The following is a 50,963-nucleotide window of genomic DNA, read 5'->3' as shown; positions in this document are numbered from 1 at the left end:
TGAAGAGGTCGCCGCCCGATACCATGCAAACCAAGGTATTGACCATGATGCACTTCGCAAAGAAAACCGTTTTAAAGCGCAATTCAATAACACGCATTTTGAGTACTGAGGCAAGCTTTTAGATTGACTTAAAGCAAGGTTTTTGTTATATTAACACTGTCACTTCTCTTAGTCAGACATTAGCAGTGACTTGGGGCGGCAAAGTTTTCCTCTCAGTTGACGAGCCGCCCCACCCCCTTCTTCTTTGCGCTATCTGTTCAAATTTTCGACCGATTATAGTCTTTAAAAAAATATGATATAATACGCCCGTTGGCTTTACGAGGTATCTATATCATGAGTAATTCAATCACCAAGCAAGTTCAGCGTTTTCGGCTTATCTGCCAATGTCTGGAAAAATCCCGAGACATCCCCAACGCACAGTATGCGGCCACCAGCGCACGCTTCACCCGCGACTCAAAAGAACAAACAGGCATGTTTCTGTTTTTAGCAAGAGACGGGCAGGTGGGCCTGTGCGCCTGCCTTCAGGAGGACTGGCCTAATAGCCGTGAAGCCGTGGAGTTTGCGGCTGAAAAACTGGATATACCAAACTCCCGCCTGTTCGCATACAGGTTGCACGGCCATGTCTGGGTCGAGGTTTTTATTAAGAAAGCCAATCAGCGAGGGCGGCGGCTGGCAAAAGGCATGGCAGAGCTGGCAGGCTTTTCCACCAACTGAATCTGTTCAGAATTCGGCTTCGCCAACCTCATCCTGAGGCTGCATGGCAGAGCCGATCCCACCCAGTACACAGCAAGTAATCATGCTTGCCACCAGCAGGATAATGCTTCCCGCAGTATCGCTATGACCACCATCGTACCTCTCCACCTGCTGTCACATTTTCATCCAGCCGCTTATCTGATCCCAGCCTCGCAGAAGGCATTAAGGTAATCCAAGTATTTATTAAAACCTTGACCGAGAGAGCCAAAACTACAAGCTAACCCCGTTGCAAAAGTTTATATTTCTCACAAAAACAGAAACGCGCATTATTATAAATATATAATAATAAACAAGTTTTTTCTGGAAACCTTAATTTTATTGTTGACATGAAAAATAAATGGTGCTATTATGTAAAAAGTACCGAAGAGTACGACTTCATATAATTAAAACAAGAGAGGTATAAAAACCATGAAGAAAACATTAATCACACTATCCACCCTTACCGCTTTGGCAGCAGCAGGCTTCGGCATTTACGCTAAGTATATCGACCCTGCGACCACTATCTGGTCTTCCGCTGAGCAACTGGCAACAGAATATGCGAAAGCAAACAAACGCGACGAAGGGTTTTTACTTGCACTCAATATGGCATCAGTTGAGCACGGCATCTCTGATTGCGAACAAGAGCACAAGCAGCACTACAACGCCGTCTATGAAGCCACGGAATCCGAAACACTCTATCCGCTATACAATTATCAGCAAATCAGCCGTATGACAGAAAAAACAGTCATGCATTGCGGTGTTGAGCATTATACGGTTCTGCCTGCTGAATCACTTAAAGTTGTGGCATACGGAGCCATATCATTCTACATGCCACCTGCTGCGGGCTTGCTGGTGGAGGGCGCTAAACGTATTCACGACATCCTGAGCGGGGGGGAAGATCTCACCCCGTGCGAAGTGACTGCCGCCACACTGGCCTCTATCTGCCCTATGACGTTTGCTCACGATCTTACTGAGCAGGTAAGCAGATTCACCAGTGACGAGTAACACCTTCAAGCTGGCTCATTGAGCCAGCTTTTTTCACTTTCATATTGACAATTGGTTTATCATGTGTTATTATACAATCACTGACTGAGAGGATATCGCACATGACACAACAAGACTTAAAACTCCCCATCGTATTTGATCGACTGTCACTGGACGACAACACCGTTAAGATCAGTAGCAGTGAATCCTGCACCTCGTTCTTCAATATCCACAGAGAACCGGTGATAACAGGCGAGGAACTGGAAGCCCTGTACAAAGAGGTCAAGACCACTGGCAAAAAGGCAGGTGTTGAGGTCAAGGTAACGCGAAGAAACGGCTCTACCATTTCACGCATACGCGCACTGAAAGACAAGCTGCCAAAAGCTTACTTTGCCTACAACACAGTGTTTGACAAGCTGGTAGAACAAGCAAAAGAAGTAGTGGAGCATGGCCTGTATTCAGCCTATCGGGACGATCCCCGTTATATCGCCGCCTGTGAGACATACAATCTCGCACTGACAGCAACCAACAGTCACCACCCCATCGGCATGGCGCTCAACATCAAGAGCAATCTTGAAGATACACTGCGCGACATCAACATGAGCATGAAATATCCTGACCGTGATAGCAGACTGATCTCTGTCACTGTCTGATATCAGTAAGGTCGGTAGCGATTAGCATACCGACCTCACCTGCCCCATTGATGCCATTGCCGCAGGACGCGTGACAAAAGCAGGCAAAGTACCTGTACGGGATTTAAAACAACTTACCAATCATCATCCTGTTCAGCCCCTTCAACAAAGGCTTTCAGGCTACTGTTCAATTGCTTGGCGGTACTGATCGCCTGCTCCGGATAATCATTTCCCATGCCTGTCGTTACCACTGACCATCCCTTATTATACTGACCAGAGAAAAAGATTTGGAAATTCGAATAGGTTGTTCTTGCTCTACCATCCTTTATGTCTATACGCATAGAGAACTTACCGGGCATCGGCGCTACCAGTGGGAACGTAAAGTTCATGCCGCCATTGCCTACCAGAACACCTGAGTCTTTATCTGCAAGCTCTATCACCTCTTTAGAATCGACAAATGTCTCGGCGAGCCACAGTCGCGTCTTAGTAAATAAAACATCTTTAGATGGCTCTCCGTCAAACTCAATGACTGACTGATATTGTACTGGGGGTGTGGGAGCGGTGGAAACGCAGCCCTGTAGCAGAGCCATAAAGGCAAACATCGTTATTAGCGAGATTGATTTTCTATTCATATTAACTACATCCTTTTTGTTGTGTTGTTGTATCGTCATCCTGCTTTGTAAATATATCATAAATTATTAAACCTGAAACTTAGATTGCGCTATTTGCTGACATTCACTCAATCTGACGCCATACACCTCAAGCGTCGACGCTGATTCTTGATGTATTATATTCTGATACCTGCTATTCTTTACGCCCTGCATACGTATTATGCAGACGTATTTAAGAGGTATTTATTTTATGATGCAAGAATCAATTTTCGGCGAATTTCAATATTTCATCAAACGCATTAATGCGTTTCGCAAGGGCGCGGCCTTGGCAGGCGGCGAAACGATTGAAGATTTGGAACAACGCTTCCGCGTTCAGGTAGAGAGAGGACTGGCGGTCAGCGAGCCTCACAGTCAGGAAGTTGTTATGGAAGTACTCTTATCCGATCTTCCAGAATCCAAAAAACGCGAGCATATTCTCGAAGTCAGACGCACCGGCAAAACAGATTTTGTTATCAAGAAAAAGCAACAAAATCTGATTACGAACAACGGCAATCTCACGACAGAACAGAAACAAGAGCGGGCACTCGATCTTATTATTGCCGCACTCGAAAAAGTTAACGTGAAGGCCCAGAAAAAGGCGCTGGCAGTAAAAATGTTCATGGCCGACTATGAACTACAGGGTGTGAATTACGACGATCCAAAAGATCTTAAACTACTTATGGTGACCACCCTGCGTATTTCAGGCCACGCTAAAAAAGCGAACCCTGAGTTGCTAGCCAAGGAGTTTAACGACCTGCTGGGAACACTATAAATACTAACAAATCAATCTCAAGTCACCCCTTAAGGTGCCTGTAAGTGTGTGTATGCTCATCAGTGCATCATGTATTCGGTTGAACTCAACGATGCACTTCAATAATATACACACTATTAATTTAAGAGACTTATATATGCGCTTTTTCAAGGTTTCCCATATGGCCGACTGGCCTTATTATGCCGGATTTGTTTTCTTGGCTGTATTAAGCTTTTCGCCATATCTGGCTTACAAAGGATTTGCAGAGGAAGACAACAAATCTCAACCTGTCACTAAATTCCACGATCAGCCGAAAAACCTTTCCGGTGATGATAAATTAGTTCGTCCTGCCGGTGCTTCTGATGCCAGTTAATATGCTTGGCCCTTTGTTTTTTATTTTGCGACCAAAGAGAACTTCTGCCAGCACGAAAAAAGCACTCGATACTTTCATATCACTCACCAAAAGCGCAGATAAGGCAGACTACAACGATCTTTTTCGCATGCTGTCAGGCTATCAGGATCTCCCCCTGAAAAAGCTTGCAAATCTCCGGCAGTGCCACAGCGAAATACTGCTTATCAGCCGTGCATGTCAGTGTGATTGCATGGAAGTGTTTCAGGCTCTTGCCAACAAAAGGCATCGCAAAGCGTTTATCCGGCACCACATCAGGTAGGTATTTACATATAAGTAACTTTGTGTTACTATATAGCTATTCTGACGACTGAGATGAGACCTGATGGAAAATAAACAAAACCTCCCCGCAAACGTACTAACTGACATCCGGAAAGGATTTCAGATCACCGATGAAGATGATGGATATCAGCGTTGCAAAGCGTTATCTGACAAGACCTTCACCTTCCGGACTGATGTGGATGGAGAGACTTTTGAGCAGACCATTGACGTGACCAAGATTGATGCCGAACAAGCCATCAGTGGTTATTATGACTCCATCCCTGCTATGATAGATGAGTTCGGTGAAACCAATACTAATCAGCTCATCGCTGAATGTGAGTTCGAAAACCGCTGTCCTTGTCGTAGCATATGACCAACCCCAATCCTGACTGCCTCGCGTGTGGCAGAAAAACCAACACCTTGTCACAGCATGAGATAAGTCCCTCCGGCTCTGTGATAGGCACCACCTACATAACTACATGCAGGCACACCTCTCCTTTTTGCAAAGAAGGCCAGAAGTTTCTCGGCAGAGGCAAAAGCATTACTGAGGCCAGAGCAGACTATGGCAGAAAATATGATGACGATTATAACGAAATTTTGCCTTAAATAACGCCTTCTGCCCTGCCTGATATTGACACTTGATATATTTTGTGTTATTATAGAATTATCAACTGAGAGGACAACACCATGGATTCAATCACCGCCTTCTGCAAGAAACAGCACGCTGCTGCAATCGCCCGTCAAGACTGGGCTGCTGCTCAGGACTATCAGGATATGGAAGCGTACTGGAAGCGTTTCTTCGCGCAACAGCAGCCTGCATCAGCAGCTTAAGGAGAGTCGTGTGAGTTCACTTATGCAACAAGGCGACATGGGCCTGACAGAAGATCTCTCCGGCATCATCGGACAGGACTTCACCAGTACGGCGGATCTGTCCGTCAGAGAACGTGAAGATAACATTCTGAGCATAAAAGAAACGGTCATTGCCAATCGTGAAAAGCGCAAAGCTGCCATCGACTTTGCCTGCTCCTTCCTAAAGGCTGAGCGAGCAGAAGCTATCCGCACTGTCGCCGAGCACGCTGAGACCGATGCTGTTATCTACCTGAATGACGAACCTCAGCCGCAGGTTGTCCTGCTTAATAACGCACTTGAAAATAGCATGATCGTGTTTGTAAAATCGGTTCTTCCTGAAAATGTTTACAAACAGCTGAAGGAATTTCATAACTACAGTATCGCACCATTTGCGATTTCAGATTAATAACGACGAGTAGGAGCTTCTATGGGGATCGGACTGTACGACAATGAGAAAGGCTGCTATGTTGATGTGCCTGAAATCAAAAGCGGGATCTGGCTGGTGGATAACAACACCGACCAACTCATGATTTTAGCCCGCGATGATGCGCCCACATTTGACACTTACGGCGGCGATGAAGATCGCATTGACGAGTTACACGCCACTATCCGTGAAAATGACCTGAGCGATGACGATCTGACCGACGAAACGTTTCTGGAAGAACAGGACTTGACCTACATCTGGGACAGGCAGCGCCGCTTTGACTCTGCCTCTGGCTACTACGTGGCATAATGCAACAGGCTGCTGATGCGGCCTTATCCTCTATGCAGTTAACGTTTCGCTTCACTGAAGCAGAATTTCTTAAGGCCTGCCTCCACCAGATAGCAACCCAGCGTGGCTCGCTGGTGGACAACATCCTGAGTGTACTGGAAGACTTTTTCGCCAAGCCAGAAGGCCTGACCCTTACGCAATTTGAACTTCGCCATCTCACGCCACACTGGGACACTAAGCAAAGCCTGAGCGAATACATTCACTTTCAAAAACTGACCATCGGCGATATCCGGCTCGACCTGCACAGTACGCCCGATACCGACTTAGCCGTCAGTCGCGTATTATTGCCAGACTTTCTGCACACCGACAATGATGAATATACGAATTTCCGTGTAAAGGAATTCGGACTCAAAACCAAGTCCCGCACGCAGGTTGAACTCTTCAGCCTTCATCTGACCAATGAATTACTCAGCAAAATCTTCTGGGCGCTTAAAGACACTGACATCGCTTTAGAGCCATCCAAACTTGGCACGTATGAATGGCGACAAACGTTCTATCACAAGATCACAGGCCAAAGTTACTTTTGCGAATGCTTCCGAGAGGCAATCACGAAAAAAGGTGACGAGAGGCTGCTTCGTGATTCACCACACCTGACACAAGCACTCGAAATGCAATGGTTTAAGCGCGATATTTGCCACCTATGCACGCACACGCCATCCGATCTCTTCTTTTGCTCGCCGATGTACGGCTCTGAATTTAAAGTCCGCTACGGGTCGTACATTCGCAAATTTGAAATCGAACAGGAATGCAGTGAAAGGGATGCAGAAAATCTGGCAAGAGAAGCAGCAGGGATCGCGAAAATTGGCGAGAAGTGGATTAACGAAACACTGCTTTTTAACTTTATCACTTTACTGTTTGCCGACTACCAAGTACTACGTGAAGCCTCACCACCTTGGCTTAACAAACAACGCTATGACATTTATGTTCCCGAACTCAAGCTGGCCGTGGAGTACCATGGCATCCAGCACTTCAAAGCCGTGCCATTGTTCGGGGGTGAGGAAGGCCTTAAAAAAACCCAAGCCCGCGATAAGGAAAAACTGGCAAAAAGCAAAGCCAATGGCATCACAGTAGTCGAATTTACCTGCGACGACAACCTCAGCGAGACGCTCATCAAAAAGCGACTGAAGCCATTTCTAAAACCTTAAAGCGTATAGCCACCACCCGCTGGCTTTGCACTCAGGTATTTTCTGTCGAACAGAAAAGACTGACTAACACGCTTAATATCAGTCTCTGACACACCACACTCTCTGTACAAATCACGCCAGTGCTTCACAACAGTTTGAAGCTGTCGTATCTCATCCTGAGCCTGCTCTTTGGTCAGGCCGTGGTATGGCGCAGCACTGACCAGATTATCCAGCGTACCCGCTCTGCCTGATTTACCAATAACCAGTGAGTGAATGCCGATATTCGTCAACTGAGGAACAATATCAAAAGCTGGCGATAACCGATAATATTGCGATTCCTCACACTTCATCAGTCCGTGATTTTTGGCATGATCGTCCGTATTGCCGACCAGCACATTATAGGCACAACGCCTGAACAGAGCCTTCCGGTCAACCTCAGGCTCTTTCGAAATAGACTGTATAAGCCCGCTCAGATGAGTATAACTATAAGGTGACGTGACACTATGATCATCAGGATTAACCTTCATCGGCAAGAGTGAGTTTACACTAAGGTAATGTCGGCAGTGCCCCTGTGCATTTCTGTCGAACCGCTTTACCATTATGACATTCTTGCCCTCGACGCTCAGCAACTTAGTTTCTGGCACCACAATACCAGCCTTTCTCGCCATTCGCATGGTAGCATGCTCAATAACTGCCTGATCTATCTCATCATCTGCGCGATTAAACTTTGCAAGATAAAGCTCTCCATCAATCACGATGGTTGCCTTGGGTCGCGCCCCGCCCAGAGAACTACCGTCCAACAACATCTCTCTGAATGCCTGCGGCAATTCTTCAGCCTCACCCAATACCGAATCCACCGCACTCAGCAGTCCCGACAAGTCAGACACCTGATTATGCGGCAACATCAAAGGTTTTGAATCTGGCTCGTGAGTAAAGCGAAGCGCACCCACACCACCACCGTTACCTGCCAACAGAAAGCCCAACGGCGTGGATGGCGAATCTTCATAATACGCCATTAATACCTTTCGCCCCCAGCTGTCAGGCCCAGCATCCAGAAATACGCCAAATACACCACCATTCAGCCTAGTCTTGGGACATTCAAAAATCTTTTCCTTAAGAGGTAAATTAATGGGATCGAGAGGAAATGCGTCTGGCCGCGATAAATAACTTTTACCATACACGAACGTACCTTTCTTCTCATGGATATCTATTCTTCCCGCCAGAACATATTCACCATTAAGCTGTACGTGAACATAAGCCTGATTTTCATTCTTAGAAGTCATTATCTATCACCTTTTTATTTCTGATCCGCTGAGGAAGATCAGCCTCCGCAATGGCGTTACCAAAAGCGTCCTTCTCAGGCGCAGCTAAATCACCCACGTCATTTAACATACCCAGCACTTTCAGTACCATAAGATAGGAACCGATAGACGGGGTGAGTGCCCCTTTCTCAATAGCAATCAATGTTGGCTTGCTGATATGACACCGCTTGGCAAAGTCGATCTGAGTTTCCTTTCTGCGCTTCCTCGCAATCCGAATATCACTGCCCAGCTTTTCCGCTACTGCCTGAATATCCATGCCAGCAAACTCTATTGATGCACTTTTCATATACGTACCTTCCTTATCCTGAATCAAGTATACCCCTTAAATAATATATTGTCAATCAAAGTCAAATGCATTTTACCTAAAGTGACATTTGGTGAGATGTATTTTACCTTTTACACCAAAATTCACATTGACTTATTATTTAATTGTGTTATTATATAGTCCTGACTAAGAGAGGTATCCTCTGTGATAAACAACCCCCTTGCACGACACGCTGAAAAACTGGCTGAAATCAGACGAATGATTGCGTATATTCAGCAGGAACTCCTTCCTCGTGAGAGCGACGAAGTTAAGCAGATTGAGTACAAGAAAGTTCTGACAAAGTATCATCAGGAAGCCTATGAGATTGAGCAGATGCTCTCTCATCACAGTGACAAGCGCGAAGTTGCTTAAGGAGCAAACCATGAACATTACCGATTCTTACGTTGAACGCCGCACCGCACAACTTGCCAAGCGCATTGCTGATGCCTACGCCACGCTGGGGCGGAAGGATGGTGAGCAAACCGCTACCTTGTTTACCCAACGCATAAAAGAAAAGGACTACAAGTCCTACGGCGATACCGCCCTGCACGCACTTCATGCCGCCAAACGACTGGCAGCGTACTACATCAGGCATGCCATTCAGTTCAATCCTGCCCGTCAGGCGCGGATAGAAGAAGTGCGTAAGCAGTATGCTGAAAAATGCAAAGCTGAACTTGAAAAAGCGCCGTGGCTAAGTTTCTTCAGCTTTGAAGCTGCCCACGCCAAGCAACTTCGAATCAACTTTAGCTCTCCGCGCAACGCCGCACTATTGAGACTGACACCTACCAGCGATGTGCATGAGGCTGCATGTCTCGCTTAAGATTCTGGCAGGGTGAAAAAATCACCCAGATGACAGGCAACAATATATTTGTTTACGGTGCCAACCCCGAGTTCCGAAATGGCAGGGGCGCGGCACTGGATGCCAGAAAGTTTGGCGCAAAACCTTTCGGTGGCGGGCGCGGCATCGTGGGCAACACCTATGGCCTTGTCACCAAAAACCTCAGGCGCAATTACACTGAACAAGCTACAGGCATTCACTATACCAAGACAGGCAATCGCAGCCTGTCCAAAGCGCAGATCAGAGACAACATTATTGAACTGTACGCCTGCGCCGTTCAACATCCTGAAAAAGTCTTTTTTATCGCTTATAATGCCCATAGTAAAAACCTGAACGGCTACTCACCAAAAGAAATGTGGGAGATGTTTACGGCTGATATCGACGTTCCTTCTAACATCCGATTCCACAATAGTTTTCGGGAATTCTTCTAAAAATGAGTTTACAATAGATATCATTTGTGTTACTATAAGCTCACTGACTAAGAGAGGAAGAATCATGGCTCAACCTACTGGCAAAAGCGCCGTTAATCGTGTCGTTCGCACGCCGATTTTCAGAAAGCGCATCGAGCGTGATCGCACCAAGTTCTATCGCAAGGACAAGCATAAGGCGCAGGGCTTTTAAGCCCGCCCTGCTTGCGAATCCCCCATCCCTGACAACAAAAGGAAAGCTGAGAGAATGAAAGTACAAGGCACGAGCAAAATGGTGTGCGTAAAGCTGGACACCAAAAGCGAAGCAGATAAAATTCAATCTGCCTTCACCTGTGCAACCCTCCCCGACAGAGCCGATGAATTCTATCTGGACACCTCCGACATCGACATAGACGACCCCGAGAATGCCGCGCTTGTTGAGAGCGTATTCGGCAATGAAGTGTGGGAAGATATTGCTGATTCAGTTGTACTGTTTCACAGTTAAGATATTAACTATCATGACGCAGCATTGCTGCGTCAACACAACATCCTACTGTTGTCAATTGCACACAATAACTGTCATAATCGGCGCGATGACTAACGTATTCACCTTCTCCCAGTTCATTGCAGACAAAGACACTCTCGGCTTGCCAGAGGGTGAGTGGCTGCACGAACCTGACTTCTGCCGCTGGCGTTGCCCTATATCCGGTATGGAATGCGTCATTGTCCGAAACGGTGATTTTTTCACGCTTAATGGCTATGTCGGCATCCCTGACAGCCATCCTCTGCATGGCAGCGATCAGAGCACCGGACTATTCAGTGAGTACCTCCCCCATGGCGGACTCAGCGCCTACCACGGCGTGACTTACTCAGGCAATAGTGTCCCGCTCACAGAGCCTTATCATTTTGAACCCGAGTCTTCATGGTTTTTCGGCTTTGACACACTCCACTATCGTGACATGATCCCCAAACTGGAGACCAGCAACTTCCCTCCTGCATTTCGCGAACTCAGCGCCAAACTCAATCAAGGAAAAACGTACAAAAACTTGGATTTTGTGCGCGGATATACAACCAGACTTGCCATACAATTGCAGCAGGCCAACGTGAAAATTGAGGACTTTAAAGATCTGATCAACTCACTTAACTTCCAGAAAGAAGAAAGCTGAACCTGCACTCAACACTGACAATAAAAACACAAACAAGTTGACAATATCAGCATTCCGTGTTAATATAAAATCTCTTTCACCACAGGAGTTATACATGAGTTTGAAATTCAGTGTCAAACTGGGATTTATACCTGAAGAGCAGGAACAGAAAGTCATTACACTGTTGCAGAATGTCGCTGAAGGTATTGATAATACCTATTCTTCATCCCGATCTCGCATCAGTGAACGCAGCGCCACGCTGACTAATTGCTCACAAGCATTGTCCGGTGTGTCTTTGCATACTCAAAAGCCAGCTGAGCCAGATGACACTTACAAATGCATCAGCACCATTTTCATTGACAGTCAGAAAGCCTTTAACAAAGGCTTACTGAAAGATCCCTTCGCCATTCAACAACCTGACTTTCTGGACAGCGAAGAAGGTAAGGCCTTTCTGGAAGCACTGGCGCAGCATATCAACCTGCCAGCAGAGAAGCTGCTTAACCCCAGCATCTCCAAGCTCTGCACTCTGAACTTCAGTCTGGACTTGTCAGACTACACCGAAGAGTTGCACAACAGCCTGAACACTCTGCTGCAACTGACCGACCTGACCCCCCGACCCGCGCAGGCTGGGGCGAAACGTTTCGTCGCATAATGAGCACCACAGACACTAAAATGACCTTGGCGCAAGCCAAGGTCATTATCAACGAAGGTGTTTTGCGTGCCAGTGAACCGGAACAACTGGCCGCCATTATGAATGCGTCAGTACCTAACGCGGCAGCGTTCACTGCCGGTGGCGAATTACATGTTGTTAAGACGCAGGAGGTGTTTGAATACGCCAAATCCCAAGGGGCTGCATTTCACCTTTTAAAAGGCCGGACGTGGTACACGCTGAAGCTCAGCAACACCCGAGGAGACATCAACCTCAGTAAACTTTGCGCCACACCATTTTTGACACCAAAAGATGGCGCTATTGCGCTGTATGCTTATCAAATCCATAACACCATGCCAACCACCCGCATCTCAGTATATTGAGCAAACACCTTGCGATAATCACTCAATATGCAACAATCTTTCTCAACCAAGATAAGGATATCAACCAAAATGAAAAGCTACGTCATACTTTTACTTACTCTACTCTCATGCTTCTCTTATGCAGCAAGCATGACGAAAGCGGAATACAAACATGCAGTCAAAGAACAGCGAAGCAATTATCCGATTGATCAAGGGAATGGCACTTCACTTACTGACTCTTACATGGAAGGTGATACAAACATCATCATCACTCAACTTTATAATTTAGAGAAATCCGACATACAGCAGTCTGATATCGATCAAATGAAAACCCGCCTGACTGATTTCCTAGCCCCAACCTACTGCGGGGTCACAGGTATTGAATCACAAATCAGAAAAGCAGGCGTAGATATTGAGTATCGCTTTGTTGATAAAAACAAAGAGCAAGTGTGGGCCTACACCGCTTCAGAACGCGCATGTCAAAGCATACATTCTCAATCAGAAATTAAAAATCTTCAGGCTGGCGTAGAAAAAGCCTCTTCTCAAATTGAGAAACTAGTCAAATTTGGAAAAGGCAGAGTCACTATATGCAACCTCAGAAACAATTCCAAAACCGTGAAAGTCGGGTTCGCTAACGAACTCGAACAGCCATACATCTTTGTGAGTGCCATAGGGGAGCATGCTGTAAATATTGTTCATATATATCTAACAAGAAATGATATCCACTCACTCCTTAACATTACCAATAAAGCAATCAATGACAGTTCAAACCTCAAAGATATCGAGAAAGTTGAGCTGGCAAGATTCTCCTCAAAAGGTGGCTCTATGCACTTTGTCTCCCAATTCGGCGAGATACGTACTTTCTTCAGCGCCGACGACAGTGTAGATAGCGTCCTAAGCAAACCCGATTTAACGCAGATGAATTTTTGCCTTAATGAAGGGGAGAAATTCTTAGAAATAAATTAAAACAAACTTGACTTATTTGTCAAAATGTGTTATTATAGACCTACTGACTGAGAGAGGTAACACAAGATGGCAATTGCAAACGAAATTATCGCTTCAAGCATCGAAGCAGGCGGCATGATTATCGCAGCGACAATCACCCTGATTGGCCTGATGGTATCGACCAAACGTGTTCTGAGTAACCAGCGTCTTAAACGACAGTTGCTGGTGGCTTATCAGGATCTTCGCGTGATGCAGGAAGTTGAAAGCGTCCACGTCCAGATGGAAATCGGGCGGGGAGAGAAAGAAAACAAGCAGATGGTACGGGATGTGGTTTTCCGCGAAAAAGGCCTGCGGGTATCCGGCAACAATTCACCCGCGCAGGTGGAGCAGAAGCTCAGCCGCTTAAACACCATCGAAGATTAACGGGCGGGCTGGCAACAGGCTTGCCAGCCGTTCCCCGCACAACGTGCTGATGACAGATCAATCAGCCCCAAACCCGAGGTGGCGGGAGGTCTCTCTCTCACTGGTTCTCGCCACCTCACCCTCTTACGGAGTATCTTATGTTGAAATCTGGTGATCCAGCCATCGTTGTCAAAGTCGCTTTTGGCGGACTTCATCGCAAATGCCCAGATGATTTCTCTATTGATATCGACACTTCCGCCAAGGTGTACGGCGCGGGTGACAAACAGGCCGTTGCCGAGAACCAAAGTCGCTCAGCAAAGTACCGCGTAAAGCAAAGCGATATCGGCAAGCAACTCGAATGCACCGATGATACAACAGGTGTACAGCCACACACTCACCACAAGCGCACAGATCCCACTTTATCAACCTATGGCGTGTTTTATGCTGACACCCCTGCTGACACCATTCGTCAAGCTGTCAGAAACTGGCTGAGAGCCGCAGCAAGGCAACTAAACAGCCCACTTATCGAGACGCGCTATCAGGATATCGACGCCGCTGTGGCGCGAATGTCATTCGCATAATCAACATATAAGGATAACAATCATGAGCATTGCACTCAAAATCCAACTGGGTACTGGCACTGTCAAAGGTGAGTTAGCGCCTGTCGAAAAGACATTTCCCAATGAGGGTGAGAAGGACGCTTTTATTGAAGGCGTAGAGCATGCCGTGGACGCTTACCCTGAGGACGTAGACGTGGAAGACGTAGACATCTCAGATCTGTCTGAGGAAGAACAGAAGCAGTTTATGGCAGGCGTAGAGGTTGCTGAAGGCTTTTCCGAGTACGAGGTGATTTAAGACCATGACTTTCGTTCGCAAACATTTTAATCACCACAAAGATGCCATCCCTCGTGATTGCTTCAGTGTCAGACTGGTATTTGCACCCGAGAGAAATGCAGGCATACAGCTGGAACACAAAGCGTATCTCGGGACTCAGGATGCCAGCCTGATCGGAAAAGTCACAGAGCTTCATCCTAAGAAGATCCTTTCAGGCATCTACAACCAGTATTGCCGCGCTGCGTATGGAAGACGAGCGGTAGTTGTGACCGCTACCGTGCCGCTGATTGAAATGACAGCCACCAAACAAGGTTTGCTCATCATGAGAACCGCGATGGAAGAAAGCTTCGCCAGAGAAGCCCAGCAGCTTGCCGAATCCATCGGTGTTGAGGTTGATACCATGCTGGCTGGCGCAACATTTCCTGATGCCAGCGAGTACGAAGCGGCGGTAAATGCTGCAATAAAAGAAAAAGCCGAAAAAGAGGAACGCGATAAACAATATCGATAACAAACAAGTTGACAATAGTCCGCTTTAGTGTTAATATAACCCTATCAACTGACGGGGCTTAATTCATGACACAATACAGCATTAACGATTTCTCTGAAGATACTATCGAGGATTTCGATGCTGCATCGCGTTATGTGGCTAACATGAAAAACGCAATCATTGAAATCTCCGGCTCTTTCTTATCGAAACACCCAGAGCTGGCAGAGGACAAGCTGGTGGCCGACTTGCTAACAAAGGACTACTGCCCTGCGCGTGCAAAGGAAATTGCCGGACTGCTTCGTGATGCAGCGGAACACGCATTTGAACGGGCAGTATTTGTTGTCACTGACCGCCTGATCCGCGTTATCCCGCATGAGAGCGCCAGTCTTCACCTGAAAGACATTACCACCGCAGACGCACTCATTACCTTTTTGCAGAACCGAGAAAAAGAGTACTTTACGGACACACTCTGGTATCCGGACAGCACCTACAAAGACGACATGGAAAGGCAAAAATGGCATCAGGAAATAGTGACAGAAATTGCACCCCGTGCAACCACACTGGCCCGAGACGGATTCCGTGAAGGACTGAAAGTTGCTACGCAGCACTATCTCGAAAAAAAGCAGTTTTACACTATTTGCCGGAATTAACTGACTTATTTACCTTTAGACGTAATGACAATGCCACTACTGAAGCAATGCCTGACCCTGATAATAATCCCTGCACCTGTGCTGGTGGCTATGCTGCTTGTCAGAGCAACAGAAAGCCGTTTGCTGAGTGCGACCGGACTATCAGGAATTATGATAGCTACACTTTTACTGCTCTGCTTCGCCATGATCCTAAGGGAGATATGGCCTGAAAAAGCATCTCAGAAAACCTCTGAATGCTAAAAGCATCCTAACTGAATCTCATGGAGACACACATGGCCGAAACAACTACTGACATTTCGCTGAAACTGTTTAAAACTGGTGACTATGAAGATGCAGCAGACGCCGCGTCCTCCGGAGCGTTATATCCCGTCAACATCCCTGATGATGACTTCACACCATCTACACTGGAAAACACGCTTTCCACTATCCAGCAGGTTGCCAACTTTTTTGGCTACAGTAGCAACGAGTCCGAAGTAGTTCTGGACGTTAATGGCAAATACTACACCATGGAAGAGATCGACGATCTGGCAGACGGTGAACACTGGGACAACCTGCACGGACTGCTCCAGATCCTCAACGCGCCTACTTTATAGGCGCTGAAAAAATCCGGCTCTCCCGAGACGATAAAAAGGCTTTCCTTGTCACCTTAAGAAGACAGAAAGGCTGTCAGAGCCATGCCACCAAAAAGCAACACAGACAGCGCAAGTGCAATCATTACAGTTTTGAGTTCGTGATTAATGCTGCTCTTTGCTTTGCGAACCTTTTTCTCCACATACCCCTTGTCATCGCTGAACCGCTTTTTAATACCAAGCACCCAAACTATTGGCTTAACGACAAATAAATAAACCAAAATACCCAGTGACACGATGACAACTGCCGAGCTGGCTGCTGTAGACTTTTCTACCTCCTTTAAGACAACGGGACGCGATGCTATCTTTTCAAATGCATCAGCGGGAATGGCGACCGAACCTGACGGGATCATTGCATCAGAATATACTCTTTGTCTGTCTATCCATCCTGCCTTGCCAGTATGTGGATTAATATTTCCTTTTGTTGTCCAGTTATTGTTAATCGTAGCATCCGCTTTCGTCCGGTAGTGTGGCGCAACATAAGTACCATCGCTTCGGTGGTATCCCTCTACTTTGACTTCCTCCTGTGCCAGCACACAGACCGCACAAAGCTGAAGCGCCAGCCAAAGAAGCAGTTTTCTGCCAAAATACACCTTTCTACACCCTGCGCGTCAGACAAACGGCGTTATCTGCTCTAGGCTCAACAGACATTGCAGGAGTTCCTCTATTGGTCGCACACTGGATCTTCAATTTGTCTTCTTCGTCTATAACAACATGATACTCCAGCCCATCTCGCGTTTTGAAAATTACTTTTTCATGCGCCTGATCAATCACCAGCGACTTCGGCTTTTCTTCTTCTGAAAACTCAATTAGCTGCCATTGCTTCATTCCGGCAAATGCAGATAGTGGCTTCACAGACTGAGAACCTACGCGCATAAACCCCAGCTCACTATCCTGATCCAAATGAACCGGTCTGACAAAGACTATCTCCGGATCGTTAAATGTAGTAATATCCTGCATCCAGTACCATCCTGACTCCTTCGGTGTTGCTGTACTAAATTCCATAGCAAAAAATCCTCATCTTCAAATGCAAAAAGTGCTCTAAATATCACGATGAACTGCTTTCCATGCAGATACTTTGTATCATAGTCACAATCACGACAACCGTCTACAAAACCCACCTTTTTTACTCACAGGCGTAATTTCAAACCTTTCACTCCAATTAATTAATATCTTATATTATATTCATTTACTTAAATACACTCACTCACCATCCGGCATTGATTATTGATTATAGGGTTGACATTTGAAGATAAATGAACTATTATAAAGAGACTGAATGAGAGAGTATTTATCTGATGACAACAGCACACTTGCACACCATGAACGCTACGGTATCTCAGCCCTTGACCGTCACCGTTTCCGGCGAGCAGGTGGTGTTCTGGGCATGTCAGCGTCTGCGCCGGAAGGCCGGATGGAAAAACACATATTTTGCCGATACCAACAAAGGTATGCTGATGGAGAATGTAGATTCGACACGCGGCAGTGACTACACACGCACCATCCGTCCTCTTACAGAGCAGGATATTGCTACACATCATGCACTGGGTATGATTACCAGTACGCTTAACTGAATATCTCTCACACCACAGGATAACCGGAACAATGAAAAACACACTACTTGCCGCAACAGCTCTTGCCTGCACATTTGTTATAACAGGCTGCGCGAGCCTTGGCTACAGTGGCGAAAATTTTACTCTTGAAGAAGCGAAGTCCCGCGCTACTTCCTCCCAAACCAATCCTGAGGGTTACCTTGCCACCTCCTGCATGAACAGTACGCCTGATAATACCCTGACACTGGACGAGCTGGCAGAAGCGAAGGGGTGGATTTGTGCAGCAGTTCCTATCAACAAAGAGCAGAAAATTTTTGAAAAGTCTTATCGCTCCACGCCCACCTACGAATCAAAAGTGGTGACAGTAAAAACCGAGACAGGGCAGTATGAAGAAGTCAGCCTAGACCAATACGACATCGGACTGGCTATTTCAAAAAATGACTCACACTTCTCCCAGAAACATGCGAGTTTACTGGGCTTTATGACCATGCAGTTCGGTGACATCACTGTCTACTCACCGTCCCTTCACAACTGCGAACTGGCAATAGCACTGGATGACAGCACTTACAGTGAATCTGCAATGACAATTGACGGCTGCTATTTTGAAGTCAGCCGCACAGACGTACCCCGCGACGAATGGATCGCCGGAATCAGGCAGTAAGGATAAATATGAACACGACACCACTTAATTTTTCGCTTCTGAGCACACTGTCCGAGCATAAAGCTGCCAGTGTAGCGCATTGCTGCAAAACAATACTGACACAGGCTCTGGACGTAATCCTGACAAACACACAACTGCATAACAACAGTTCCGTGATTGAGCAGCTCCCCAAAGCTTTGATTTCAGGTGCGGAAAAAACAATGAATAGCTTAAAACGGTGTGGTTCAGTTAACAGCAGCGCTTATATCACCGTCTTTAACAAACAGACAGCTGACAACGCTACCTTGCTCTTTTCCGGATACAGGGCTATTGGCGGCGCACTCACAGATCAATTTAAAGGCGCATTTCTGCCCAACCCTACGACTGAAGCGTTTGCCGCTGCCTTCTTGTTTCTCTATGATAATGTTGATTGGTTTGTTGAGAAACTAACATCAGATGACGAGGAACTGGCAGTACTTACCAATCCTCTTATTCACCCTGAAGATCATGCGCTGACTCGCCCCGAAGCCAGCTTCAATCTTGTACAGGCACTGGGACTTATCATCCAGCGCGAGCTGGATGCAAATATGCCAGCAGAGGATACAGACTGATGCATGAACGATACAAGACTACCGCTAAAAAATGCCAGTATTTCACAGATTGTGTGCTTGCCAGTGTGGATAACCATGCGATGTCCCGCTCGCGACAGAAAAAGACCTACGTGCTGCACCTTCACATGGCACAACAACTGGTGGACTCATTTTCCCATCTGGGTATCGACACAGAGGGGCGAAGCAAAAAGGTCGCTGAAAACTTTCACGGTAGTGTTATCGACTATGCGCGGGACATCGAGACTCGATTCGATGTCAAACCTTTCGCCACCCTACCAAAGCCATGTGGCAAACCTTTTAAATCGCCGTTAACACTCCTGAAGGCCATTGAGGTATACACGAAGCAATGTGTCATCTTGACTAAAAAGAAATCAGAGAAAGCGCGTCAGGAAAGGATTCTGATAAAAGTCAGGCTCGCCATCGCAGAAGTCCGCATAACTGACAGGGAGACCACATGAACGCAACTCCCACCGTTTCAACCAAGACCGTGAAAGGTGACGACCTCGGGTCGTACATCATGACAGAGGATGGCAGTCTGGCGCAGGTCTATCCCACGCTGACAGAAGTCACCGTCAAAAACGGACACATAGCCAAATCTTACTACTTTGTCCACAAAGAGAATGCGAAAGAATTCATCAGAAAAGAACGCGAAAAACTCTGAGCATTTAAGGATGAAGCAGAAATGACCTCACCGAAGCAAGAGCCTTTGTTTACGTTACAGCTGACACCTTCCATGCCAGCCACCAGCTTGAAAAAACTACTTAAAGAAGCGCATCGTATCGCCAGCCTTACCAGCGCTCGTGTCACTTTCACCTGTAACGACAATGAGTATGAGGTGACTACGGACACAGACATCAAAGAGGAGTTGAAACGCTTTAAAAAAGCAAGCAAAGAAAGAAAGGTGTCCGACAAGCCAGATCCTTCCAGCGCTCTGAACACAGACACCTTCGTTCTTGATTAAACTTGTTTACAATAATTATTGAACGTGTTATTATATCGATACTGAACAAAAGACGACTCCCGTAACTAACCTTCAGGAAATAATAATGGCTACCGAATTACAGGACGCAATTGATTTTGCCAAAAAGGCACACGAAGGCCATCTCCGGAAGTACACTGGCGACCCATACATCACACACCCTGTAAGCGTTGAGCGCATCTTGCGTGACGGCCATCCCAGCGCAACCCTTGCCCAGCGTAAGGCCGCCATTTTACACGATGTGGTAGAAGATACACCACACACTATCGAAGATATCGAAAAGCATTTTGGCTATGAGGTCGCAGTATTAGTCGACTGGTTAACTGATGTCTCCAAACCGGAAGATGGAAACCGCAAGGTACGCAAAGCGAAAGATCGCGAGCATACCGCAGCTGCACCGCCTGATGCGCAAATCATCAAGGTATGTGACCTTATCCACAACAGTGCGTCTATTCTGCATTTTGATAAGAACTTTGCCAGAGTGTACCTGAAAGAGAAGCGACTTATCTTAGATAGCATGCGCCGCGAAGTGAAGATGACAACGTTATGGAAACTGGCTGACAACATCATCAAAGACAGCGGCTTTTAAAATCTTTCTTATCAAGCGCACTGAGTCTATATTCACTGGCCTTATGCCAGCCCATTAATCTTTAATAACGCGATATTTGGCCGGTTTTTTATTACCTTATTCCTCAACTCTTGCTTTACTTTTAGTTTAACATGTGTTATTATATAATTCCTGACTGAGAGAGAGCGCACTATGACAAAGCACACTGCACGTAGCCACTTTAAAACCACACTCCAACACGACTCCGAACTGACCAGCTGCATTCGCGATGCCGTAAGCGCTGGCCTGTTTGAGCAAAGTGCCGAATGGATTGAAACCAAACTCACTACCGAGAACAACGAAAGCCTGAATCTCGGCATTCACCTTGATGCTGACAATGGCAGCATCTGGCTAGCGATGGATGCTTATGAATTCGGCTACTTCTGCAACGACACTGGGATGGATACACTGTACCTGCTCAACCTCCAAGAAACACTAAAGGAGCGCAATGGCCAGCCACTGACCCATGAGGTTGTTGCTGAATGCATCAAGCACGGGTTTCGTGAGCTGAGATGCAATAACGGCAGAAAGCCGAAAAGCAATCCAGAATCACTGAGCAAAATAAAGCAATGCGCTCCACACCTGACTAACATCCTGAACGCCGCAGCGCGAGCGACAAACTGGCTCAACAATACACAGAAACAAGGAGTAGCAGCATGATCAACGAACAACAAACCTGCAACACATGTGGCCGCGAGTTCTTCGAGCAGGGCGATGAGAAGCTGGTGGGGCGTCCATGCCCCGCTGTGGATGACTGTCCCTCACACTGGGAAGAAAAAGGGCTGCCACATCCCTGTCATCCTGACGCATAAAAAATACGGATACATCGCAACAATTAGTTTACTTTAAACTCATTTTGTGTTACTATAATTGCATCAACTGAGAGAGGAATGACGGATGCTGAAGCAACTGCAAGTGACTAACGAAAAAAACCTGACAATCAATGTGGTTTATGTTCCCGCTGGCCACGTTGCCCAACTATCCAGCGTGGGAGACCCCTACTCCGCGAAAACAGACATTATTGTTTTTTACGACGCTCGGTTTAATTTTACCGAATTCGGCCAGCATATCTCCCATTACAATGTTGATACCATTCAGCAGTGCCGTAGCGGCATTGATCTGGACGGCGGCGTACCCGAGTGGGAAGTCAGTTTAGAGAACGTCCGTAGCATCCAGCAGTGGCTGGATGCGTAAGGGAGGTCGTATTCTCTCCATGCTGGATTAATTATGACTGTTTTGCTTGACGACAAAGCCGATGCGCTTTCCTTGATAGAGACTATCACGCTTCTTGCCAAGCAAGGGGAATTTGAACACCTGCACAGTGAGAAATACCGGAACATGACCGCCTGTTTGCGTGAGGGTGTATTAAACGAACTCACAAAAAACATTGAGACAGCGAAGTTGAGTGAGGGTTGCGACATTACCGTACCTTCCTACTTTATGCGCTGCGCGGTAATGAACAACCACTTGCCCCTACATGATGCGGCTTTATCGCGACTGAAAAAAGCCACCGCTAGCGCTGAGATAACTGCATTGGGAAGCTCTCTTGTTTTTGCCGCCAAGTACGAGTGCTGGAAGATAGCGACCCCCCTTTTCCACCAGCTCTTCCTGCATATCAATGACGCTGATATTGATACCACCTTTAAAGGCCAGAGAACCGCTGTTTTAGCCTGCTTATACCGCGATCCTGCCGCGATGCGCTCCGCCGCGCTGGTGGAATTCCAAGCATGCCGTCATCATCCATTCAAGTCACAGGTCATTGAGCTTGCCACCGAAAAGCTTAAAGAAACATCCAACACAGAGAAAATGGTGACGCTGATTAAGGCGATCTCAGCGAATGCAGAGGACGTGCCTGAACTCACTCAATCCATCCTCACACTGTTGTTCGGAAAACCCTCTGACGCCATTTTCAGCCTGCCCGAGCAGCACGCGGCCTTCTACCCACAGATAATCACGCGCTATCTGAAAGGCGCGAAGAAAGATATTTATTCTCTTCTTTCCCGTACTGACCTCGCTGACTGGCAACGCGGCAAAATATTAGGCATGGTGACCGCATGATTGTGACCAAATTCAGTCAACTTTCTGAGTTCGCAGCCCGCTCACCGAGTGCTGACGAAATCTTTTCGGTGATTAACAGTTTCGGCAGCCTGCGCCACTTCTGCGAACTAATGGCCAATGAAACTCAGGTTCACACCAGCGCAGCTCAGGCTCTGTGTCACAACCTGCCTGATAAAACGTTAAAAGCACTCACCGCGCTGGTGGCTCAGGATGAATTTATGAGCACGGCGCAGGCTAAGTACTGGATGAGAACTGGCGTCACTGTCGGGTCAACAGCGTTATTCAAAGCAGGGTTAAACGGGTTCAAAAAACGCTTTACTTTTACGCGAAACATACAGGATACGAACACCTTCGCCAAACTGCTATCAAACGCCTTTGACAGCAAGACCTGCTCTTGGGCAATGAAGCGGGACGTTATTCATGCAACACTGTTTTTCTACTACATTATCGGCACGGGGCTTAGCGCTGATATTGAAATAAAGTGCCAACCCTTCCTCATTACCTTTTTCAAACACGCGCCGCAGGAGCAGGTCACTGACATCATTAACCTCATCACAGAGCACGGCACTACTCCGCTACGTGTACAATTGCTCCTGAAACTAGATGCAGCACTAAACAAGCCTGAAAGCGACGAGGAACGGGCAAGGGTAGTAAGCACGTTTCTGGCTCTGGCCAGCGACCTGCCCGTAGAAAAGAAACCACCCCGACTCAAAAATGCTGCCGCCATCTTCGGGGAACTCGAAACCGCTGTTACCCGCATATCTGAGCACCACATTGCCTACTACCCGCGAGTGATAGACATCTATCTCAGAGACAAAGAAGATGACGCTTACTACGCACTTCTGAGCCACCCTGAACTCAGCGACTGGCAGCGCAATATCATCCTGTCCAAAACCCGATAGGCACACTACGATGATATTTGCTTCTTTCGACGACCTGATATCTCTGCCAGAAAAGCCACACTCAGCTCAGGACATTCTGAATGGCATCAACTGTATCGGGAGTGCGCGACATTTTTGTCAGCTCCTGAAAGCACCCGATACCCTTTTTTATGAAAGCGTTATCGAGCTGTGCTGCAACCTTCCGGAGTCCACCATAACCGCGCTTACGCCGCTGGTGGAGCAGGATCACTACATGACAGCCAAGCAGGCAGAATACTGGCTGACTGTCGCTGTCAGAACAAACAATCAACCCCTGCTTACAGCCGCAATAGCCGGATGCAACAGACGAAGCGCTGACATCAATACGCTTCGCCTGATTGACATTATGTCATACGACATCATAAAGGCATCATGGCCAATCCGCGCCACATATTTAGCATTCCTGATAAGGTGGTATGCTACAGACACCTACAAGCGCGACAATTTTGACAGCAATAATCTTTTTGAAGAGAAATTAACAAGCAGCCTGCTTGAATTACTTCTCTGTGCGCCTGAAGAATACATTGAGAATATCATTAAGGTCATTATCGACGGAAAATCCTCTTTACTCAGAAACCTCCTGCTGGCGCGTCTTGACTTGTCAGTCTCACGCGCCGACGACAGCGACTTACGCAAGCGCGGGGTCGAAGCCTTCAAAAAACTGGCTGCAAAACTCCCTGCCGGACACAGTACACCAAGGCTCAAAAGCGCAGAAATTATTTTCGGTAAAGCAGACCTTGCCATCACTCAGCTGAGTGAAGATTATGCCGCCTACTACCCAAGGATTGTTGATGCATATTTAGCCAGCCGCTCGCGTACCTATTACGATCTACTTTCACTCCCTGAATTACAAGACTGGCAGCGCAACACCATACTGGCCATGTTAAAGGACAAATAATGAACTCACTTTCCAAAGAACTAGAGGAAAAACTCGCCTTATTGCACGCGCAAAAGGCCGCGCAATGGCCTGACGGCAATGCCGAGGAAGTGGCACAGCAGGTGTGGAATGCCGCTGCCGATGCCTTAACCACAGAATCCGGATCAAACCTTACGGCCTTTTTGCACTTTCCTGCATCGACCCGCGAATTCCGAAACCTCCTGTGGGACTGGATGGCCGATTTCTTTGGTGAACCTGCGCTGATCAAAGCCATGCGTGGACACAGCAAAAGACCACTGAATGCCCATCATCTGACCTTTCTCACTGGCAGGGCAGTCATGCAAAACAATCCGGTTAAAGTCTCAACGTTTGCCAATCAATTTGCACAACTCGGCTTTGACGATGTACTCGATCACGGCGTCTCCATCATTGCGTTTGCATTTCAGGACAGTAAGCCGAAGCTCGGCATGCTGCTTGCCCAAAAAATTCTTCCTGCCTGCGTCAACAACCGCTTCGCCGACATACCTCAGTACACTGCAACAGAAAGCATGGCAGACAGCTTCTGTGAAACCATCATACTCGCCACCTTTCCCGAAACACAGGCACTCTGCAACCTTCTTACCGATAACATACCTTATCAGGTCAGTCGCTTATTAAGACAAGCTGCTATCAGAATCATCAAGGCAACCGGCAGCGATGAGCACCACAAGAAATTAAACTATTTAATAGTACACCTCTCCTCTGACAGCGTGCTTCGCGACCCCGTGGACAACACCTCTATTCATCCATTGGCAGAGGAAGATACCATCAATACGCTCTTTGACAGCATCAGCACAGAGACACTGCTCTCATTCCCTGATAGTCATAAATTTCTCTTCGGACTTGTCGCCAAAAGCTTCGTCCATCGGTACGCTGATACCTGCGATATATACAATGAAATTTTGTGCAACCACTCCATGGCTCAATGGAAAAAAGACATCTTTCTGACACTCACTTAATTTACTTTTATATTAGTTTGTGTTACTATTTCGGTGTTGTCATTTTAAGGTTAATCATTCATGACGCTACACGCCGAACTCGCCGACAGGATTACTCAGCTTGCCAGTGACGCCAACCCGCAACCTTGGCCACATCCGAATGGCGCGGAGGTCGCAGCAGCAGTCTGGCAAGCCAAGGATAACATTGCTATTGCCAGCTTTTCGGAACAACCTGTGGAGCTATACCACAATCGCGAGCCTTTCCTGCACATCCATTCCGAAACAAATGGGTTTTACCCTGTCCTTATTCGCTGGATGATTGCCTTTTTCGGCTTTGAAAATACCCTGTCTGCTATGCAGCCTGCGCCGGATACCATCGTTCATGCTGACTTCTTAAAAATCGTCTTTGAAGTGGCAAATGAGCACGAGGAACAAGCCTACCTGTTAACACTCCTGCCGCTTCTCAAGCAGCATAGTGCAGACACCCTCACTGAAGTGGCCGTTGCCGCACTTTCCCACGCCTACAGTCCTCAAAAAACCCGAGCTGACACGTATTATATTTCTCTTCAAAATATCCTGCTGCCATTATGCCTGACGCACAGCGGCGGCTTTTTAAGAACAGAGTCCCGCATTCTGCTCCTTGAACACCTGAAAGATATGGCGCACAACAGCGCGTCGGATGCTGAACACTTTACAGAGTGCCTTAGTCTGCTTAGAACACACCGCCATCGGGGGCTTGAATACGAAATCGGCGAACTTCTCCCCGAGAGCACCGTGGATTATGTTTACGATGTCTATGAAACCTCACCTTCCCAAATGATTATGAATAACGCCACACCCGTTGCGATTGAACATTCCAGAGCGCTGTTCTTTACGACACTGCATCCTGATTGTCCGCCTGTTCGCAGTAATCAACTGTCCTACGATATACTTCTTGTGCTTTTCGGCATCCCGACACTCACAAACGTTATTCAGTTTGATGCTCGCCATGCACCTTACTTTAGCGCCTTTGCCGAAGCCTATCTGAGCAACAGCGGCGATAACGTCTCCTATACGGATTTACTCCTGCACCCTGACTTACAAGACTGGCAGCGATCCGCTATCTTGGAACTGATAGGATAACCATGCCGATTTCACTCAGCGAAGAACTGGAGAGCAAGCCTTGTCCGACTGGCAACGAAGCGAACTGATGACATTACTTGTTGACAACTAGATTCATTTGCGTTATTATACCACCTCATTAATAAGGGGAAGTATTCTATGTCAGTGACTCGTTTAGATCCTGCTATCGCCACCGAAATCACTGCCATCATGGCTGCCGATCCGAAAGGAAAATGGCCTAATCCGGATAATTATGACGTCGCACTGCATGTATGGAAGGCTTCAGCACATGCCAAAGTAATTGGCAACGCCGATATACTATCTGAACAATTTCTTCATTTTAAAGCCCAAGCGCTGCACTTCAGCGACAATTTCCTCACATGGGTGGACAGCTTCTTTGGCCGCCAAACATTGATAAGACTGATGCTCACTCATTCCTATCGCTACCTGCGGTGGGACTTCAACCTCTATCTCGTGAAATCAGCCATTAAAAATAATGACGAATCCCGCTTTGATGAATACCTAAAATTATACGCAGATCAGAATGGGTGTCATATAGACCGGATCTTCGAACTGCATTTCCTGCTATTTAACAACTGCAAACCCAGTATACTGACAAAGTTTCAGGATACGATAATCCCGATTTACTTCGAGAACAGACAGGCATACCACTACAACACAAGGGACAACGGACATTTCGAAAACTATGTCAGTAAAGCCATTTCTCTTATGAGCGATGAAGGATTTGAGCAACTCACCGACATAATCAGCAAGCATCGCAACCCTTATCTGGAAGAACGCTGCCATAAACTGGCGTCTTTTACGATAGACAACACTAAAAAGGCGCGGGATAAACACAATGCAGAACGAGCCAAAACGCTCTTTTTCGCCGCCCTGCATGCTGACAGCGAACCCGTCGAAATGACCAAGTTCATGCTAGTAACTCTGTTCGGAAAACCGACGATTGAGAATGTCGTGTCCACTAAAGATCGCTACTTCCCCTACTTCGAAGCTATGGCAAGTGCCTACAGAACTGCCACAAGTCGTAAAAATGCCTTTACCGACTTACTCTCCCACCCAGACCTTTCCGAGGAACAACGCAGCTACCTGATGACTCAGGTAGCTTGACACCGAACCTGAATTTAGTTGACTTTTGAATAGTTTGTGATATTATTAAGTCTGTATTTTACAGGGTATATAATCATGATCAAATCTGTCAATGTCGGCGACAAAATCACTCTCGCAGTGCTTCGCATTCCCTCCTTCCACAGTCAGATGAAGGCACAAACAGAACCTCTCTGGACACGAAGCGGCATTGAGCTGACAATCCATGATAACCAGATTATTGAGCGTGCCGAAAAAACGGCGGCGAGAATAATTAATAACGGGAAAAGTGTTGTTTTCTCAACGATTCATTTATCGACCCCGTTCAGTCTTGCATCTCACAAAAACTATCTGCTCGGCACAGGGTTTGATTTCATTCATCTTGACGCCATTTACCCAGCCGGTACATCTCACGCCACCATACATCAGGACGCGGAACAGGCTGTGCGTAACTATCAGACGCTACTGGACAATGCCGTTCAATCTCTTACCCAGCAGGTGTCCCGCCCGTTTAATGAATTCATTTTGTCTTCTGCTCGGCACGTAGCCTGAGTCCACATGCGGACATCTAGTTGCATATTGTCCAATTATGTGCAATTATTAAGGCAGCTAATACCGGAGTCACCATTATGAGCGCAGAAACACTACAGGCAATTGCCACCGATACCAAAAAGGTTCAGGTTGCCCTTAAAACCTTTTTTCGCATCACGAACGAATGGGAGATGACAACTGCCGAAAAAATGGCGTTACTGGACGTAACCAGCCGAACCACCCTGAATAAGTGGGAGAAAGGTGAAGCAACAAAGATCAGTAATGACCAGATGACACGCATCTCTCTGGTTCTCGGGATTTATAAAGCACTCCGCATCCTGCTTCCAACCGTCAAGCAGGCACATGAGTGGATGAACCGCCCTAACGCACATTATCACGGTAAAACCGCCCGTCAGGTGCTGGCCAACGGGAGTATCGTCTCCCTGTTTGATATGCGCAGATATCTTGACGGGGTACGGGGCTGAGCATGCAGGATATTCAACTTGACTGGGAGCAGGCACATCGCCTGATCCCTTCTCATTTTCCGCCTATCAGCGTCTTTGAGGACGTGGCGGATAACGATGAATTCGATATTCTCTATGAAATTGAATCCCTGACCAATGACCGTCTGCTCGCCGAGGTCGGTGACATCGCCCAGCTTCCTCCGGAAGAGCGTATTTTTGGCAGCGGCTCTACCCCCATCATGGCAGCATTTACCCATATTGGCATCCCCTCCCGTTTCACCAACGGCGAATACGGCGTGTACTACGCCGCCAATACACTCTCAGTAGCCATCGCCGAAACACAACATCATCACTACGCAAAATTCATGGCCGACACGCAACAAGATGACTGCGAGGTTACTATGCGTCAGTACATCACACAGGTAGTACTGCCTGTGGTTGATGTGACAGATGACGACAGCCTGCACTTACCTGACGATTACAGTAAGCCACAGACATTCGGAAAAACGATGCGGGAACAAGGCGTCAATGGCCTGCTGTATCGCAGTGTCAGACATCCACAGGATAATGGCCTGTGTGTTGCACTTTTTCGACCCAAAGCCAGCTCTCCGGCCATCCAAGGCGCTCACTTCCGGTATGTCTGGAGCGGAAAAGAACAGCGGTTCACCGACACGTTAAATATCAGCAAATTCTCAACATAGTAACTTATTTAGTTGACATGTGATAACTTTCATGTTATTATATACGCATACTGAATACAGCAACTGAGAGAATAGTGATGATTAACGATCTGACACCGGAACAACTAAAGCAAATGTCTTTCAGTGAGTGCCAAACCGCGCTTGCAGGGACTGAGCTGGTGGCCTTCAGCTTCAGTGTAACCAGCCATCCTAAGCAGGGTAGCGAAAACCCCAAAATCGAAACCTCGCCTACCGCCTTTGACCGATACCGCAGCAATGTTGGCCCAGCACCAAAATGCGACATTCTTATCGGAAACAGCTCCACCAATCTGGATCGTATCTTTGAAATCAATCCGGACGTTATGACTCTCTCTGATGATATCGCTTTTTTCCGTGGCGAACTAAAATGCTTCGGCTACTGCCTGCCGGAAAATCTGGAGACGGTAAAGCAGGTGTTCTTCGAATACGCCAAGAAAAAACGGGCGGAATACATCGCTCGACTCGAAGCAGAAATCGCCAACCTCAATGCCGCAGATTTAGGCTAATACTGCTGCTGGTGGCCTGAGCCGCCAGCCTTTCAGAAAGGAATTTTTCATGCTTTCAGAAAAGCGCGTCACCATCATGGCTATTCGGTACACGATACTGGCCTTGCTCGCAAAGCGCTTAGGTCAGGATGCTTCACATCCATATTGTAAAGCCAATATCCTTATCACAGTACTCGATCTTCCAAATGAACCTCGGGCTGCGCGGCAATCTTTATGGTCAAAAGAGACCATTACACAATACGCCGAACAGGTGCTGAATGCATGGCTGGAAAGTCCTGAGTACACCACCACGTCCATCAACGAATGGATGAGTGCCAAGGTCGATGGAGACTATAAAGCATGGTCAGAAGGTCAGGTCTCTGCGACCTGACTGACTATCACTCTATTGCTTTCCACTTAGCTCGCTCGCCTTCCTGATGTTTCACGGGATTTATCCTGTTCTACAGTTGACTTTTAATAATATCTGTGTTATTATAATCATATCAACTGAGAGAGGAAATACAAATGCTGAGACTAACAAAAGAAGCGCTTCGCAATGCTGCAATGAAAGCGAATGGTTGTGACGTTGCACTTATGGATAACGCGAAGGCCATCGCGCACTGGATGACCGTGGGTCTGCTGCCATTGTTCGCAAAGACCATTATCCCTGATTCCAAAGACGCAGAAGCGTGGGCGGAGTGGCTCAAAACGACCTGCACGCACTACATCAACAACCCCATAGCAGTTGATTTCCTGTTGCTGGATGCGAGTCACGCTGAGGTGATAATGCCTTACCTGACAGACTTCAATCACAACGCAGAACTTAGCGTCACCACATTAGCGATGCGCCCTGACCAGTCCCTGTTTAAAGTTGCACCTTACCTGCCAAGTGTCACCCTCGCACACATGCTGCTTGAGCATGCCGGGGAGCTGGCATCAGCGGTATTCAAATTCGAAAGCGCAACAGCACTGGATTTTCAGTTTGAATCCAAAGAAACTATCCGCCGCTGGTTTGCGAATCATCTGAAAGCTGTTCTTCGCTACGACATTCTGACGCAATGCCAAGCGCATGCGAGTGCGACGTAAGCCGCTCTTCGCTCTCCTTCAGACACTCACAAAAGGAATGACTCGCATGACAGAATCACTCTCGCAGAAAACACCTGCATCACGCAACATCAAGATCCCAGCGCGTATCACCATCGAAACGCCAACAGGCGTATCTGAAGCACAGCTGGGACTGTGTGGCGATCCAGACTATATGTTACCGGTTCTGGCAGGTATACTGGACAGAAACCTGCCACTGACCATAGAGGAACTCGAAGCAGGCTACCGCCGCTATGTGATTGATGATGTGGTGGATAATCACTTTCGCCGCACCACACCTGCGCCGGAAGGCAAGGCCAAAGTTGCCCGCTTTGACTACCACCTCAGTCTCGACAAGGTACTGACCTTTCAGGCCAACGACATTCGTGATCCGGAAAATATCGGCAACGCTGTCAATCCGCTCAGCGTGTCAGGCATGCCCCGTGGATACAGAGAGAGTGTCAGCATTTCGCTTCACCGGCTCGCGCAACACGGATACCAGCTGGCCAGCTGACCGAAATGATGCGAAGGTGTCAATAGACACCTTCACTCATAAAAGTCACTTTTATTATTATAATAGACTATGTATAATCCTCCCACCGCGCATCTTGCGCTTTATTTACGGAGTATTATTAATGCCACTACCTATCGAATTTGCCCTAATCCCCATCGGCGTATTTGGCCTTAGCGCCTTAGCAAGCAGTATCGTATTTACCAAAGAAAAACACCTGACATTCATCTCTATGTTTGGAAAATACAACAAAACACTTGATGCGGGTATTGGCTTTAAAATTCCCTTTATCACCAAAGTCGATACGTCCGAGTATACCGGACGAAATCAACACCCCGTCTCACTCACCGTAAAAACGGGCGATCAGACCACCCTGACACTGGGTATTAAAATCTTCTACAGTATTTCCGGAAATGTTTCTGAGGCATATAAGGCCGTATACAACACGGAAAGCTACACCCAAGACATGGACTCCCTCGCGACAGACCGCGCTGTCAGCGTGGTAAATGGCATGACGCTTAACGAAGTATTCAGCAGCAAAGACGACATTCGGGAAGAAATCAAACAAGCGCTGGTGGCCGACATGGAAAATTACGGCATTAAGATCTTAGACGTCACCTGTGATGAGCCACAACTCCCCGCAGCCGTTGAAGCCACGAACAATGAGCTACTTATCGCCAAGCGTGAAAAAGAAGCCGCCACTGACCGCGCCGAAACCATTCGCATCACCAAAACCGGTGACGCACAGGCTGACGGTGAAGCCGTGAAGATCCGACTGGGGAAAATCGGTGAAGCCCGTAAGCAGTTTGCTGCCGAAACCACCGCAGCGGTTCAGGAAATGGTAGCGGGCGGCATCCCAGCTGATATCGCCATTAAGTTTATGTCCGACATCAGTGCGCAGGACGCCATGATTTCTGCGGCCAAATACGGAAACATGGTGATTGTACAATCCGGACAGGAAGGCAGTCGCACCATCGATCCGATGCAGGCCACACTTACCGGACAAATGATGGCGTCAGCCAAGCAAGCCAAACCGGACAATGGCACAAAATAAGACTTACCCGCCATTCATTAAATAGCCTCATATCGAGGCTATTTTTATTGACATTAAATATCATGTGTGTTATTATATTCATACTGAATTACACAGAAGGTATATAAGCATGTCACGCATCCATGTTCCATTGATTAAATACACCCTCACGCCTGCTATGCTTTTCAGCAGCCTGTCTGCAAAAAAAGATGCGACACACTACCTGTTCGCAGGTGGCGGTTTCATTGACGGAAAATACGAAAGTTTTTTCGCTGCACCTTCTGACTTCCTGCTGGAACTATGGCGTGAAACACTGGGAAAAGCCGGAGCAGGAGACATCACAAGCTTCGATATCGCAAGCAAGTTGAATGTCGAGCCGGATGATGCGCCACGCCGCATCTACGCCTGCTACATGGACGGGATCGGAAAACGCCAGCTTGGCGTCATCTCCCCCCTTGAGCTGCACGCCCTGTATGAACAAGTCTTGGCTGGCGGCGAACCCGTGGTGCCACTGGGTGAGTTTTCGGACGAGACACTAGCCTATGCCCACCGTTTCTCACTAGACAGCTATAACAGCGGCGAATAACTATTTAGTTGACAATTTCTAAATTTTTTTCGAAAAATGTGTTGACAAATAGCTTTGATGTGATAATATTGAGTCATCAGGTAGGGAGTGCTCCTTACCTCACAGACTCAACCCAAAGCGGGTGGCTTCGGCCACTTGCACCAATACGAGGTAGCAGTATGTGGTTAACAGCAGCAGCTTTAGTCATTGCTTTCATTTTATTTAAACTGATAGCGCTTTACAGAGACGTTCGGGACGTCGATTTATCCGTCCTGCTAGAAGCTATAACCCTTTAGCATTACTACTACCCAGTGCGCAGACTGAACGCGCACACCGGTCTGAGTCTTACCCTTTTGGTAGGCGTAAATCGCTTGCCGATTAAGCTCCTGTAAATCGGGCGCAGGGTAAGGCGACCTTTTAGGACTACATCAGTCACCCTCTCAGTCATCGCACTGATGTAGTCCGCCCCTTAATGCTGCACCGACTCTCTCAGTCAACTTTCTCGGTGCAGCCCCTATTGCCGAGCCAGCGACACCTCTCTCTCAGTCTCCGTGGCTGGTTCGGCACCTCTTCCTGATATCTCTTTGTAAGCAATCCATGTCATCTGCACGCTGACAAAGGCACAAAAGGCAGCATACAGATATGCACCTGTACTAAGCATCGTCGGAACCCACAGCACGTTCATGATAACTAGTGCCACCCTGAGCTTCGCGCCCTGCAATTTGAAGTAGCCGTAAGTAGACAATAACATGCCCAAGATCAGCACCAGTTCGTCCATCCGACCCACCAGCATCCACTGCCCCAGCATCAATCCCATAAAAAATAGCATGACATCGGTGCGTGACGTCCGGTCAGCTGCAAACAAGCGTATTGAAGCCAAGACACTGACTATCGCTGTGGCATAAGCCCCCAGCAATACCATCTGCAAGGCCACCAGCATGTTACAGATGACATTCCCCCAGATGAGTCGTCGGTCACTTACCTGACCCGCTGCCCATATTCCTGCCGCGATACTAAGACAGCCCGACACTTGCGCTACCAAAAAACTCAGTTCCATAATCTAAATACCTTTTTAATCCTGACGCAAAACACCTTCAGAATAAAGAACGCCCCAAGGCGCTCTGCAACTCCCCCGACTGACCTAATGCCGAGAGTACATTTCACCGAGCAGCCATGAGGCCGCAAACGTGTGAGAGAAGCGCACAGGCGCACGATCAACCACCTAAATACCAAATCGCAGTCCAGCTGCGCTGTGTAATCATACAACATATTAATCTGTGGCAGCACCCTTACATCCTGTCGGGGATGGTTTATTTTTTCGCATCATATCTCGCCAGTCCTGCCGGATGACAGGCAGCATCAATAGGCTATTAATGCCGTAGAAAAGCGCAGGCAAATAGGCGTCGTAATACACCAGCACAGGACACCAGAAGCAGTTCATCAGCACCAGTGACAGGCGCAGCCAGCCGCCCTGTAGTTTAAAATAGCCAAACGTACTTATCAGAGAGCCTGCAACAAGGAAAAGCTCTACAGACTTACCGACGAAAAACCATTGCACAAGCAGTGCCGCCATAAACACCAGCATGATATCAGTACGCTGGGTTTTTGATGCAAAGTACAGCCGCGCAGAACTCACAACACTCGCTCCCGCCGTCGCAAAAGCGCCAAGACCAATCATCTGTATTGCCACCAGAATATTACTGATCATAAAGCCTGTTATGAGTCGCTTATCCTCTTTTTGTGCCGACGCCCAGATCCCCGCTACGACCCCTAGCGCACCCACGGCTTGCGCCAGCCAATAAATTAAATCCTGTTCCATAAATACCCTTACAATTTTCAGTGAGCGCAACGCGCTTCGTTATTATACAGAGTTTTAATTATAAAACGCCGTATATTTTAATCAGTTATTTACTTTTACTATTATTTGTGTTATTATGACCTCACTGAATGAGGGGCGTTATGAGCATTATTTCCGAATTTACATCACTGAGCACCCTACGCAAAAATCAACAGATCATGGCGTTTTTCCTGTTGTTCGTGAATACGATGCTGGTGGCTGTGACCGCAACGTTTTATATCGGTCAGTTCGGCGTGCAGGGCGTGATCCTGAAAGACTACGCCATCTCTTTCTTCGCACTGGTACTGTTCGTCCCTGCGCTGGGAAAATTTGCGGTATCCAGTCCGCTTCGCACCTTCCGCGTATCGCTGGCAATGGAATTTCTCTCTGTGGTCGGATATCTGCTGGTAAGCCTTAATGTTACACCGGAGATCTTGCTGCCTGTCGCAACGGTACTTATCGTATCTTCTAACCTGCTGATGCGACCTGTCCTGACGCAGGTAGACAGCCTTGTCACCAATGGCGAAGCCAGTTACTCACTGTTTAAATCAAAGATGGATGCACTGTATACCGCCATCGGGGCGGGCGTGGGAGCGCTGTTTATCCTGTTTTCTCTGCCGACTACACTCTCTATCAGCGTGTACGCTACCTCTCTGCTCATGGCAAGACTGTACAGAAAGAAAGTACTGGAAGAAATTTACCAGACAGAAGGTGATATGGCGCTGTCAGAAAGCCACACCTGACCGTCACATGGACAGCCCTCGCTCTGGATCAACAGGGGATAACCCGAACACCTGCCGCTTTGCATTCTCTCGGATAGCCCTCACGCTGTTTAAGGCCGTATTCATCACGTTATAGTCTGGCGCAGCAATCACATCGTACTCAGCACTGTCCATGCAGCTCAGCGTTCTGACGGATTCCGCTACTATCATCACCTGTTTATACATATCTTCTGTCAGGTTATCCGGACAACCGGATAGTTGAATACTGCGACAAGACCGACCCACTGTCTGCATCGTATCCAGTGCAGTAAGCTGGATAGACTGTTTGGCGTCAGCGTACTCCGCTTTATCCGCACTGATGCATTTATCCTCAAGCCTTTCCATTTGCTTGTCCCATTCTGTTTTAAATATTAACCCTGCGGCGATGACCGCGTTACTGGCGCGGACAAAATCCTGCAACTGCCTGTTCATAAAATACCTCATAAATACCAAAAGCCTTTGCTTTTCTAAATAGTATCACGGGTGATATTACCTTGGACAGGCGACACTTATCTGACTGCTCACAAATCGCACAAGAAAATGATTTAATTTATTTTGTTGACATTGTTTATATATGTGTTATTATAACCTCACTGAAACGCAAGACCACTCCATAAGGAAGCTCTATATGAAATCACACTCTCGCAATATCATGTTCGCAGTACTGACCGCCGCTTGCTCAATGTCCTTTACAGCCACTGCCTCGGCAACGGATGAGACAATTTCTGTGCGTAGCATTACCCAATCAGCTCTGAACGCCCTGTGTTACGCTGCTGCTGAAGATACAAACGCTGCTTATCATGCGCAGGCAACCCGCTTCGGCGTATCGCGACTGGATCTGGCGAAACTGGAAAAGTCGGCTGACTGCAACGGTATTAAGCTGGGACAGGTGGAATCAAACTGGCGAAAGCGTAACGCAGCCTGATCCGAACTTCACTCCGGTCTGTGGCTGATGCAGCATTGCATCAGCCAACCTCATTCAGAAGCTGTTTTCCCAACTATTCTCCTGTTTCTGTTCATTATCCTGACTCCAGTGTACTGCAAACCGCCCGATATGCTCATGCACCGCCTGATTGTCCAGCGTGGCCTTTAAGGCCGGATGAATATCACAAGGCGCAATGTTATCAACCTCAGCCAGCGTCAGCCACACTGCCTCGGTATGCTCGTCATTGAGCTGCACCTCAAAGTCATTATCCACCAGCGCGATATACGTCTCATAAAGGAACTGACGGGCTGGATCGTAATACTGCGCTATACGCTCTTTGTAGCCAAAAAGCGGATACCCGACCTCTTCAAGCACTTCACGCTCCAGCGCTTCCTCACCGCTCTCGTAATCATCTTTACGGCCACCGAAAATACCCAGTACGTTTGGCATCTCGACAATATCAGAACGTCTGCCAAGTAAGATTTTTCCGGATGCCTTACTCATGATCACCGCTCCTACGGCCACATCTGTCGCCTCCTGCATCTGCATTTCCGCTATTTCGCAGGCTTGGCCTGTTGCAGCTTGGCCTGTTGCATATACTTTTCCCATAAATACTCCATAATGAATGCCGTTACTTATACACAGCATTGTAACACAAAAAGCGAACAAAATATTTCATACCTCAACTTATAATATTGACATTAATAATCACATGTGTTATTATAACCCCTCAATCACAGAAGAGAGAATGCAATGTCTGAGAATGTTATCTTTAGCCCTACCAAAGGTTTCTGGAACGCTACTGACGGCTTTGGTGGCTACGCCGAGGATGCGACCTCCACTGAAGAACCTGTCGGCAGTAAGGTTGCCCTTATCAACGTGGACGACGCCCGCGTGGTGCCTAAAGACTTCAGCCTGACTCTGGAAGAGGAAGAAGCATTCCAGCATCTTATCGATGCACTGCGAGGTCAGTACAAAGGCAAGCAGATGGAAGAGGTTCTGCGCAACCATAACCTGCTTCCTAACGACTGCACTGTCACATACTATGAGGACAGCATGTGGCATGCGGATGATGAAATCGTGGCTGAGGAGGAGCTTGCTGACTGGCTCTATGAAAATATCGCGGACACCAAGCTCACCGAGCTGGCCGATGCTCTCAACGCCAATGCAGACGGCTTCTTCTCCAACCTGTACGACGAATACATCGTTCGCACCATCGGTCTGTAAGTCAGTCTGTCGAGATGCTCTGAGCCAAGAGCATCTCGCTTTATACTTGGCTATCCAAGACAGAGCAACTAAAAGATCATTCACTCGGGAAATGGCCGCAACCTGATACGCAGCCTTGACGTGGATGCTGTCGTACTTAGTCAAATCCGCGCTATAGCCAAAAACAATGCAGAAAGGTTCTTGTTTTCTGATTACGAAAAATAACTTACCGGATATCCTGTAAGTCTCAGTTAAATAAGCGCGGAAAATTGTCAATAGTAAATTCGCCGCGCTCTCTTTCTTGCAAAAAACGTTAACCTCACTGCTTTTTCAGTTGACTATTCTTATCGTTTGTGTTATTATAATCACATCAACTGAGAGAGGAAAAATACATGACTGCTACCGCCAGAATTTTCGACTCCGCCCCCGCCTCACAGGCACTTGCACATGCTGTTGCTGCGTGGAATCAAGAAAATGAATCCCTTATCAGCCCTGCTCTGAGTGATACCTATAATGTCACCGCCGCGCTTCAGGAGCTGGACATGATTGAGTTCATCTTCCGTGACGAGCCTCAGCCTATGGTGCTGTTTGTGAGCTTCATTGCAAACCATACTGACGAGATTCGCCAGTATTCTGTTCAGGCCGCAATCTTTGAGCGGGACGAGGATGGCATACTGACCAACTTCATCAAAGAATACTTTGTGAACCCGTCGAAATTCGATTTAATCGACATTTTCACTCAGATTAATGCTGAAGCCCGACTCAAGGGCGACCCTGTTGATGTTATCCACTACAACAAAGCGGATATCTCAGCGAGAAACGAGGTACTGAAACGCAAGGCCTTGTACCTGAATGCGCAACTGAAGTCAGACAGCGTGGCGCGATAAGCGCCTCATCACACACAGGGAACATAGCTATGAAAATCAGCCTGTCAGAACCGGTTATCGAGCAGAGCGAGAACCAAGTAGGGTTTCGCTGTACCGCCACCGTCAGTGGCCGTCCGTTTATCTTTCGTGTCTTTGCTGACAATATCGACCACCCGACACTCCGACTGACCTTTGAGGATGAGCACCTGCAACCACAGGCACTTATCGCTAACCTTGATGGCGATACGGACATTAATGACTTCAGAGACACGCTGACAAGCGTTCTGAGCAAAGACACGCTGACCGTGAGATTCAGCGACAAACTGTCCTTTGAGGCGACATTTGAGGATGATGAGATCGTGTTCGATTTCTGGGAAGCTTCCCACGCTGCCGCCATCAATCTGGACACCCTCACTGTCTACCGGTCTGAGTTTTTCGAGGATTAATGGTCATGTCCGGTGTACAATATCCGGAGCCAGCTCCGGATATCCGGAGTTCATTATCCGGAGTTAACCGATGAAAAATTGCGAATCAACCCCCTGTCCTAGCTGCCCTTGGCGTAAAGCTAACCCTGCGGGCGGGTCGGCGATCCCTAATTTTGACATCAACATGATGCGCAACCTTGCCAGAACTACGGTGCCTCCCAGAGAGATGCCCGAGGCCGATGGTTTCTTCCGCATTATGGCGTGCCACCATAGCAAACAGGGCAAGGAATATGCCTGCGCCGGATACATGCATCAGCAAGGCATGCAAAATATCAACGCCCGCTTGTTTGTGTCGCAGAATGATGTCGACATGCAGAAGCTAACAGAGAACTGCGCAGGAATGGATTTGTACGACAATCTGCATGACATGCTGGCCGATTACGAAAAAGCATTGGAAGAGAAATCGTGAAAGGCATTTATACCGAAAAACCGAAGTCCGGCAAAGGACGACTCGCGTGGGAAAAGTTTGAGCGCGAACAGAGATATCCACCCTACAGCGTCTCCTACTCACCTGCTTACATGTATGAGTACAAAGGCTGGATCTGCGAAAAATGCAGCCCCAGCACAGCACTGCCGCAGTGCGCGGAAAACCTCCCGCACATTTTCTATCACAGCGCCGACCTCTGAGGAATGCCGTGAAAAAGACGCCTGATATAGATACCTTGCGACTGGACACCAACGCACCGCGTATGTGGCTGGTGGCTGTGTTTAACACCACAACCCTCAGCCTGACGATTCAGGGCGCGAAAACGCTACTCAAAAAGAAAGGCTATGCGCCAGATGCTGTGTTTTCATTATCCGACACTCCTAAGTATCCTTCACATATCGTTAATGACCATCGGGCAGCGATAGAGCAGATCCTGTTTACTGCTGACATTGCATACAATGTGGTTAAAGCCAATCCGTTGAGCAATACCGACAACAGCATAACCTTCCAGCTGGATATCCACATCATGCCGCCACAGGGGGAGGCAGTGCGCTTTGGAAGCGCGATTGTAGTGACCCGTAAAGATGCCTATGGCCATGACGCTGTAACGCTCAGCACGCTTCCAGACGCCCAGAGCTTTAACTATAAGCACTTACCTTACGGACACAGGCCGGATAGTCGCAGCCTCGATTGTCATTCCACGCTACTCGTACACTCCTAGTGTGCGGGATAAGCATTAATCTCCTTATAGGTATTGACATTTAATATCGCCAGTGATATTATATCCGTACTGACTGAGAGAGGATACATAATTATGCACACACTGATTAACGCACTACCTAAAAGCTTGGCATTCTTTGCTATTTTTGAGTCCGTTTCTGTTGAGCCTCGCGAAGGCAGCATCCCTCTGACTATCGCCGGAGAAACCGTAAACGCGGTGCCTGCGAAACCCCTGCGCATCATCTGGAACCGAACGCTAAACAATGATGGAAACGTGGAGCTGACTTCCTTCATCACCGAAGATGCAAGTGAAGGCAAAACCCTGCTGAGTGGCCTGATGAATGAAACACTTCAGCAAGCACCCCTCTTGGTTATTAGCGACCATGTAGCTGCGCACTTGCTGAAAGAGGTAAAAACCTGCGGCACAGTTGAGTTCTCTCACGAAGAATACGCCTCCTGCATTAACGAAGCTGTTGAGTTCAGCGTCAACCAGTTTGCATCCTTTTGATTTCAAGGTGAGGCAAGGACTGTTAATTACATACTTATATTGACACATGTGATATTTTATGTTATTATATGAAAATCAAGAATGAAGAGGTTGTTTTTTATGTTTATCGCTGAATCTACTTATCGCGGCACACTTGTGAAGTTGGCCAGAAAGCTGACTGAGAACGACCTCTCTTTTGAGGTATTCCTGCCTGACGAGATGACAGCTGACATGGTTGAAAACCCTGTTCTTCGTGATGCGTATCTTGAAAAAGCCAAACTCCGCGTGGCTGTTCGCTTCAAGGATTCAGTGCAGCAGTCCCTGATTGAAGCACTGAAAGAGGCTGGTGATACAGCCGAGGCTGAGCAGGCTAAAACCATCTTAGGCGCTTTGCTGATAAACGCAGATCTGGACACTCACCCCCTTAACGCTTTCGTCACTGAAAAAGTTGCACGACGTGGCCGTGATCTTGAGCAGCAAATTGCCGCTTATAATCAGGCGCGTGAGCTGGTGGCCGAAAGGTTCGTTGAGCAGGAAGCTGCCATCAAGCGTGAGCTGACAGAGGCGGCAAACTCGGTGATAAGCCGAGAACTCGAAGATCACTTTAATCGTGATACTGTGCGCAGCATTATGAGCGGCGTCACTCAGCCTGACATGCTCAAGCCAGAACTGCTGCTTAGCGGTGATGCACTGCGCGAATACGAAAATCTCATGACCCAGTGCCGTCAAGGCGGTGAAGGCAGTAGTAAACTTCGTGGAGCGTGCAGCAAGATGCTGCGCACCGCAGCCATCGCCCGCCTCAAATCTGAGGGAGGCGTGATGGTTAACGAACTCGTTGATCAGATCGCCAACACCCCCGCTCCCCGTGGCCGGTGCCGCGCCTGATATCGGCACACTAAAGGTGTGCCTCAGAGTACACCTGTATATTATTTAAAACCTTATCCTATTGACTTTTTACTCACTTGTGTTATTATTAAATCTCTGACTGAGAAGGTGATAGATGAGTATTCCAGCATTTACACAAATCAATGTAACAACAGCACCGCTGGGTTTTGTCGTCAAAGAGTCCGGTGACTCTCACGGCTTTACCGTCTCGCTTGAACTCGATAGCGAACAAAAGTCAGCGACAGCAACCATTCGCTTCGAAAACCCTGAGCTGGCAAGTCATAACAAATCTATTGCGTTACCATTCGTCGGATCTGAAGCCTTGAGAAAGGACGATTTGTCGGTTTCGGAACCGCTTTCAGCAAAGCGCCGGATACTTAATTTCGGAAAAGTGTATCAGGTGGAGATATGCCTGCTGACGAACAGCATGTTCGTCAGCCTATGGTTAATGGATGGCGATGTCCCTGTACCTTACGACTTCGCCGAACCCGCTTATAAAATTGCATCCAAGGAGCCTGTATGAGCAACACGAAGGTCATTACGTTTGAAGTTACCATCCCCTACGAGTCAGTGGAGGACGATGGCGTTATCGATGAAGAGTCAATGCGGGACAACCTGTCTGAAGCTATCGAAAATGAGCGCTTAAATGGCGCACTGTCTACCGACGACATCAGCGTGGGCGGGGCAGTGGTAAACATCAAGCATGTAGAGCAAGACTGAAGTGATATTAATAACTACGCCAGTATAAAGCTGGCGTAGAACAACAATACTCGACGACTATCAAAAAGGTTAAATATGGAAGTGACTACACTCACGGGTAAGGTGGTTGCCATTCAGGGAAAAAAAGTTTCTCACTTTTCTTCGACCACCACGGCATCTTACACTCCTCCAACGCGGTACACTCTCGGAGATTTTAGATCCTATACTGATGTCAGTGTATCTGAATCCCACTATCATCGTATTTTTATACTGACCGAGCGTGGGGAAACATCTGTTACCATTCCGGACTCTCTGGATATCCGCGAAGGACACGTCCTGACTATGGTTTACGACACAGAGAGACCGGTGTGGGCGGTTAATGAGACAACGAAGGCCCGTGCGTTCATTAACCAATCCCCTGAAGACCAATGCTTGTGGAGCTACAAACTCCCCAATCTTGTTCCCCCTGTAAATCTTGTCTGGAATTTTCTTCTTACTATCGGCGTTGTGATGATTGTTCACAACTTGATTTACTATTTCTCAGGTTCACCGTGGTACTTACTGCCGATATTTTTCATCATGCCGTTTTCCTTCTACTACGGGATCTTTAACAAAAATATAGATATCTATATTCCGTCCTTGCCCAGATTTAATTCGACGCTGCTTAGCCTGCATCGAAAATGGGCCAGAAGATATCACGCTGCTTATTTCTACCCTATATTATTGGTAATAGTCGCTTCCCTCATCCTCTCGGTGATTATGGAGCATAACCACTTGAGATTTAACAGCAAATGGGATCACGACGCAGCCATTATACTGGGTTACATCTGTTTAGGCGTCATCTTCGCTTTACCTGCCGGAGCTATCCGGCTTGGAAGAACCTCCGAGAAAATCATAGATGATCTCAACACGTACTATCGTCACTTCGAAAAGTTGTGTGGTGCAATTCTATCCAGCGAGGAACACATTGCGGAAGTAGAAAGAGTAAAGTCGTTTTAAACCAGTCTGCGCCAGCCTTAATGGCTGGCGCATCCACTAAATCCGCATTTCATGATATTTCAGATATTCTTCGTAAGACTCGGCGGTAAATAACTTTTCAATAGCATCCAGATACAGCTTCACAGAGTACCGGCCTTTATCATTAAGGTCGGCTATCCCCTGACCGTAGGCTTTCTTGACCACAAGCTGTTCATATTCCCTTCTGTCCTGCATCTTCAGAAACGCTTGAAACTGCTCGACAAAGAACGCATACCCGCTATCAGACAGCAAACTGATGTACTCATTTGTAATACCGTCCTTCGCCGTCTCCTTCAGATCTTCCAGAACGCGATTCTTGTCCTCGTAGCTCATTGAAGAGTAACTGGGTATCTTCTGGGTCGCATAGGTCTCAAAAAGGGCGTGACTACGCATCCAGTCGTCTTTGGCGGCATTAATGATATGCTTGCGGAACCAGCCACCGTAGTTGAAGGTCTTGTCCTCATCCTTCTCTTTCTGGACGGCCTTCATATAAGCGTGCATTTCACGCCCCCGACGAATGCACCAACTAAGATAAGGCATACAAAGTGAACCATCTTCAGTGCGGGATTCATCAACAACTGCATCCAGCTGATTACGCGCAACCCCGAAAGCACCCATCTCTGTTTTATAGGTGGAGAGCGCCACATCTCTCTTCAGTTCACGATTTTTGCTTTCAAAACCTACTTTCCGAGTGATTTTGAATCTCACGGCAACCACTGAAGGCCTGCCTCCGGTTTTGCTGAACTCCTCTTCCTTCTCTAAATGAAACTCCATCTCCGGCGCATCGTTGATGTTGTTGATGGCCACAGAAATCACTTTCTCGTTAAGCTTGCCATAGGAGCGGTAGGAAACCCCGAACATGGCGCGGATCTCATCAAGGTCAAAGTAGTCGGTAACTGTCCTTCCGCTTTGCCAATAATACAGACACGACTCATACAAAGGCGGGGCGTAACGGGTTGTATATCCATTTGAGCTTAAGTTTACTGACAGCGATGTTTCCGGATTCAGGATACGATAAGTCATTGCAGGGGGTACGTGTATTCTGAATGCTCCCCTAATCCTCTTAACACTACTGATAAGCTTCGTGAAGCCGTTCCACTCCTGTGTATCTCCGTTCCTCAGAGCTACGCCCAGCGTGTCGAACCGTAGCGTCTGATTTGACAGCTCTTCAAAGACGGTAAGCACCTGAGTCATTGAGTAATACTTTTTCTTATCGGTATAGCCCATGGCTTCCATTAGTACAGACTCGGGGATATCGAAGGTGGTCACAGCCCCTTCTAAATAGTCTTCAGTAAGTGTACTAAGGCTGCGATGATTGAATGAGGGGTTGCGTAACAAAAAGTTTTCAACAACAAAGAAGGTGATAACGTGAGCGGCCTTAAACATTCTTAGCGTATAGTTAGGGGCAGACAGACCAGAAAGAGCAACACTTTTATTCATTACCCTTTCATTAGGGTCTAAAGAAAGCTGTTCCTTGATAGTGCTTACTTCCTTTGGCAGAAATTCTTGTTTTGGTTTTTTTACTGCATCGGTCACTGTTTTTGTCACAGCTTGCTCCCCTAAGCTCATTTTTAAGTCACTTTATGAGATCTATTGCGATCATGAAAGATCAAACTTGGATTTTATCCCCTTTTAGATCTGACTTTTTTGCTTTAATCCCCTTTTTGATCTGTTTTCTCCGATCAATATGGTGACAAAAGGGGGTGTTCATTGCCAACCGAATCGATACCCTGACAACTGATAATTTTGGTCACTAAAGCCCTACAGCCCCCATATTTACTGACCTTCTTATAATGAAGGCAATATGAGTAAATCACTTTAATGACCAAATTCATCGGATCGCAACCAGAGGCTCTCTCGTTAAACCTGATCGTTTTGGTCATCAAAGTCTTGCCAGATAAGGCGTATACCGACCTCTCCACAAGCCTCCACCCACTTTAATGACCAAATTATTCGAATGCGATATACAGTTTCACCCAGCCGATCATTTTAGTCATAAAACTCCTGAAAGCTCCACCGAAACTGGCCTTGACGAGATTTCTCTCCACGCACAACACCACTTTTAAGACCAAATTACACAAATTTAGTCACCTGCGACAGGCGAGATAAAGAACTGCAAGACAATCCGATCAAACCAGTCATTAAAGAGGCAAATGATTATCACGCAAAGCCGCTCTGAAAGAACTCCAACCTGCACAGAAAGACTTTAATGACCAAACAAGCTAGATCCGGCGTCATTATCAGGCACAGATCGGAACAAACAAGAGAGAAGATACCAGCCAGACCGATCATATTGGTCATTTAAGCGCCCTACTCACCACGACACAGACCTCGCGTCACAGAACCGCATCCCATAGTGGCTTTAATCACCAAATTCACCGAATCTGAGATACATGAACCCCTGCCCGATCATTTCGGTGATAAAAGCCCTACAACCCACAGCAGCACTGGCATCGAAAGCCTTCATAGCGCCTTCAGCCACCTTTAATCACCAAATTCACCGAATCTGAGATACATGAACCCCTGCCCGATCATTTCGGTGATAAAAGCCCTACAACCCTCAGCAGCACTGGCATCGAAAGCCTTCATAGCGCCTTCATCCACCTTTAATCACCAAATTCATCGAATCTGAGATACAGGAACCCCCTGACCGATCTTTCTGGTCATAAAACCCCTACAGCCCTCAGCAGCACTGGCATCGAAAGCCTTCATAGCGCCTTCAGCCACCTTTAGTCACCAAATTCACCGAATCTGAGATATATGAACCCCTGCCCGATCATTTCGGTGATAAAAGCCCTACAACCCGCAGCAGCACTGGCATCGACATCCATCCCAGCACCTTGAGTTCCCTTTAATCACCAAATTCACCGAATCTGAGATGGAGGAACCCCTGACCGATCATTTCGGTCATAAAAGTTCTACAACCCGCAGCAGCACTGGCATCGACAGCCATCCCAGCACCTTGAGTTCCCTTTAATCACCAAATTCACCGAATCTGAGATACATGAACCCCTGACCGATCACTTCAGTCATAAAAGTTCTACAACCCGCAGCAGCACTGGCATCGAAAGCCCTCATAGCGCCTTCAGCCACCTTTAATCACCAAATTCACCGAATCTGAGATACAGGAACCCCTGACCGATCTTTCTGGTCATAAAAGCCCTACAGTCCTCAGCAGCACTGGCATCGACAGCCCTCATAGCGCCTTCAGCCACCTTTAATCACCAAATTCACCGAATCTAAGATACAGGAACCCCTGACCGATCATATTGGTCATTTAAGCCTACCAGAGCATATCGTCAAGGCTTGGCAAGCTGACAAACCCGCAACAGATCCCTTTTGTGACCAAATTTATCGAACTCAACGCGCAAGAACGCCAGACATTAGCCCTATTCATAAATCAAACAATTAATAGCTAAATTACGATCCAGATCGACACATAGCGGTTTTTTACCTCAAAATCCGATCAATTTGGTAATCAAAGCTCTGCAAATACGCAGACTCAGGGCGATTTTTGCTCACTTTTCATCCATTCTGACCCCAAATCTATATTTATCCCCCTTTTTGATCGCTCCGTAGCACGCAGCATAAGTGAGATCGCTACATTGTCAGGCTTTTTCCACTATTCAGATCGGACTTTCCGTGGAAAAACAGATAATAACTTGTGTGTTTTCTGTGAGTTACGAAAATACGATGAAACATCACTGCGATCAGTATAGGGATTAAATTGCGATCTGTCAGGTGTTAATAACCCACTTTATCCACATAAAACCGATCCAAAAGGTCATCTATTGAGATCCGAGAGGGGTATAAATAAATATGTGGTATTATGTATCTATCTGTTTTTAAAGCTATTGGCCCCTATTATTTTGCTGATGCTTTACCCTCTTAGATCTTAATCTTGAATCTTGTGATCTGAATTAGTTTATATTTACCAAGAGCTTTTTGCAGCTACCCTCTCAAGTGTCACTTTGTGATGTTTTAGGAACAATAATCGACAAGTGCTCAAAATTTAGACAGGTTATTATTTCACTAATTTATCCAGAACGACTCTGTATGACGACTTTCCTCCGACTCAGCCTCTTCACCCATGGTGAAGAGACCAAATCCTGTCAAAACAGTATTTAATCCCAAAATGAGCGTTGCATGCATGTAGTCCACCAATGGCGCGTATAAATACAGCAGGAGCGACAACGCAAAAGCTGCCCGACCTAACAAACTCACCAATCTTGGTGGAAATAACGCTTTCTTCTCACCTTCCGGTACGATCACGATTTGCTGATAATCCGGAACGCGAATTATCGCGTCGTTTACTTCTTTACTGCTCATAGCCAACCATAAATACACACATATATAATTAATATATTGTATATTTAATAGGCTGGCATTTCCAGATTCTTTTATTATTGACAACTGTAAATTTATGTGTTATTATAATCCTACAACTTCTGAGAGACAGAGACGATCAATGAACACCAGTGATATTTGCGCAGCTCCGGCCATATTTGTTCCATTTGGCGACAAACAGTTTCATCAGGACGGCCTCACCGCTGCCTCTTTCAGGAATTTCGAAAACAGTCTCATAGCACTCGGTGCCAACCCAGTTTACTGCCACCGTTCTCCTTCTGATTTGATAAAGCGCAAAGCACCTCACTGTCTCAGTGCTGCTCCTGCTAACCGTCAAGGCGTCACAGGGTTTACTCTGGCACTTGAGCCGTATGTTGAGGATGATAAGGCGAAGTACATTGAAGCCATCGCAGACGGCGTGAAAGAGCCTATTGAGCTGCTGCATAAACGTCTTGTAAAAATCGGGGGAACTTACCACCTGCCACTCACCTACCTGTGTCAGGGAATGGATGAACTTGGAAAGGGTCTTATTGTTCTCAAGTCCATGCTGAACAATGTGGAAGAGTTTCAGGCTTATCCCAAACAGGTCGATGGCTTTCACCTGATGATGGCCTATGGCAAATACAACAGCTCGACGTTTACTATTCCTCTATTCTACGCTGAAGATCCCGAAACAAAAGGCGTCACCTTCTATCTCGGCTTTGGCTAATGAAGACATATACTGACAGTGCTTTGAATGACCTAACACACCTAAGCTCAGGTCTGTCAAAGGATACAGCCGATTCGGCCACTGAACTCACAATTAGCCTGACACCACAGCCACAGGGTATTTCAGCGCTCTAAGTATTTAACTCACAATTACCCCGCAAGCCATGTTTGGAGCGGCTTGCGAGGAACCTAATCATTCTACTCACAATTAGCCTGACACCACAGCCACAGGGTATTTCAGCGCTCTAAGTATTTAACTCACAAGTCTGTCAGAATCCACGCTTGGCGAGGCCCACAGGCAATATAATGACTCTACTCACAATTACTCTAACACAATGGATGAAGGGAACTTCATCACCTTAAGTATTTAACTCACAATTACGCCGGAAGTCACGTCTGGCGAAGCCTACAGGTAATATAATGACTCTACTCACAATTACTCTAACGCAATGAATAAAGGAAATTTCAGCGTATTGAGTGCTTAACTCACAATTAACCGATACGTTAAGGACAATCTTCCCTAGTTTTTCAGCTCCTCACTCACATGTTAGTTAAACGCTTATTCAATTGTTAGTTGAGTGATTTATGCATATATTTATATGCAATTGCAGTAGCATAACACCCTGTATTTGTGGGTAACTCTGTTAGTAAGTTGTTGGTATGCTGTGCATAATGTGTGTGCAGTATTTATAATGTAGAGTTTAATACCCACCTAGCTGTGAGTTGTATGATTGTCAGCCTGTGAGCCTGCCCCTCAGTTAATTGTTAGCTAAAATCCTATAAGCTTGTTAGCTGAGTGATTGTCAATCATCCCGCCAAGTCCTGTCCTTATTGGGGTTGACTCTCCCTTACCCCGCGCAACTTCTTTTAGCCACTTTTAACCTGCTTTTACCCTTTAACCATTATTTAGCCTGTTATTATTAGATCTTTAAGATCTGAATTAACTCCCAGCTCTGCTGGCCAAGATAAAAAAGAACTCTACTCACATGTTAGCAGAATAACTTTTTTGCGATCTGCATATCAGATCCACATAGGTGCATGCGGCATGTCTATGTAATATAAAGGTTTTTAGTGGTTTTTAGAGATCTTGATCTGGTCAGTAAAGTCTGTATATTGATCCCAAACAACGAGAGGATCAAAACAATGGCAAAAGCATTAGTTTCTGACAACTACAGAGAAAATCCCAAAATCAATAGTTTTGTCAGGAACTACAAGGATGATTCTAATGCCTTTAAAGATTACCAGCTCTTACCGAGGTTCGTTCGCAAACGCTACAACTGGAACCGAGTTCAAGAAGTAAAAGATACCGTTGTAGAAACCCACACAGAAACCAATGGATGGCACATTACTGTAAGAATAACAGGCGCACCGATAAAGCGCGTTATCGATGGGCAGACAGAAAATATCATCATGTGGCCATCTGACCGAGAAGAGCGCGTTGAGAGTGCAATCATCAAAATTGCCAGCGGCGGCGGCCTTCGAGAGATAACCACAGGATCAATAACAGGCTATGGATCTTATTTTACAGTAGGCATGATCCGAAGAATTACAGGCATGAACGCCAAAGATATCAAGGAGGCCATAGAGGTTCTTCATAAATCTAATTTAGAAATCATTCCTCAGCAGAAATCACCAAAAAACAGCGCAGGTAAGGACATATCCACGGAAGTCGTTATTAATGAAGTTTCCGGCTCTTATCTTCCAGTACGATACACAAGTAAAAAAGTAGGCGTTAACGCACCCGAAGAACAGAGTTATTGCTTATTTCACCCAGCTGTACAACAGGGTATCGACGAGTACTCCTACCGACCCTACAGTTGGACTAAAGCCGACGAACACAACCGATCCCTTACCAGATGGCTGCACAAATACCTCATTTTAAAATACACGTACTGCGCGGAAGGGAAGAGCTTCCACTTTAATCTACGAAGAACTATGAACGACTTTGGCTATTTAGCACAAAGCGAAATTATCGACAAGAAACAACTTCAGGATCTAGCGGCATACATGAGAAAAGCCGTGATGCAGCTGGCGAAAGCTGATGTTATTAAAAATGGCTTTGTCAAGGAATCAATCTCAAATAAGTTCGGCGAGATAGTAGATTATAAATTCACAGTTCAAGGTACAGCCAGCTTCACAAAAGATCAGATTGCTTCCAACAGCGAAGAGAAAGATATTAAAGGACAACTTGAGATGGATTTAACCGATATCTAACTCAGGCACACCATTTCGTTTTTCGGCCTTTTTGACAGCATCAAAGGCATCATACGCCACTTTTTGAGGCTCGTCCTCGTAAGAGCCTGCAAAAATCTTGGAGCCGTATATCTCCTTCTGGATAGCCAAAAACTCTTTTTCTGTAAGCTTTATATATTTAGTCGCCATCCTTCAGCACCTCCAAAATCTTTCTGCATTTTTCATCGGTCATACTGCCATCTAAAAGTGCCTTTTCAAACAACGATACCACTAACTTCTCGCTGTCCGTTTTAGGCTTAAGAATGAACTTATTCTTAGAATAACACGCCTCTTCTTCCATCATTTTCTGCTGAGTAGCATCCAATTCCAGCACCTGACCTAACGCTTTGAGGTAGCCCTGATTAGGATTGCTTTTACCACACTCCACTGCTGATATGTAGGCTG

At 46.9% G+C, this 50,963-nt stretch carries 80 protein-coding genes (2 of these 80 running past the window's edge); 66 read left to right on the top strand and 14 right to left on the bottom strand.

Annotation, left to right across the window (positions count from 1 at the left end; all coding sequences use genetic code 11):
- A protein-coding gene (locus tag ACXAGR_RS10145; protein ID WP_474849839.1) for a hypothetical protein crosses the window boundary here: on the top strand, positions 1-109 show its 3' portion. The gene continues 74 nt to the left of window position 1, outside the view; only the last 109 of its 183 coding nucleotides appear in the window; its start codon lies beyond the left edge, outside the window; its stop codon occupies positions 107-109.
- A 224-nt stretch (positions 110-333) separates the two neighbouring features.
- Positions 334-714, top strand: coding sequence for a hypothetical protein (locus ACXAGR_RS10140; protein WP_474849837.1), 381 nt, complete (start codon positions 334-336; stop codon positions 712-714).
- Between the two features lie 6 nt (positions 715-720).
- Here the strand turns inward: ACXAGR_RS10140 and ACXAGR_RS10135 are convergent, their stop codons facing one another.
- Positions 721-861 (bottom strand): hypothetical protein, encoded by a 141-nt coding sequence (locus ACXAGR_RS10135; RefSeq protein ID WP_474849835.1) that lies wholly within the window; start codon positions 859-861, stop codon positions 721-723.
- Between the two features lie 300 nt (positions 862-1,161).
- Between ACXAGR_RS10135 and ACXAGR_RS10130 the strand changes: the two genes are divergently transcribed.
- Together ACXAGR_RS10130 and ACXAGR_RS10125 are read left to right on the top strand one after the other, a co-directional pair.
- The gene (locus ACXAGR_RS10130) at positions 1,162-1,737 is read left to right on the top strand and encodes a hypothetical protein (RefSeq protein WP_474849833.1); all 576 of its coding nucleotides are present in this window, start codon (positions 1,162-1,164) and stop codon (positions 1,735-1,737) included.
- Positions 1,738-1,838: 101 nt separating this feature from the next.
- Positions 1,839-2,369: a hypothetical protein gene (locus ACXAGR_RS10125; protein ID WP_474849831.1), complete on the top strand. Its 531-nt coding sequence runs from the start codon at positions 1,839-1,841 to the stop codon at positions 2,367-2,369.
- 113 nt (positions 2,370-2,482) lie between these two features.
- On the opposite strand, the gene ACXAGR_RS10120 is transcribed toward ACXAGR_RS10125, so the two are convergent.
- Entirely contained in the window at positions 2,483-2,980 is a 498-nt protein-coding gene (locus ACXAGR_RS10120) for a DUF4468 domain-containing protein (RefSeq protein ID WP_474849829.1), read from the bottom strand.
- Between the two features lie 229 nt (positions 2,981-3,209).
- Here ACXAGR_RS10120 and ACXAGR_RS10115 point away from each other — a divergent pair, with 229 nt between their 5' ends.
- From ACXAGR_RS10115 to ACXAGR_RS10080, 8 genes are all read left to right on the top strand, one after another.
- Positions 3,210-3,770: a hypothetical protein gene (locus tag ACXAGR_RS10115; RefSeq protein ID WP_474849827.1), complete on the top strand. Its 561-nt coding sequence runs from the start codon at positions 3,210-3,212 to the stop codon at positions 3,768-3,770.
- A 160-nt stretch (positions 3,771-3,930) separates the two neighbouring features.
- On the top strand, positions 3,931-4,122 hold the full coding sequence (locus ACXAGR_RS10110) for a hypothetical protein (protein WP_474849825.1): 192 nt from the start codon (positions 3,931-3,933) through the stop codon (positions 4,120-4,122).
- A complete protein-coding gene (locus ACXAGR_RS10105; protein WP_474849823.1) occupies positions 4,112-4,420 on the top strand; it encodes a hypothetical protein in 309 nt (102 codons plus the stop codon). Before ACXAGR_RS10110 ends, ACXAGR_RS10105 begins: the two co-directional genes overlap by 11 nt.
- Positions 4,421-4,483: 63 nt before the next feature.
- Positions 4,484-4,792: a hypothetical protein gene (locus ACXAGR_RS10100; protein WP_474849821.1), complete on the top strand. Its 309-nt coding sequence runs from the start codon at positions 4,484-4,486 to the stop codon at positions 4,790-4,792.
- A gap of 314 nt (positions 4,793-5,106) precedes the next feature.
- On the top strand, positions 5,107-5,250 hold the full coding sequence (locus ACXAGR_RS10095) for a hypothetical protein (protein ID WP_474849819.1): 144 nt from the start codon (positions 5,107-5,109) through the stop codon (positions 5,248-5,250).
- A gap of 10 nt (positions 5,251-5,260) precedes the next feature.
- Positions 5,261-5,674 carry a hypothetical protein gene (locus ACXAGR_RS10090; protein WP_474849817.1) on the top strand — a complete coding sequence of 138 codons (414 nt, stop codon included), beginning with the start codon at positions 5,261-5,263 and terminating at the stop codon, positions 5,672-5,674.
- Between the two features lie 21 nt (positions 5,675-5,695).
- On the top strand, positions 5,696-6,001 hold the full coding sequence (locus ACXAGR_RS10085; protein WP_474849815.1) for a hypothetical protein: 306 nt from the start codon (positions 5,696-5,698) through the stop codon (positions 5,999-6,001).
- On the top strand, positions 6,001-7,185 hold the full coding sequence (locus tag ACXAGR_RS10080; protein ID WP_474849813.1) for a PDDEXK family nuclease: 1,185 nt from the start codon (positions 6,001-6,003) through the stop codon (positions 7,183-7,185). The genes ACXAGR_RS10085 and ACXAGR_RS10080 overlap by 1 nt, the downstream gene beginning before the upstream one ends.
- On the opposite strand, the gene ACXAGR_RS10075 is transcribed toward ACXAGR_RS10080, so the two are convergent.
- Complete coding sequence (locus tag ACXAGR_RS10075; RefSeq protein WP_474849811.1) at positions 7,182-8,447, bottom strand: type II toxin-antitoxin system HipA family toxin; 1,266 nt, start codon at positions 8,445-8,447, stop codon at positions 7,182-7,184. The genes ACXAGR_RS10080 and ACXAGR_RS10075 overlap by 4 nt on opposite strands.
- On the bottom strand, positions 8,437-8,772 hold the full coding sequence (locus tag ACXAGR_RS10070) for a helix-turn-helix domain-containing protein (RefSeq protein ID WP_474849809.1): 336 nt from the start codon (positions 8,770-8,772) through the stop codon (positions 8,437-8,439). Before ACXAGR_RS10070 ends, ACXAGR_RS10075 begins: the two co-directional genes overlap by 11 nt.
- Before the next feature lie 183 nt (positions 8,773-8,955).
- Here ACXAGR_RS10070 and ACXAGR_RS10065 point away from each other — a divergent pair, with 183 nt between their 5' ends.
- From ACXAGR_RS10065 to ACXAGR_RS09995, 15 genes are all read left to right on the top strand, one after another.
- Positions 8,956-9,162, top strand: coding sequence for a hypothetical protein (locus tag ACXAGR_RS10065; protein ID WP_474849807.1), 207 nt, complete (start codon positions 8,956-8,958; stop codon positions 9,160-9,162).
- A gap of 10 nt (positions 9,163-9,172) precedes the next feature.
- Positions 9,173-9,610 (top strand): hypothetical protein, encoded by a 438-nt coding sequence (locus ACXAGR_RS10060; protein WP_474849805.1) that lies wholly within the window; start codon positions 9,173-9,175, stop codon positions 9,608-9,610.
- Positions 9,598-10,059: an A1S_2505 family phage non-structural protein gene (locus tag ACXAGR_RS10055; RefSeq protein ID WP_474849803.1), complete on the top strand. Its 462-nt coding sequence runs from the start codon at positions 9,598-9,600 to the stop codon at positions 10,057-10,059. The genes ACXAGR_RS10060 and ACXAGR_RS10055 overlap by 13 nt, the downstream gene beginning before the upstream one ends.
- A 64-nt stretch (positions 10,060-10,123) precedes the next feature.
- On the top strand, positions 10,124-10,249 hold the full coding sequence (locus ACXAGR_RS10050; RefSeq protein WP_474849801.1) for a hypothetical protein: 126 nt from the start codon (positions 10,124-10,126) through the stop codon (positions 10,247-10,249).
- Positions 10,250-10,303: 54 nt separating this feature from the next.
- The gene (locus tag ACXAGR_RS10045; RefSeq protein WP_474849799.1) at positions 10,304-10,540 is read left to right on the top strand and encodes a hypothetical protein; all 237 of its coding nucleotides are present in this window, start codon (positions 10,304-10,306) and stop codon (positions 10,538-10,540) included.
- Between the two features lie 88 nt (positions 10,541-10,628).
- Positions 10,629-11,201, top strand: coding sequence for a hypothetical protein (locus ACXAGR_RS10040; RefSeq protein WP_474849797.1), 573 nt, complete (start codon positions 10,629-10,631; stop codon positions 11,199-11,201).
- 94 nt (positions 11,202-11,295) lie between these two features.
- Positions 11,296-11,832: a hypothetical protein gene (locus tag ACXAGR_RS10035; protein WP_474849795.1), complete on the top strand. Its 537-nt coding sequence runs from the start codon at positions 11,296-11,298 to the stop codon at positions 11,830-11,832.
- 20 nt (positions 11,833-11,852) lie between these two features.
- Entirely contained in the window at positions 11,853-12,212 is a 360-nt protein-coding gene (locus ACXAGR_RS10030) for a hypothetical protein (protein ID WP_474849793.1), read from the top strand.
- A 129-nt stretch (positions 12,213-12,341) separates the two neighbouring features.
- Positions 12,342-13,157, top strand: coding sequence for a hypothetical protein (locus tag ACXAGR_RS10025; protein WP_474849791.1), 816 nt, complete (start codon positions 12,342-12,344; stop codon positions 13,155-13,157).
- Positions 13,158-13,223: 66 nt separating this feature from the next.
- Entirely contained in the window at positions 13,224-13,559 is a 336-nt protein-coding gene (locus tag ACXAGR_RS10020; RefSeq protein WP_474849789.1) for a hypothetical protein, read from the top strand.
- Between the two features lie 137 nt (positions 13,560-13,696).
- Entirely contained in the window at positions 13,697-14,119 is a 423-nt protein-coding gene (locus tag ACXAGR_RS10015) for a hypothetical protein (protein ID WP_474849787.1), read from the top strand.
- A 22-nt stretch (positions 14,120-14,141) separates the two neighbouring features.
- Positions 14,142-14,393, top strand: coding sequence for a hypothetical protein (locus ACXAGR_RS10010; RefSeq protein WP_474849785.1), 252 nt, complete (start codon positions 14,142-14,144; stop codon positions 14,391-14,393).
- 4 nt (positions 14,394-14,397) lie between these two features.
- The gene (locus ACXAGR_RS10005; protein WP_474849783.1) at positions 14,398-14,880 is read left to right on the top strand and encodes a hypothetical protein; all 483 of its coding nucleotides are present in this window, start codon (positions 14,398-14,400) and stop codon (positions 14,878-14,880) included.
- A gap of 65 nt (positions 14,881-14,945) precedes the next feature.
- The gene (locus ACXAGR_RS10000) at positions 14,946-15,509 is read left to right on the top strand and encodes a hypothetical protein (RefSeq protein WP_474849781.1); all 564 of its coding nucleotides are present in this window, start codon (positions 14,946-14,948) and stop codon (positions 15,507-15,509) included.
- Between the two features lie 272 nt (positions 15,510-15,781).
- The gene (locus ACXAGR_RS09995) at positions 15,782-16,102 is read left to right on the top strand and encodes a hypothetical protein (protein ID WP_474849779.1); all 321 of its coding nucleotides are present in this window, start codon (positions 15,782-15,784) and stop codon (positions 16,100-16,102) included.
- A 53-nt stretch (positions 16,103-16,155) separates the two neighbouring features.
- Here the strand turns inward: ACXAGR_RS09995 and ACXAGR_RS09990 are convergent, their stop codons facing one another.
- Positions 16,156-16,731 carry a hypothetical protein gene (locus ACXAGR_RS09990; RefSeq protein WP_474849777.1) on the bottom strand — a complete coding sequence of 192 codons (576 nt, stop codon included), beginning with the start codon at positions 16,729-16,731 and terminating at the stop codon, positions 16,156-16,158.
- A 4-nt stretch (positions 16,732-16,735) separates the two neighbouring features.
- Complete coding sequence (locus tag ACXAGR_RS09985; RefSeq protein ID WP_474849775.1) at positions 16,736-17,143, bottom strand: hypothetical protein; 408 nt, start codon at positions 17,141-17,143, stop codon at positions 16,736-16,738.
- Between the two features lie 293 nt (positions 17,144-17,436).
- Here ACXAGR_RS09985 and ACXAGR_RS09980 point away from each other — a divergent pair, with 293 nt between their 5' ends.
- The 25 genes from ACXAGR_RS09980 (at position 17,437) to ACXAGR_RS09860 (ending at position 32,977) form a co-directional block, all read left to right on the top strand.
- Complete coding sequence (locus ACXAGR_RS09980; protein ID WP_474849773.1) at positions 17,437-17,712, top strand: hypothetical protein; 276 nt, start codon at positions 17,437-17,439, stop codon at positions 17,710-17,712.
- Positions 17,713-17,743: 31 nt separating this feature from the next.
- A complete protein-coding gene (locus tag ACXAGR_RS09975; protein WP_474849771.1) occupies positions 17,744-18,352 on the top strand; it encodes a hypothetical protein in 609 nt (202 codons plus the stop codon).
- A 200-nt stretch (positions 18,353-18,552) separates the two neighbouring features.
- Positions 18,553-18,942, top strand: coding sequence for a hypothetical protein (locus tag ACXAGR_RS09970; protein ID WP_474849769.1), 390 nt, complete (start codon positions 18,553-18,555; stop codon positions 18,940-18,942).
- Positions 18,942-19,400, top strand: a complete 459-nt coding sequence (locus tag ACXAGR_RS09965) for a hypothetical protein (RefSeq protein ID WP_474849768.1) — start codon at positions 18,942-18,944, stop codon at positions 19,398-19,400. The genes ACXAGR_RS09970 and ACXAGR_RS09965 overlap by 1 nt, the downstream gene beginning before the upstream one ends.
- A complete protein-coding gene (locus ACXAGR_RS09960) occupies positions 19,397-19,603 on the top strand; it encodes a hypothetical protein (RefSeq protein WP_474849766.1) in 207 nt (68 codons plus the stop codon). Before ACXAGR_RS09965 ends, ACXAGR_RS09960 begins: the two co-directional genes overlap by 4 nt.
- Before the next feature lie 21 nt (positions 19,604-19,624).
- Entirely contained in the window at positions 19,625-19,903 is a 279-nt protein-coding gene (locus ACXAGR_RS09955; protein ID WP_474849764.1) for a hypothetical protein, read from the top strand.
- Positions 19,904-19,988: 85 nt separating this feature from the next.
- Complete coding sequence (locus ACXAGR_RS09950) at positions 19,989-20,510, top strand: HD domain-containing protein (RefSeq protein ID WP_474849762.1); 522 nt, start codon at positions 19,989-19,991, stop codon at positions 20,508-20,510.
- A 171-nt stretch (positions 20,511-20,681) separates the two neighbouring features.
- A complete protein-coding gene (locus ACXAGR_RS09945; RefSeq protein ID WP_474849760.1) occupies positions 20,682-21,188 on the top strand; it encodes a hypothetical protein in 507 nt (168 codons plus the stop codon).
- Positions 21,185-21,340, top strand: coding sequence for a hypothetical protein (locus tag ACXAGR_RS09940; RefSeq protein WP_474849758.1), 156 nt, complete (start codon positions 21,185-21,187; stop codon positions 21,338-21,340). Before ACXAGR_RS09945 ends, ACXAGR_RS09940 begins: the two co-directional genes overlap by 4 nt.
- A gap of 85 nt (positions 21,341-21,425) precedes the next feature.
- Complete coding sequence (locus ACXAGR_RS09935) at positions 21,426-21,722, top strand: hypothetical protein (RefSeq protein ID WP_474849756.1); 297 nt, start codon at positions 21,426-21,428, stop codon at positions 21,720-21,722.
- 33 nt (positions 21,723-21,755) lie between these two features.
- Positions 21,756-22,586, top strand: a complete 831-nt coding sequence (locus ACXAGR_RS09930) for a hypothetical protein (RefSeq protein ID WP_474849754.1) — start codon at positions 21,756-21,758, stop codon at positions 22,584-22,586.
- The gene (locus ACXAGR_RS09925) at positions 22,583-23,488 is read left to right on the top strand and encodes a hypothetical protein (RefSeq protein WP_474849752.1); all 906 of its coding nucleotides are present in this window, start codon (positions 22,583-22,585) and stop codon (positions 23,486-23,488) included. The genes ACXAGR_RS09930 and ACXAGR_RS09925 overlap by 4 nt, the downstream gene beginning before the upstream one ends.
- A gap of 10 nt (positions 23,489-23,498) precedes the next feature.
- Positions 23,499-24,404 carry a hypothetical protein gene (locus ACXAGR_RS09920; protein ID WP_474849750.1) on the top strand — a complete coding sequence of 302 codons (906 nt, stop codon included), beginning with the start codon at positions 23,499-23,501 and terminating at the stop codon, positions 24,402-24,404.
- The gene (locus tag ACXAGR_RS09915; RefSeq protein ID WP_474849748.1) at positions 24,404-25,381 is read left to right on the top strand and encodes a hypothetical protein; all 978 of its coding nucleotides are present in this window, start codon (positions 24,404-24,406) and stop codon (positions 25,379-25,381) included. The genes ACXAGR_RS09920 and ACXAGR_RS09915 overlap by 1 nt, the downstream gene beginning before the upstream one ends.
- Positions 25,382-25,441: 60 nt before the next feature.
- Complete coding sequence (locus tag ACXAGR_RS09910; RefSeq protein WP_474849746.1) at positions 25,442-26,482, top strand: hypothetical protein; 1,041 nt, start codon at positions 25,442-25,444, stop codon at positions 26,480-26,482.
- Between the two features lie 138 nt (positions 26,483-26,620).
- Positions 26,621-27,589 (top strand): hypothetical protein, encoded by a 969-nt coding sequence (locus tag ACXAGR_RS09905; RefSeq protein WP_474849744.1) that lies wholly within the window; start codon positions 26,621-26,623, stop codon positions 27,587-27,589.
- 75 nt (positions 27,590-27,664) lie between these two features.
- Positions 27,665-28,117, top strand: coding sequence for a hypothetical protein (locus tag ACXAGR_RS09900; RefSeq protein WP_474849742.1), 453 nt, complete (start codon positions 27,665-27,667; stop codon positions 28,115-28,117).
- 77 nt (positions 28,118-28,194) lie between these two features.
- Positions 28,195-28,581 carry an antitoxin Xre-like helix-turn-helix domain-containing protein gene (locus ACXAGR_RS09895; protein WP_474849740.1) on the top strand — a complete coding sequence of 129 codons (387 nt, stop codon included), beginning with the start codon at positions 28,195-28,197 and terminating at the stop codon, positions 28,579-28,581.
- Between the two features lie 2 nt (positions 28,582-28,583).
- Positions 28,584-29,261 (top strand): RES family NAD+ phosphorylase, encoded by a 678-nt coding sequence (locus tag ACXAGR_RS09890; RefSeq protein WP_474849737.1) that lies wholly within the window; start codon positions 28,584-28,586, stop codon positions 29,259-29,261.
- 74 nt (positions 29,262-29,335) lie between these two features.
- Positions 29,336-29,785 carry a hypothetical protein gene (locus ACXAGR_RS09885; RefSeq protein WP_474849736.1) on the top strand — a complete coding sequence of 150 codons (450 nt, stop codon included), beginning with the start codon at positions 29,336-29,338 and terminating at the stop codon, positions 29,783-29,785.
- Between the two features lie 76 nt (positions 29,786-29,861).
- Positions 29,862-30,155, top strand: a complete 294-nt coding sequence (locus ACXAGR_RS09880; protein WP_474849734.1) for a hypothetical protein — start codon at positions 29,862-29,864, stop codon at positions 30,153-30,155.
- Between the two features lie 134 nt (positions 30,156-30,289).
- Complete coding sequence (locus ACXAGR_RS09875) at positions 30,290-30,850, top strand: hypothetical protein (RefSeq protein WP_474849732.1); 561 nt, start codon at positions 30,290-30,292, stop codon at positions 30,848-30,850.
- Positions 30,851-30,896: 46 nt separating this feature from the next.
- Complete coding sequence (locus ACXAGR_RS09870; RefSeq protein WP_474849730.1) at positions 30,897-31,361, top strand: hypothetical protein; 465 nt, start codon at positions 30,897-30,899, stop codon at positions 31,359-31,361.
- 121 nt (positions 31,362-31,482) lie between these two features.
- The gene (locus tag ACXAGR_RS09865; RefSeq protein ID WP_474849728.1) at positions 31,483-32,412 is read left to right on the top strand and encodes an SPFH domain-containing protein; all 930 of its coding nucleotides are present in this window, start codon (positions 31,483-31,485) and stop codon (positions 32,410-32,412) included.
- 109 nt (positions 32,413-32,521) lie between these two features.
- Positions 32,522-32,977, top strand: coding sequence for a hypothetical protein (locus tag ACXAGR_RS09860; protein ID WP_474849726.1), 456 nt, complete (start codon positions 32,522-32,524; stop codon positions 32,975-32,977).
- Positions 32,978-33,470: 493 nt separating this feature from the next.
- Here ACXAGR_RS09860 and ACXAGR_RS09855 read toward each other — a convergent pair whose 3' ends face one another.
- Together ACXAGR_RS09855 and ACXAGR_RS09850 are read right to left on the bottom strand one after the other, a co-directional pair.
- Positions 33,471-34,013 carry a YgjV family protein gene (locus ACXAGR_RS09855; RefSeq protein WP_474849724.1) on the bottom strand — a complete coding sequence of 181 codons (543 nt, stop codon included), beginning with the start codon at positions 34,011-34,013 and terminating at the stop codon, positions 33,471-33,473.
- Positions 34,014-34,226: 213 nt separating this feature from the next.
- Positions 34,227-34,775, bottom strand: coding sequence for a YgjV family protein (locus ACXAGR_RS09850; RefSeq protein ID WP_474849723.1), 549 nt, complete (start codon positions 34,773-34,775; stop codon positions 34,227-34,229).
- Positions 34,776-34,915: 140 nt separating this feature from the next.
- Between ACXAGR_RS09850 and ACXAGR_RS09845 the strand changes: the two genes are divergently transcribed.
- Positions 34,916-35,536 carry a hypothetical protein gene (locus tag ACXAGR_RS09845; RefSeq protein ID WP_474849721.1) on the top strand — a complete coding sequence of 207 codons (621 nt, stop codon included), beginning with the start codon at positions 34,916-34,918 and terminating at the stop codon, positions 35,534-35,536.
- Positions 35,537-35,539: 3 nt separating this feature from the next.
- Here ACXAGR_RS09845 and ACXAGR_RS09840 read toward each other — a convergent pair whose 3' ends face one another.
- Positions 35,540-35,986 (bottom strand): hypothetical protein, encoded by a 447-nt coding sequence (locus ACXAGR_RS09840; RefSeq protein ID WP_474849719.1) that lies wholly within the window; start codon positions 35,984-35,986, stop codon positions 35,540-35,542.
- Between the two features lie 196 nt (positions 35,987-36,182).
- Here ACXAGR_RS09840 and ACXAGR_RS09835 point away from each other — a divergent pair, with 196 nt between their 5' ends.
- On the top strand, positions 36,183-36,479 hold the full coding sequence (locus ACXAGR_RS09835; RefSeq protein WP_474849717.1) for a hypothetical protein: 297 nt from the start codon (positions 36,183-36,185) through the stop codon (positions 36,477-36,479).
- Positions 36,480-36,533: 54 nt separating this feature from the next.
- On the opposite strand, the gene ACXAGR_RS09830 is transcribed toward ACXAGR_RS09835, so the two are convergent.
- Positions 36,534-37,088 (bottom strand): NUDIX hydrolase, encoded by a 555-nt coding sequence (locus tag ACXAGR_RS09830; RefSeq protein WP_474849715.1) that lies wholly within the window; start codon positions 37,086-37,088, stop codon positions 36,534-36,536.
- Positions 37,089-37,232: 144 nt separating this feature from the next.
- Between ACXAGR_RS09830 and ACXAGR_RS09825 the strand changes: the two genes are divergently transcribed.
- From ACXAGR_RS09825 to ACXAGR_RS09780, 10 genes are all read left to right on the top strand, one after another.
- Entirely contained in the window at positions 37,233-37,706 is a 474-nt protein-coding gene (locus tag ACXAGR_RS09825) for a hypothetical protein (protein WP_474849713.1), read from the top strand.
- Positions 37,707-38,077: 371 nt separating this feature from the next.
- On the top strand, positions 38,078-38,572 hold the full coding sequence (locus tag ACXAGR_RS09820) for a hypothetical protein (RefSeq protein WP_474849711.1): 495 nt from the start codon (positions 38,078-38,080) through the stop codon (positions 38,570-38,572).
- Positions 38,573-38,601: 29 nt separating this feature from the next.
- A complete protein-coding gene (locus ACXAGR_RS09815) occupies positions 38,602-38,997 on the top strand; it encodes a hypothetical protein (RefSeq protein ID WP_474849709.1) in 396 nt (131 codons plus the stop codon).
- Positions 38,998-39,067: 70 nt separating this feature from the next.
- Positions 39,068-39,445, top strand: a complete 378-nt coding sequence (locus tag ACXAGR_RS09810) for a DUF6283 family protein (RefSeq protein WP_474849707.1) — start codon at positions 39,068-39,070, stop codon at positions 39,443-39,445.
- 226 nt (positions 39,446-39,671) lie between these two features.
- A complete protein-coding gene (locus ACXAGR_RS09805; protein WP_474849705.1) occupies positions 39,672-40,184 on the top strand; it encodes a hypothetical protein in 513 nt (170 codons plus the stop codon).
- Between the two features lie 93 nt (positions 40,185-40,277).
- The gene (locus ACXAGR_RS09800) at positions 40,278-40,691 is read left to right on the top strand and encodes a hypothetical protein (protein WP_474849703.1); all 414 of its coding nucleotides are present in this window, start codon (positions 40,278-40,280) and stop codon (positions 40,689-40,691) included.
- 99 nt (positions 40,692-40,790) lie between these two features.
- The gene (locus tag ACXAGR_RS09795) at positions 40,791-41,555 is read left to right on the top strand and encodes a hypothetical protein (RefSeq protein WP_474849701.1); all 765 of its coding nucleotides are present in this window, start codon (positions 40,791-40,793) and stop codon (positions 41,553-41,555) included.
- Positions 41,556-41,670: 115 nt separating this feature from the next.
- Positions 41,671-42,078 carry a hypothetical protein gene (locus ACXAGR_RS09790; RefSeq protein WP_474849699.1) on the top strand — a complete coding sequence of 136 codons (408 nt, stop codon included), beginning with the start codon at positions 41,671-41,673 and terminating at the stop codon, positions 42,076-42,078.
- The gene (locus tag ACXAGR_RS09785) at positions 42,075-42,275 is read left to right on the top strand and encodes a hypothetical protein (RefSeq protein WP_474849697.1); all 201 of its coding nucleotides are present in this window, start codon (positions 42,075-42,077) and stop codon (positions 42,273-42,275) included. The genes ACXAGR_RS09790 and ACXAGR_RS09785 overlap by 4 nt, the downstream gene beginning before the upstream one ends.
- Positions 42,276-42,350: 75 nt before the next feature.
- Positions 42,351-43,253: a hypothetical protein gene (locus tag ACXAGR_RS09780; protein WP_474849695.1), complete on the top strand. Its 903-nt coding sequence runs from the start codon at positions 42,351-42,353 to the stop codon at positions 43,251-43,253.
- A 36-nt stretch (positions 43,254-43,289) separates the two neighbouring features.
- Here the strand turns inward: ACXAGR_RS09780 and ACXAGR_RS09775 are convergent, their stop codons facing one another.
- Together ACXAGR_RS09775 and ACXAGR_RS09770 are read right to left on the bottom strand one after the other, a co-directional pair.
- Positions 43,290-44,819: a replication initiation protein gene (locus tag ACXAGR_RS09775; protein ID WP_474849693.1), complete on the bottom strand. Its 1,530-nt coding sequence runs from the start codon at positions 44,817-44,819 to the stop codon at positions 43,290-43,292.
- Between the two features lie 2,484 nt (positions 44,820-47,303).
- Positions 47,304-47,600 carry a hypothetical protein gene (locus ACXAGR_RS09770; RefSeq protein ID WP_474849691.1) on the bottom strand — a complete coding sequence of 99 codons (297 nt, stop codon included), beginning with the start codon at positions 47,598-47,600 and terminating at the stop codon, positions 47,304-47,306.
- 139 nt (positions 47,601-47,739) lie between these two features.
- Here ACXAGR_RS09770 and ACXAGR_RS09765 point away from each other — a divergent pair, with 139 nt between their 5' ends.
- Positions 47,740-48,327, top strand: a complete 588-nt coding sequence (locus tag ACXAGR_RS09765; protein ID WP_474849689.1) for a hypothetical protein — start codon at positions 47,740-47,742, stop codon at positions 48,325-48,327.
- A 1,142-nt stretch (positions 48,328-49,469) separates the two neighbouring features.
- Positions 49,470-50,540, top strand: coding sequence for a hypothetical protein (locus tag ACXAGR_RS09760; protein WP_474849687.1), 1,071 nt, complete (start codon positions 49,470-49,472; stop codon positions 50,538-50,540).
- On the opposite strand, the gene ACXAGR_RS09755 is transcribed toward ACXAGR_RS09760, so the two are convergent.
- Both ACXAGR_RS09755 and ACXAGR_RS09750 read right to left on the bottom strand, forming a co-directional pair.
- On the bottom strand, positions 50,526-50,708 hold the full coding sequence (locus ACXAGR_RS09755) for a hypothetical protein (protein WP_474849685.1): 183 nt from the start codon (positions 50,706-50,708) through the stop codon (positions 50,526-50,528). The genes ACXAGR_RS09760 and ACXAGR_RS09755 overlap by 15 nt on opposite strands.
- Positions 50,698-50,963: the 3' portion of a helix-turn-helix domain-containing protein gene (locus tag ACXAGR_RS09750; RefSeq protein WP_474849683.1), read on the bottom strand. It continues 91 nt past the right edge of the window; only the last 266 of its 357 coding nucleotides appear in the window; its start codon lies beyond the right edge, outside the window — the gene reads right to left on this strand; it ends in the stop codon at positions 50,698-50,700. Before ACXAGR_RS09750 ends, ACXAGR_RS09755 begins: the two co-directional genes overlap by 11 nt.

The organism is Alteromonas sp. ABH4_457 (genome assembly GCF_056160625.1).
The sequence above is the reverse complement of the archived record's forward strand: the minus strand, read 5'-3'. Positions and strand labels throughout refer to the sequence as shown.

What these genes read in the sequence shown, in the direction of transcription:
- ACXAGR_RS09880 (WP_474849734.1), top strand. Translation starts at nt 29,862, where the DNA reads ATGGCTATTCGGTACACGATACTGGCCTTGCTCGCAAAGCGCTTAGGT.
- ACXAGR_RS10050 (WP_474849801.1), top strand. Translation starts at nt 10,124, where the DNA reads ATGGCTCAACCTACTGGCAAAAGCGCCGTTAATCGTGTCGTTCGCACG.
- ACXAGR_RS09800 (WP_474849703.1), top strand. Translation starts at nt 40,278, where the DNA reads ATGCACACACTGATTAACGCACTACCTAAAAGCTTGGCATTCTTTGCT.
- ACXAGR_RS10095 (WP_474849819.1), top strand. Translation starts at nt 5,107, where the DNA reads ATGGATTCAATCACCGCCTTCTGCAAGAAACAGCACGCTGCTGCAATC.
- ACXAGR_RS09935 (WP_474849756.1), top strand. Translation starts at nt 21,426, where the DNA reads ATGCTGAAGCAACTGCAAGTGACTAACGAAAAAAACCTGACAATCAAT.
- ACXAGR_RS10025 (WP_474849791.1), top strand. Translation starts at nt 12,342, where the DNA reads ATGACGAAAGCGGAATACAAACATGCAGTCAAAGAACAGCGAAGCAAT.
- ACXAGR_RS09845 (WP_474849721.1), top strand. Translation starts at nt 34,916, where the DNA reads ATGAGCATTATTTCCGAATTTACATCACTGAGCACCCTACGCAAAAAT.
- ACXAGR_RS09855 (WP_474849724.1), bottom strand. Translation starts at nt 34,013, where the DNA reads ATGGAACTGAGTTTTTTGGTAGCGCAAGTGTCGGGCTGTCTTAGTATC.
- ACXAGR_RS09890 (WP_474849737.1), top strand. Translation starts at nt 28,584, where the DNA reads ATGCAGGATATTCAACTTGACTGGGAGCAGGCACATCGCCTGATCCCT.
- ACXAGR_RS10080 (WP_474849813.1), top strand. Translation starts at nt 6,001, where the DNA reads ATGCAACAGGCTGCTGATGCGGCCTTATCCTCTATGCAGTTAACGTTT.
- ACXAGR_RS09760 (WP_474849687.1), top strand. Translation starts at nt 49,470, where the DNA reads ATGGCAAAAGCATTAGTTTCTGACAACTACAGAGAAAATCCCAAAATC.
- ACXAGR_RS09785 (WP_474849697.1), top strand. Translation starts at nt 42,075, where the DNA reads ATGAGCAACACGAAGGTCATTACGTTTGAAGTTACCATCCCCTACGAG.
- ACXAGR_RS09870 (WP_474849730.1), top strand. Translation starts at nt 30,897, where the DNA reads ATGACAGAATCACTCTCGCAGAAAACACCTGCATCACGCAACATCAAG.
- ACXAGR_RS10010 (WP_474849785.1), top strand. Translation starts at nt 14,142, where the DNA reads ATGAGCATTGCACTCAAAATCCAACTGGGTACTGGCACTGTCAAAGGT.
- ACXAGR_RS10100 (WP_474849821.1), top strand. Translation starts at nt 4,484, where the DNA reads ATGGAAAATAAACAAAACCTCCCCGCAAACGTACTAACTGACATCCGG.
- ACXAGR_RS09945 (WP_474849760.1), top strand. Translation starts at nt 20,682, where the DNA reads ATGACAAAGCACACTGCACGTAGCCACTTTAAAACCACACTCCAACAC.
- ACXAGR_RS10115 (WP_474849827.1), top strand. Translation starts at nt 3,210, where the DNA reads ATGATGCAAGAATCAATTTTCGGCGAATTTCAATATTTCATCAAACGC.
- ACXAGR_RS09810 (WP_474849707.1), top strand. Translation starts at nt 39,068, where the DNA reads ATGAAAAATTGCGAATCAACCCCCTGTCCTAGCTGCCCTTGGCGTAAA.
- ACXAGR_RS10085 (WP_474849815.1), top strand. Translation starts at nt 5,696, where the DNA reads ATGGGGATCGGACTGTACGACAATGAGAAAGGCTGCTATGTTGATGTG.
- ACXAGR_RS10015 (WP_474849787.1), top strand. Translation starts at nt 13,697, where the DNA reads ATGTTGAAATCTGGTGATCCAGCCATCGTTGTCAAAGTCGCTTTTGGC.
- ACXAGR_RS09795 (WP_474849701.1), top strand. Translation starts at nt 40,791, where the DNA reads ATGTTTATCGCTGAATCTACTTATCGCGGCACACTTGTGAAGTTGGCC.
- ACXAGR_RS09765 (WP_474849689.1), top strand. Translation starts at nt 47,740, where the DNA reads ATGAACACCAGTGATATTTGCGCAGCTCCGGCCATATTTGTTCCATTT.
- ACXAGR_RS09950 (WP_474849762.1), top strand. Translation starts at nt 19,989, where the DNA reads ATGGCTACCGAATTACAGGACGCAATTGATTTTGCCAAAAAGGCACAC.
- ACXAGR_RS10040 (WP_474849797.1), top strand. Translation starts at nt 10,629, where the DNA reads ATGACTAACGTATTCACCTTCTCCCAGTTCATTGCAGACAAAGACACT.
- ACXAGR_RS09995 (WP_474849779.1), top strand. Translation starts at nt 15,782, where the DNA reads ATGGCCGAAACAACTACTGACATTTCGCTGAAACTGTTTAAAACTGGT.
- ACXAGR_RS09850 (WP_474849723.1), bottom strand. Translation starts at nt 34,775, where the DNA reads ATGGAACAGGATTTAATTTATTGGCTGGCGCAAGCCGTGGGTGCGCTA.
- ACXAGR_RS10035 (WP_474849795.1), top strand. Translation starts at nt 11,296, where the DNA reads ATGAGTTTGAAATTCAGTGTCAAACTGGGATTTATACCTGAAGAGCAG.
- ACXAGR_RS09825 (WP_474849713.1), top strand. Translation starts at nt 37,233, where the DNA reads ATGTCTGAGAATGTTATCTTTAGCCCTACCAAAGGTTTCTGGAACGCT.
- ACXAGR_RS10030 (WP_474849793.1), top strand. Translation starts at nt 11,853, where the DNA reads ATGACCTTGGCGCAAGCCAAGGTCATTATCAACGAAGGTGTTTTGCGT.
- ACXAGR_RS10110 (WP_474849825.1), top strand. Translation starts at nt 3,931, where the DNA reads ATGGCCGACTGGCCTTATTATGCCGGATTTGTTTTCTTGGCTGTATTA.
- ACXAGR_RS10120 (WP_474849829.1), bottom strand. Translation starts at nt 2,980, where the DNA reads ATGAATAGAAAATCAATCTCGCTAATAACGATGTTTGCCTTTATGGCT.
- ACXAGR_RS09955 (WP_474849764.1), top strand. Translation starts at nt 19,625, where the DNA reads ATGACCTCACCGAAGCAAGAGCCTTTGTTTACGTTACAGCTGACACCT.
- ACXAGR_RS09770 (WP_474849691.1), bottom strand. Translation starts at nt 47,600, where the DNA reads ATGAGCAGTAAAGAAGTAAACGACGCGATAATTCGCGTTCCGGATTAT.
- ACXAGR_RS09755 (WP_474849685.1), bottom strand. Translation starts at nt 50,708, where the DNA reads ATGGCGACTAAATATATAAAGCTTACAGAAAAAGAGTTTTTGGCTATC.
- ACXAGR_RS10105 (WP_474849823.1), top strand. Translation starts at nt 4,112, where the DNA reads ATGCCAGTTAATATGCTTGGCCCTTTGTTTTTTATTTTGCGACCAAAG.
- ACXAGR_RS10075 (WP_474849811.1), bottom strand. Translation starts at nt 8,447, where the DNA reads ATGACTTCTAAGAATGAAAATCAGGCTTATGTTCACGTACAGCTTAAT.
- ACXAGR_RS10140 (WP_474849837.1), top strand. Translation starts at nt 334, where the DNA reads ATGAGTAATTCAATCACCAAGCAAGTTCAGCGTTTTCGGCTTATCTGC.
- ACXAGR_RS09790 (WP_474849699.1), top strand. Translation starts at nt 41,671, where the DNA reads ATGAGTATTCCAGCATTTACACAAATCAATGTAACAACAGCACCGCTG.
- ACXAGR_RS10130 (WP_474849833.1), top strand. Translation starts at nt 1,162, where the DNA reads ATGAAGAAAACATTAATCACACTATCCACCCTTACCGCTTTGGCAGCA.
- ACXAGR_RS09920 (WP_474849750.1), top strand. Translation starts at nt 23,499, where the DNA reads ATGATATTTGCTTCTTTCGACGACCTGATATCTCTGCCAGAAAAGCCA.
- ACXAGR_RS10125 (WP_474849831.1), top strand. Translation starts at nt 1,839, where the DNA reads ATGACACAACAAGACTTAAAACTCCCCATCGTATTTGATCGACTGTCA.
- ACXAGR_RS09910 (WP_474849746.1), top strand. Translation starts at nt 25,442, where the DNA reads ATGACGCTACACGCCGAACTCGCCGACAGGATTACTCAGCTTGCCAGT.
- ACXAGR_RS09905 (WP_474849744.1), top strand. Translation starts at nt 26,621, where the DNA reads ATGTCAGTGACTCGTTTAGATCCTGCTATCGCCACCGAAATCACTGCC.
- ACXAGR_RS09900 (WP_474849742.1), top strand. Translation starts at nt 27,665, where the DNA reads ATGATCAAATCTGTCAATGTCGGCGACAAAATCACTCTCGCAGTGCTT.
- ACXAGR_RS10005 (WP_474849783.1), top strand. Translation starts at nt 14,398, where the DNA reads ATGACTTTCGTTCGCAAACATTTTAATCACCACAAAGATGCCATCCCT.
- ACXAGR_RS09875 (WP_474849732.1), top strand. Translation starts at nt 30,290, where the DNA reads ATGCTGAGACTAACAAAAGAAGCGCTTCGCAATGCTGCAATGAAAGCG.
- ACXAGR_RS10055 (WP_474849803.1), top strand. Translation starts at nt 9,598, where the DNA reads ATGTCTCGCTTAAGATTCTGGCAGGGTGAAAAAATCACCCAGATGACA.
- ACXAGR_RS09820 (WP_474849711.1), top strand. Translation starts at nt 38,078, where the DNA reads ATGACTGCTACCGCCAGAATTTTCGACTCCGCCCCCGCCTCACAGGCA.
- ACXAGR_RS09895 (WP_474849740.1), top strand. Translation starts at nt 28,195, where the DNA reads ATGAGCGCAGAAACACTACAGGCAATTGCCACCGATACCAAAAAGGTT.
- ACXAGR_RS09835 (WP_474849717.1), top strand. Translation starts at nt 36,183, where the DNA reads ATGAAATCACACTCTCGCAATATCATGTTCGCAGTACTGACCGCCGCT.
- ACXAGR_RS10000 (WP_474849781.1), top strand. Translation starts at nt 14,946, where the DNA reads ATGACACAATACAGCATTAACGATTTCTCTGAAGATACTATCGAGGAT.
- ACXAGR_RS09965 (WP_474849768.1), top strand. Translation starts at nt 18,942, where the DNA reads ATGCATGAACGATACAAGACTACCGCTAAAAAATGCCAGTATTTCACA.
- ACXAGR_RS09980 (WP_474849773.1), top strand. Translation starts at nt 17,437, where the DNA reads ATGACAACAGCACACTTGCACACCATGAACGCTACGGTATCTCAGCCC.
- ACXAGR_RS09930 (WP_474849754.1), top strand. Translation starts at nt 21,756, where the DNA reads ATGACTGTTTTGCTTGACGACAAAGCCGATGCGCTTTCCTTGATAGAG.
- ACXAGR_RS09865 (WP_474849728.1), top strand. Translation starts at nt 31,483, where the DNA reads ATGCCACTACCTATCGAATTTGCCCTAATCCCCATCGGCGTATTTGGC.
- ACXAGR_RS09815 (WP_474849709.1), top strand. Translation starts at nt 38,602, where the DNA reads ATGAAAATCAGCCTGTCAGAACCGGTTATCGAGCAGAGCGAGAACCAA.
- ACXAGR_RS09975 (WP_474849771.1), top strand. Translation starts at nt 17,744, where the DNA reads ATGAAAAACACACTACTTGCCGCAACAGCTCTTGCCTGCACATTTGTT.
- ACXAGR_RS09860 (WP_474849726.1), top strand. Translation starts at nt 32,522, where the DNA reads ATGTCACGCATCCATGTTCCATTGATTAAATACACCCTCACGCCTGCT.
- ACXAGR_RS09840 (WP_474849719.1), bottom strand. Translation starts at nt 35,986, where the DNA reads ATGAACAGGCAGTTGCAGGATTTTGTCCGCGCCAGTAACGCGGTCATC.
- ACXAGR_RS09925 (WP_474849752.1), top strand. Translation starts at nt 22,583, where the DNA reads ATGATTGTGACCAAATTCAGTCAACTTTCTGAGTTCGCAGCCCGCTCA.
- ACXAGR_RS09940 (WP_474849758.1), top strand. Translation starts at nt 21,185, where the DNA reads ATGATCAACGAACAACAAACCTGCAACACATGTGGCCGCGAGTTCTTC.
- ACXAGR_RS09780 (WP_474849695.1), top strand. Translation starts at nt 42,351, where the DNA reads ATGGAAGTGACTACACTCACGGGTAAGGTGGTTGCCATTCAGGGAAAA.
- ACXAGR_RS09970 (WP_474849769.1), top strand. Translation starts at nt 18,553, where the DNA reads ATGAATAGCTTAAAACGGTGTGGTTCAGTTAACAGCAGCGCTTATATC.
- ACXAGR_RS09830 (WP_474849715.1), bottom strand. Translation starts at nt 37,088, where the DNA reads ATGGGAAAAGTATATGCAACAGGCCAAGCTGCAACAGGCCAAGCCTGC.
- ACXAGR_RS10045 (WP_474849799.1), top strand. Translation starts at nt 10,304, where the DNA reads ATGAAAGTACAAGGCACGAGCAAAATGGTGTGCGTAAAGCTGGACACC.
- ACXAGR_RS09985 (WP_474849775.1), bottom strand. Translation starts at nt 17,143, where the DNA reads ATGGAATTTAGTACAGCAACACCGAAGGAGTCAGGATGGTACTGGATG.
- ACXAGR_RS10020 (WP_474849789.1), top strand. Translation starts at nt 13,224, where the DNA reads ATGGCAATTGCAAACGAAATTATCGCTTCAAGCATCGAAGCAGGCGGC.
- ACXAGR_RS10060 (WP_474849805.1), top strand. Translation starts at nt 9,173, where the DNA reads ATGAACATTACCGATTCTTACGTTGAACGCCGCACCGCACAACTTGCC.
- ACXAGR_RS10070 (WP_474849809.1), bottom strand. Translation starts at nt 8,772, where the DNA reads ATGAAAAGTGCATCAATAGAGTTTGCTGGCATGGATATTCAGGCAGTA.
- ACXAGR_RS09960 (WP_474849766.1), top strand. Translation starts at nt 19,397, where the DNA reads ATGAACGCAACTCCCACCGTTTCAACCAAGACCGTGAAAGGTGACGAC.
- ACXAGR_RS09915 (WP_474849748.1), top strand. Translation starts at nt 24,404, where the DNA reads ATGAACTCACTTTCCAAAGAACTAGAGGAAAAACTCGCCTTATTGCAC.